The organism is Nocardia sienata NBRC 100364 (assembly GCF_001613205.1).
Lineage (GTDB): Bacteria > Actinomycetota > Actinomycetes > Mycobacteriales > Mycobacteriaceae > Nocardia > Nocardia sienata.
Genome location: NZ_BDBX01000046.1, coordinates 1 through 57,671, shown reverse-complemented (window position 1 = coordinate 57,671; position 57,671 = coordinate 1). Strand labels below are relative to the sequence as shown.

Genomic DNA, 57,671 nt, shown 5'->3' with positions numbered 1-57,671 from the left:
GACCTGGACGACGGCCTGCTGCGCATATCGGGCCTGGTGGAGAAACCCAAACCCGAGGATGCCCCCTCGGCCTTCGCCGCGATCGGCGGCTACGTGGTGACGCCGGGGATCATCGACGAACTGCGGGCGCAGACGGAGAACTGGTACACCCACCGCACCGGCGAGGTCTACCTGACCGATTCCATCAACGCCTACGCCGCCAACCATGCGGTCTACGGGCAGGTCATCCAGGGCCGCTGGTACGACACAGGAAACCCCGGCGACTATCTCATCGCGCAGTTCGCCTCGGCGCTGGCCCACCCCGACTATGGGCCGCTGCTGCGCCGGCAGGTCGACTGACCACGATTCGGCGGCGACGCTGCCGCCGCAGCCTCAGAAACGGCGGATGCTGTAGATGTAGAACTGGTCGAGCGGGGTGAGCCCGACCGGGACACCGGCGCCGTAGGCATTGAGCACCTGGCCGAACCCGGCATAGATCCCGACATGGGAAGCATCCTGGTTGATGATGATCACATCACCCGGTGAGAGCGCGTACCGCGGCACCGAGGCACCTACTTCGGCCTGCTCCCAGGTGGTTCGCGGGAGCGTGACGCCCACCTGGCGGAAGGCCCACTGCACCAGACCGGAGCAGTCCCAGGTGTCGGGGCCGGTCGCCCCCCATTCGTACATCTTGCCGGTCTGGGAAGTCGCCGCTGCCAGCGCGCCCAGTCCGTTGCTGCTGGATACCGGGAGCGCCGCCGATCCACTGGCGCTCAGCGATCCGGACCCCGATGCCGAACCGCTCGCGGCGCTCCCGGTCTGTGCCCAGCCCGGTGCCGCCACCACCGCGCCGACCGCGGTGGCCAAGAACACGCCGGCGATACCCCGGCGCAATGCATTTCCGATCACGTGCCCACCCTTCTGCTGGCCGATATGCCGAACGCCGCCAAGCATTCGGTTAACGTGCAGCAACCGAACCGTCGAGGGTTGCCGCGGACCACAGGCGTGCCGCCGGACAGAACGACTCCGACGCAACTGATCTCAGGTAGAGCGGAACGAAATGATCACCGCTTCCAGCGCTCCGAAGAGCGCCGAAGCAGGCATCGGCGATGATTTTGCCTCGCCGGGAAGCCGACCGACAAGCTCTTGGCAAACTTTCAGGGTGTGATCAACATCACAAAAATGTTTATTGTGTTTGGGTTGCCACATCGTTCAGGGTCTTGAGCACGACGTCCTTGGTGGCCGGTGGCGACTCCAGATAGACCCCCACCTGCCAGACCGGTTCCCCGCCCGGCTCCGCGGCGAAGAAGCGGCTGAAGTCGACGGCGAACTTGCCCTCCTCGTTCGAGGCCGTCTCCACATAGGCCGTCCGGTCGTCGACATGCTCGGCCCCGGCCGGGTTGTCGAACCACACGGCGTTCATCGCCGCCTGAGCCGCCGCGTCGCACGTGGTCGGGCACTTCCGCAGGATCAGGTTGATCTTCTGCCCGGCGCCGGGATCGCTCTCGTCGACGCACCCCCATGCCTGGGCATCGGGAATCCTGTCGATCGACCCCTTCATACAGCCCCACGACCCCGGCGCCCGGAAAGCGAACGGCCAGCCCTGGAAGGCCATCGTGTAGGTTTGCTCGCCCGCCTGCCAGGTCGGGCCGAGTATCGCGACCGGTGAAAGACCTTCCCGGAGAACGGGTGTGCCAGCAGAAGGTGATTCGCTCGTGGTCGCCGTGGTCGATGTGGCGGCGGCCGAGGCAGAAGGACTATTCGATCCGCTTGCCGGAGTGGACATTGCGGCAGCGCTGTTCTCCGCCGATCCCCGCGATTGCAGCGCCACCAGTCCGACGACGCCCACCAGTACCAGCACCACCACGGCGATCAGCACCGCGATCAACGGGCCGGTGTTCTTCGGCGGCGGGCCCCCGAAACCACCGGCCCCCAGCGGCGGTACCTCCCAGGCGCCCTGCTGCGGAGCCGGATACGGGCCGGATGCCGCCGACCGGCCCCACGGCGCCCCCGGCTCCGGATGACCGCCGTGGGCCGGCTGCTCCTGCTGCCACTGCCCCGCCGGGGAGTTCTTCTCTTGGGCCGCAGGGGAATGTTGCCACCACGCGTCGGGATCGTCGGAAGCCATAATTTTTCACCTTAGTGCGCTCCGGCCGTCCCGGTCATGGCCATAACATCGGGGGCCCGGCCGCTTCCGGACGATCTGCGGGGCACCGCCGGCCGGAACCGATCGGCCCGGCCGGCGATGAAGCTCAGCTCGCCTTGACGATTCGCGCCCGCACCCCGCCGGACAGTTCGGCAGCGTCCGGCCCCGCCGGCCCGATCTCCAACTCGACGGCCAGGATCTCCCCCGCGATCAACTCGCGATGAGTGCGCGCCCACACCTGTCGATCGTCGGGCACCTCGAGTGTCGCCGTGACGCGATCGGAGACGTCCAGGCCGAGCGCTTTCCGGGTCTCCTGCAGATCCCGGATGACATCGCGGGCCCAGCCCTCGGCCTCCAGTTCCTCGGTGACCACCGAATCCAGCACCACCAGGCCCGTGTTCCCGGGCAGGGCGGCGGTGGATTCCGGTTCGGCCGCCACCAGTCGCTGGGTGTACTCCTCGGGCAGCAGTTCGATCCCCGCAGCGCTGACCACACCGTCGGCGGTCTCCGACCAGTCGCCTGCCTTCACCGCCTTGATCACCCGCTGCACATCCTTGCCCAGGCGCGGTCCGGCGGCACGTGCGTTGACCGCCAGCTCGAAACGGCCGTGCGCGGCGACATCGGTCGTCAGATCGACCTTCTTGACGTTCACCTCGTCGGCGATGATATCGGCGTAGGGGGCCAACCGTTCCGCGTCGGAGGCGGCGATCGTCACCTCCGCCAGTGGCAGCCGGACCCGCAGTTTCTGCGCCTTGCGCAGGCTCAGCACGGTCGAACACACGCTGCGCGCCTCGTCCATCGCGGCGACCAGCTCCGGATCGTGCGGGAGCGTATCGGCGGCCGGCCAGTCCGTCAGGTGCACCGAGCGCCCACCGGTCAGCCCCCGCCAGATCACCTCGGTGACCAACGGCAGCAGCGGCGCCGCCAACCGCGTCACCACCTCGAGTACCGTGTGCAGGGTGTCGACCCCGTCGCGGTCCTCGGCCCAGAACCGGGAACGCGACCGGCGCACATACCAGTTCGTCAGCGCGTCGGCGAAGGTGCGCAGTTCCTCGCAGGCGCCGGCGATATCGAACTCCTCCAGCGCCGCGGTCATCACATCGCGGGTCTGCGCCAGCTTCGCCAGGATGTAACGATCCAGCGCGTTGGGCGAATCCGTCCGCCACACCCCGGGTTCGGCCGCGTAGAGCTGCAGGAACGTCCAGGCATTCCACAGCGGCCGCAGCGCGTGGCTCACCCCTTCGCGGATCCCGCGCTCGGTGACGATGAGGTTGCCGCCCCGCAGGATCGGCGAGCTCATCAGGAACCAGCGCATGGCATCGGAGCCGTCCCGGTCGAACACCTCGTTCACATCGGGATAGTTGCGCTTGGACTTGCTCATCTTGAGCCCGTCGTCGCCGAGCACGATGCCGTGCGCGACCACATTCTTGAACGCGGGGCTGTCGAACAATGCCGTGGACAGCACATGCAGGTTGTAGAACCAGCCGCGGGTCTGCCCGTTGTACTCGACGATGAAATCGCCCGGGAAATGCGAGTCGAACCAGTCCTTGTTCTCGAACGGGAAGTGGACCTGCGCATACGGCATGGACCCCGATTCGAACCAGCAGTCCAGCACCTCCGGCACCCGGCGCATGGTGGACTGCCCGGTCGGATCGTCCGGGTTGGGCCGGGTCAGCTCATCGATCGCGGGACGGTGCAGATCCGTGGGGCGCACGCCGAAGTCGCGTTCGAGTTCGTCGAGCGAACCGTAGACATCGATGCGCGGATACGCGGGATCGTCGGACATCCATACCGGGATCGGGCTGCCCCAGTACCGGTTGCGGCTGATGTTCCAGTCGCGCGCGTTCTCGAGCCACTTGCCGAACTGCCCGTCGCGGATATGCTCGGGCACCCAGCTGATCTGCTTGTTCAACTCCACCATGCGCTCGCGGAACTGCGTCACCGCCACGAACCATGAGGGCACGGCCATATAGATCAGCGGCTGACCGGAACGCCAGCTGTGCGGGTAGGAGTGGTCGACGGTCTCCTGCCGCAGCAGTTTCCCGGCGGCCTTGAGATCTTTGATGATCACCGGATTGGCGTCGAACACCATGAGGCCCTCGTACGGCGGCACCATGGAGGTGAACTTGCCGCCCGGATCGAGCGGCTGCACCAGCTCGATACCGTTCGCGCTGCAGACGTCCATATCCTCTTCACCGAAAGCAGGCGCCATGTGCACGATTCCGGTACCGGAATCGGTGGTGACATAGTCGGCCGAGAGCACGCGGTGCGCATTCGGATGCCCGGCGAAGAAGTCGAACGGCGGCGTGTAGCGCAGATCGACCAGTGCGGCGCCGTCGTACTCCCCGAGTACCTCGGGCTGCTCGCCGAGTTCGCGCGCATAGTGGGTGACCCGCTCGGCCGCGAGGAGGTAGCGTTTGCCGTCCGCGCCGCGCACCTGCACGTAACGCAGGTCCGGATGGACCGCGACGGCGAGGTTGGACGGCAGCGTCCACGGGGTGGTGGTCCAGATCAGCGCATTGGCGCCGTCCAGGTCACGCAGCGGGTGGTCCTCGGGAACCACGAGCACCATATCCACCGTCACCGCCGGGTCCTGGCGCATCCGGTAGGCGTCGTCGAGCTTGGCCTCCTGGTTCGACAGCGGCGTCTGCTCGTACCAGCTGTAGGGAAGTACCCGGAAACCCTGATAGATCAGGCCCTTGTCGTAGAGCGACTTGAACGCCCACATCACCGACTCCATGAAGTCGAGATCGAGTGTCTTGTAGTCGTTGTCGAAGTCGACCCAGCGGGCCTGCCGGGTCACATAATCGCGCCATTCACCGGTATAGCGGAGCACCGACGACTTGCACGCGGCATTGAATTCCGCGAGCCCCATCGAGTCGATCTGTGATTTGTCCGTGATACCGAGCTGCTTTTCCGCTTCGATTTCCGCCGGCAGCCCGTGGGTATCCCACCCGAAACGTCGCTCGACCCGCTTACCGCGCATGGTCTGGAAACGGGGGATGACATCTTTGACATAGCCGGTCAGCAAATGACCGTAATGCGGCAGACCGTTGGCAAACGGGGGTCCGTCGTAGAAGACGAACTCCTCGGCGCCGGCCCGGTTGTCGATACTGGCGCGGAAGGTTCCGTCGGCGGCCCAGGCGTCCAGCACGGCCCGCTCCAGCTCGGGGAAGGACACACCGGATCCGCCGCCGAGATCGACGCGCGGATATGCGCTGCTACTGGATTTCTCGTCCGCCATCGCGGCTACACATCTCCTCGTGCCCGGCGCGCCCTGGGGCGCGGTATCTCGGCACGGGGACGATCACGGCGCAACGGCTGCGCCGGAACCGCGGTACCACCCCGCTTGTCCGGCCCCGGCGAACCGGGCGGACCTCTCGTTACGAGCTGTGACGGGCTCACCCGTTCGGTTCTACTGAGCGTGCGCGGCATACCGAGCGCCGCGCGGCGCCGTTCTTCCGAAAGCTCCCCGGTGATGGCCGGATCGTCGCCGACTTACAGGTTTGATTCTAACCAGCACGGTCAACCACTTATACAACCGCCCGCGGAGCGGTAGCACCCGCAACCCGGAAGGACGTTTTGGTTCTCGCGCGTTTTTCTCGTCAGCGCTTCGCGTGCTGATCCCGCGGCGGCAATTCCTCATCCGGTGCGCGCATCGACAGCGCGCTCGCCAGCAACACCACAGCGCCGACTACGCATACGACGATGCAGCCCCACGCCCAGATGACCGATCCGGTGGCCAGGGACAGGATCAGCAGGGCCAGGCCGATCGTGGCCAGCGCCAGTGTCAGGACAAGCATGATGACCCCCAGAACAGCAGGCCGGGTGCCCGTTCGCTCCCAGCGGTATCGGGCGTTTACTCGCCTTTGCCGAACGAGGCGGGAGCGAGCTGGTTGGCCCCGGTGTCGAAGGAGTCGCCCTCGTCGACCGGCACTGCCGAACCACGGTTCTCCAGCTCTTCGAGCTGCGATTCCAGATACGACTTGAGCCGAACCCGGTACTCGCGTTCGAAGGTTTTCAGGGTCTGGATCCGGCTCTCCAGCACATTGCGCTGCTGGGTGATGGTCCCCATGATCTCGGTGTGCTTGCGCTCGGCGTCGGCCTGCAGCGCGTCGGCCTTCTCCTTGGCCTGGCGCAGCTGGCTGTCCGAGCGGGTCTGGGCGTCACTGAGCATGGCGTCGGACTTGTGCCGCGCGTCGGCGATCATCTCGTCCGACCGCACCCGCGCGTCATTGACCATGCGCTCGGAATTGGCCCGTGCGTTGGCCAGCAAATTCTCGGCTTCGGACTTGGCATCGCTGGTGAGCCGATCGGCCATCTCCTGGGCCAGGCTCAGCACCTTGGCGGCCTGCATATTCGCGTCGGCCGCGACGTCGGCGGCCGACGGGGCCGCCGGGACGATCGGGATGGGCGCCGACGGCGGTGCCTGGACCGGGGGTTTGATCGGTTCCGGAGGTGGGGCCTGCTGCACCGGCTTACCCAGGCCCGGGCCCCGGTTGGACTTGGCATCGGCCAATTCGGCATCGAGCTCGGCAACCCGCTGGCGAAGGTCGGCGTTCTCCTCGATCAGCCGGGAAAGTTCCTGCTCCACCAGATCCAGGAAGGCGTCGACTTCGTCCTCGTTGTAGCCGCGTTTGCCGATAGGCGGTTTGCTGAACGCGACGTTGTGCACATCGGCTGGGGTCAGCGGCATGGAAGGATCCCTTCGCGCGTTGGCAGATCTAGCGGCTCTGGCAAGTCTTCACGGCCCATTCTGTCACACCGGAGCTACCGGCTGTCCGAGCCGGCTCACCACCGACATCAGGATGAAGACCAGGAACAGCAGAACCATAATCGATAAATCGAGCCGAATTCCGCCCAGGGACACCGGCGGTATCAGCCGCCGCAGCAGCTTCACCGGAGGATCGGTGACGGTGAAGATCACCTCGAGGATCACGACCACCACCCCGGTGGGACGCCAGTCGCGGGCGAAGCTCCGGATGAACTCGACGATCACCCGGCTGATGAGCAACAGCCAGAAGATGAACAGTACGAAGTACAGCACCGCGAACAAGGCCACGACCTCACTCTGCCGCAAAATCGGCGCGGTGCAAAATGCCCGCGCCGATCTTGTTCGTACCACGCGACGCCCGGCCGGGCGAGCCGGTCGCTATTTCTGGTTGTAGAAGCCGGTTTCCGCGATCCGGCGACGTTCCTCGGCCGATACGTCCACATCGGCCGGGGAGAGCAGGAACACCTTGGTGGCCACCTTGTCGAACGAGCCGCGCAGGGCGAAGGCCAGGCCGGCGGCGAAGTCGACGAGGCGTTTGGCATCGGCGTTGCTGAGGTCGACCAGATCCATGATCACCGGGTTGCCCTCGCGGAACCGCTCCCCGATGATCGCGGCTTCGCTGTAATCACGCGGACGCAGCGTGGTGATCTTGGACAAGGGACCTCCGTCCTCGAAGATCGCGGGACGGCGGGCGGCAACCGGTTCGGGGCGGACCCGCTCGGCCAGCCGCCGCTCCTCGGCATCGGGATCGACTGCCAGCGCTCCCCTGGTCGCGCCGCGCAGGGAGGCACCGCCGCCCGGACGATACCGGCCGGAGGCGGCGGCGTCGATCCGGGTGGGGCGGCGTGGTCCCTCGTAATCGTCGTCGTAGACCTCGCCCGGGTAGTCGTCCCGGCGCGGCGCGGGGTAGCTGGGCTGGTAGGACGACTTGTAGGGCACGTCGCGGTAGTCGGGAACGTCGTAACGGTCCTCGGGGTACCGGTCGTAGTCGGGACGATCGTCGTAGTCACGGGAGGCGCGGTCGGAATAGTCACGCGGCCGGCGCCCGCCACGCTCCTCGACCCCGCGCGGGGTGCGATCGTCGACGTAGTCGTCCTCGTAATCCTCGAGCGGAACCATGCCGAAGTACGCCTTGAACTTGTGCAGCGTGCTCATGACACCGCCTCGCCGGCGCTCGGCTCCGTCACGAGCACGCTCGTGGCTGCACCCGAAACTCGCTCGCTGCGCTCACTCGGCGACACCGCCTCGCCGGCGCTCGGCTCCGTCACGAGCACGCTCGTGGCTGCGCCCATAACTCGCTCGCTGCGCTCACTCGATGACCGCGCCTCGCCGACGCTCGGCTCCGGCATGACCACGATTGTGGCTGCGTCGAGTACTCGCTCGCTGCGCTCGCTCATTCTGGTCGACCTTCCTTCGGCCCCGGTGGCGGCCGGGTGTTGAAGTCTTGCTCAGCCCTCGTCGTGTCCCAGCATATGTGTCGAATGTGACTGATGAGGTTTGTTTGCTACGCCGAGGTTATCGGCCTGCGGCCCATGAGAGCGGTACCGACACGCACACACGTGGATCCATGGGCAATAGCTCTTTCAAGATCATCGGACATTCCGGCGGACAACTCCGTCGCCCCGGGATGTCCGCTGCGCAGCCGGGCATGGAGTTCGGCCAGCCGGGAGAACTCCGCATCCGGGTCGGCGGCCCGCGGCGGAATGGCCATAATCCCTGATAAACGCAGGTTCGCGGATTCGGCGATCCGATCCGCCAGCGCCGGCAGCGCTGCCGGATCCACCCCACCTCGTGCCGGATCGGCGTCCAGGCTCACCTGGATCAGCACCTCCAGCGGAGCGTTCCGCTCACCGGCATCCAGGGCGGCCGCGGTGGCCGTGGCGAGCGCGGTCGCCAGGCGTTCGCTGTCCACCGAATGCACCGCATGCGCCCAGCGCACCACCTGGCGCGCCTTGTTCCGCTGCAGCCGGCCGATCAGATGCCAGCGCATTCCGGGATCGTCCAGCTCCGCCGCCTTGGCACCGGCCTCCTGCGGCCGGTTCTCTCCGAAGTCGCGGCGGCCCAGACGATACAGCGCGGCGATATCGGAGGCCGGAAAATATTTCGTCACCGGCAGCAACCGGACCTCTCCCGGATCCCGGCCCGCAGCCGCGCACGCTGCATCGATACGGGCGAGCAGACGCGCGAGGTTATCGGCCAGTTCCGCGGCACGGGAGTCGTTTCCGGCCGCGGCGCGGCGACTGTCCGGGACAGAACGCCCCGGCCGCGCAGCGGAGTCTGCCACCGTCTGGGTGACTCCGGGCTCGCCGCGGCCCCCGGCGCGAACGCCGCTCATCTCCGCGTGCCGATCGGTCTCTGCGCCGTCATCGGTCTCCCATCTCCCAGTGACCGATCCTCGGCCGTACCTCGAACATTATGCGCGAGTGGACATTTCGCGCCGACCGCGTCGTCGCGACGGCCGGATGCGGCGCCGCGGACCACTCGGCCCCTCACGCTGTACCCGATTCCATCCAGATGACACTGCCCAATCGTCCGGTCGGCGCGCCGCGGCGGTGACTGAACAGTGTGGTGTCCTCGATGGTGCAGCGCGGATCCTCGGCAACCGCCGCGACCCCGGCGGTGGTGAGCTGCCGCCGGATACCCGCGCGCAGATCCAGGCCGGGGGTACCGCGCACCGTGGTGGTGGCGCTGCCGGGCAGATGCGCTTCGATATCGGCCCGCATCGCGGCGGGCACCTCGTACTGCCGCCCACTGGCGGCGGGGCCGAGCAGCGCACCGATCCGATCGAGCCGGGCGCCGGCGGCGACCATCGCCTCCAGCACCCGCGGCACGATCCCGATACGCGCGCCCACCCGCCCGGCGTGCACGGCGGCCACGACCCCCGCCTCGTCATCGGACAGCAGCAGGGGTACACAATCGGCCGACAGCACCACCAGCGCCAGCCCCGGCCGGATGGTGACCAGGGCGTCGGTGCCGGGAAACGGCTCGGTACGCGGCCCGTCCACCGTCGCGACCGTGCGGCCGTGGATCTGTTCCATCCAGATCACGTGGTCGGCGGGCAGCCCGAGCGTCTCGGCGAGCCGGGCGCGGTTGCGCCGTACCGCCTCCGGATCGTCGCCGACATGATCGCCGAGGTTGAACGAATCGTAGGGTGGCGCGGAGAAACCTCCGGCGCGCGTGGTGACGACCCGTCGAACGGTGAGTACCGGTGCCGCTGTCATGCCACCGAGCCTAGTGGCAGTCCGGAGCGTCCCCGCCTCGTCCGCGGGCGGCTCGCGCGCCCGCGACAGCGGACCGCCCGCGCACTCGGCGCGGGCGGCTCACCACCGGTGACACGGGGCCGGCTTCAGCGGCGCATGAAATCCGGGACGTCCACATCGTCGTCATCATCGTCGGGTAGCTCCGGCGGCGGCTGGATATGAGACCGGCTGTTGTGGGTCAGCGTCGGATCCACCGGCGGACGGGTGCGTTCGGTATCGCGGTAGCTCGGGGCCGGGCCGCGCGCGATCGCCGACCCGGGGTCCGACGAGCGGGTCGAGGCCGGCTCCTCGGAATGGCCACGAGCCGCGCCGAGTTCGGCGGTCCGGGACTGACCGAGTTCGGCGGTCCGCGATTGCGCCGAGATCTCCGCGGTACGTCCGGATCCCAGCGATCCCCGGGTGGTCGCCGGATCGAACGTCCGCCGGGCGGGACCACCGCCGTCGAATCCCGCGGCGATCACGGTGACGCGCACCTCGTCGCCGAGTGAATCGTCGATCACCGTACCGAAGATGATGTTGGCCTCGATATGCGCCGCCTCCTGCACCAGCGACGCGGCCTCGTTGATCTCGAACAGGCCCAGATCCGAACCGCCGGCGATCGAGAGCAGTACCCCGTGCGCCCCGTCCATGGAGGCTTCCAGCAGCGGTGAATTGATCGCTGCCTCGGCCGCTTTGACCGACCTGCCCTCCCCCCTGGACGAACCGATACCCATCAGCGCGCTACCGGCGCCGGACATCACGCTCTTCACATCGGCGAAGTCGACGTTGATCAGACCCGGGGTGGTGATCAGGTCGGTGATGCCCTGCACACCGTTGAGGAGAACCTCGTCGGCCGAGCGGAAGGCGTCCATCAGGCTCACCGCGGCGTCGCCGAGTTGCAGCAGCCGGTCGTTGGGAATGACGATCAGGGTGTCGCAGGATTCGCGCAGCAGATTGATACCGACTTCGGCCTGGTTACCGCGGCGCTTGCCCTCGAAGGAGAACGGCCGGGTGACCACACCGATGGTCAGCGCACCCAGTTTGCGCGCGATACTCGCCACGACGGGCGCGCCGCCGGTACCCGTACCGCCGCCCTCACCGGCGGTCACGAAGACCATATCGGCGCCCTTGAGCACCTCTTCGATCTCGTCCTTGTGATCCTCGGCGGCCTTGCGGCCCACCTCGGGGTCGGCACCGGCGCCGAGGCCCCGGGTGAGCTCCCGCCCGACATCGAGCTTCACGTCGGCATCGCTCATCAGCAGCGCCTGGGCGTCGGTGTTCACCGCGATGAACTCGACACCCTTGAGACCCTGCTCGATCATTCGGTTGACGGCGTTCACGCCGCCGCCGCCGATACCGACGACCTTGATCACGGCAAGGTAGTTGTGCGGGGGCGTCATGAGCTCTCGCCTTCCTTCGATCCAAAGTCTGTCGTTTTCGGATGCCCGATATCGTTGCGCGCGATCACGATCCGCGGCCCACGATCCGGGCAAACCCTGAACCTCAACCATAGGGTTGGAGTTATGTCAAGTATCCGACTGGTGCGGAACGCTATTCGCCGCCGTCGCGATCCGCTCGCAGGCGCGCCGAGATGGTAACCAGTTTCTTCGGCGAACTCGCTTCTACCAGGGCGGTACGCGACGTATCGTGAACGGTTGCCCAGCGGCCCGTGCCCACATCGTGGGACGCCCCCGGCTCCCGCCGCATGCGGTCTCCGGGTGATCGTCCGGGGCCGAGGCGGAGCTGCGAACCGAACAGGGTCGAACCGAACAAGATTGCTGGAAATCATTTTACCGTGACCAGACTGGGACTCGAGACGTCGAACACGGTTCCCGGCTGGGTGAGCAGCGGCACCACTACCGCCGATTTGCGTTCGCCGTCCTCGCTGCTGCCCCACAGTACCGTGCGACCGTCGCGCAATGTCAGGGAAATCTCCGACGCGCCCACGGCACGTATGGTTTCCACCTGCACCTCCAGCGCCGGCGGCAGTACCCGGGCCACGGCGACCGCGGCCCGGGTGAGTTCGTCGGCACTGCCGGGCCGGGCGGTGACCAACTGCGGCACTCCGATCGGCGCGGGCTCGATCGCGTACTCGAGACCGTCGGCGTCCAGCAGATGCGCGCCCTCGGGAGAGTCGTAGTACAGCACCGGGGTTCGCGGCTCGATCCGCACCTGCACCGTCGACGGCAGCACCCGCTGCACCCGGGCGCTGCGGACCTTCGGGATGCTCGCCACCCGCGCGGCCATCGCCGCGGTATCGATTCGCAGGATCGAACCGGTCTCGGGAACCTGGAGCAATTCCCGTATCTGTTCCTCCGGAATCTCGCCCGCCCCGTCGATCCGTACCTCGCGAACCGACAGCAGCGGCGAGAACCAGGCGAGCGCGGCCAGCGTGATCACCAGAGCGAGCGCGGGCAGCGCCCACAGCCGCAAACGCCGCAATCCGACCACCCCGAATCGTCGCGTCCCGGCCCGCACTCCGCCTCACCGCCCGTACTGCGGACGCGCGCGTAGTCCGTCCAGGATCTGGCTGCCGAGCATGGTGACATCGCCGGCGCCCATGGTGATCACGACATCACCGGGCTGGGCGAGACCCGCGACCTGGCGGCCCACCCTGGACATATCGGGTTGATAGTGCACGGGTTTGTGCACCGACTGGGCGACCAGCGCGCCGTTGACTCCGGGCAACGGCTCCTCGCGCGCCCCATAGACGTCGAGCACCACGACTTCGTCGGCCAGATCGAGGGCGGCACCGAACTCGGCGGCGAAAGTCGCGGTGCGACTGTAGAGATGCGGCTGGAAGACCACGATCACCCGCCCCCGGCGCGACAGCGCGCCGTCGCGCGCCTCCTGTTCCACCAGTTCGGCGGCGGCCCCGAGCACCGCCCGGACCTCGGTGGGATGGTGGGCGTAGTCGTCGAAGACCCGCACCCGGTTCTCCCGGCCCACGAACTGGAAGCGACGATGCACCCCGCCGAAACCCTCCAAGCCCTGGATGATCTCGTCCACATCGGCGCCGGCGGCCCGCGCGGTCAGCAGCGCGGCCAGCGCGTTCAGCGCCATATGCCGGCCGGGCACGGAAAGACGCAGGGTACGCGGGGCGGGTTCGTCGGCGAGCTGGAACTGGGCGATACCACCGACATCCCGCGGTTCCCAGCTGTGCAGGCGCACCCCGACGGGGACCGGCGCGTCGGGCAATTCCCCGGTGCCGTATCCGAGTACCCGCACGCCGCGGTCGGCCAGCCGCTGTCCGGTGCGCTCGGCGAGCGCCCGGGCACCGGGGTCGTCCAGGCACACCACCAGTAGCCCGCCGTCGGCGAGGCGATCGGTGAAATCGTCGAACACCTGCACGTAGGCGTCGTCGGAGCCGAAGAAATCCAGGTGGTCGGATTCGATATTGGTGACCACGGCGACATCCGGGTCGTACTGCAGCAGGGACCCATCGCTCTCGTCGGCTTCGGCGACGAAGATATCGCCGCTGCCGTGGTGGGCGTTGGTCCCCGCCTCGTTGAGTTCACCACCCACCGCGAACGACGGGTCCAGTCCGCAGTGCTGCAGGGAGACGATGAGCATCGAGGTGGTGGAGGTCTTGCCGTGCGTACCCGAGACGAGCAGCGTGCGATGCCCGCTCATCAGGGCCGCCAGCACGGTCGGCCGCAGCAGCACCGGAATATCGCGGCGATGTGCCTCCACCAGTTCCGGGTTGGTCTTGGGGATGGCCGCGTAGGTCGTCACCACCACTGTGGGGCCGCCGGGCAGCAGATCCAGTGCGCCGGCGTCGTGACCGATCCGCACCTGGGCACCCCGCGCCCGCAGCGCGAGGACACCGCGGCTCTCCTTGGCGTCGGACCCGGAGACCTCGCCCCCGCGCGACAGCAGGATGCGGGCGATACCCGACATCCCGGCGCCGCCGATACCGACCATGTGCACCCGGGCGAGCTCCGGTGGGAGGGCGCCGGGGCCGGTTTCCGGTGCGGTGATCTGCTCGCCGTTCACCGGCCCGCCGCCCGCAGCACGATCCGGGCGACCTCGTCGGCGGCATCGCGATGGCCGGCGCCGGCGGCGGCACGACCCATCTCGGCTATGCGTGCTGGATCCGTGAGCAGCGGTATCACCTCGTCGATCACATATTTCGGGGACAGTTCGGGGTCGGCAACGATTCTGCCACCACCGGCGGCGACGACGGGCCGGGCATTGAGTTCCTGTTCACCGTTTCCGTGCGGCAGCGGTACATAGATCGCGGGCAGCCCGACCGCCGACACCTCGGCGACGGTCATCGCCCCGGACCGGCAGACCACCGCGTCGGCGGCGGCGTAGGCGAGATCCATCCGCGACAGGTACGGCACCGCCACATACGGCGCGGCGGGGTCGGTCGAGGTGACGTCCAGGGTGTTCTTGGGACCGTGGGCGTGCAGGACGGAGATACCGGCCGCGGCCAGTTGCGGGGCGGCGCCCGAGATCGCCTCGTTGAGCGACCGCGCCCCCTGGGAACCGCCGAAAACCAGCAGCACCGGGCCGGTCGCGGGCAACCCGAAATGCTCCCGTGCCTGCGCACGCAGCCCGGCCCGGTCGAGTGCGGTGATCGCGGCCCGCACCGGGATGCCCACAACCTCGGCGTCGAGTCCGGAATCCGGCACCGCGGCCAGTACCCGGGCCGCGCGCCGCGCGCCGACCTTGTTGGCGATCCCCGCCTTCGCGTTCGCCTCGTGCACCACCACCGGCACCGCGCGACGGCGCCGCAAGGCCCCGCGGCCCGCGGCGAGATAGGCGGGCAATGCCACATAACCGCCGAACCCGACGATCACATCCGCCTCGACGGCGTCGATGATCTCGCGGGTACGCCGCACCGAGGCCCGGACCCGGCCGGGCAGACGTAGCAGATCCGCACTGGGCTTACGCGGCAACGGCACCGGCGGGATCAGTTCGAGCGGGTACCCCCGTTCGGGCACCAGGGTCGTTTCCAGTCCGCGCGCGGTGCCGAGCGCGGTCACCCGGATCCCGGGATCGAGTCGCCGCAACGCGTCGGCGACGGCCAGGGCCGGTTCGATATGCCCGGCCGTACCGCCGCCCGCCACGATCACCGATATCGCGTCCGCGCACGGCGCCGTGTGCTCGCCTGCGGACCGTGGTGCGCTCACCTGTTTCTTCCCCGTTCTCGTGCGTGTGTCACCGAATAGCTGGGCTCCCAGGCCCGGGTGGCCCGCAGGGTGTCGGTACCCCGGCTGTTGGCGCGCGGCCGGGCCCGGATGGGCTCGTCCCGGGGCTCGGTGCGGGCCGGACGGCGCGCCGGACCCCGGTCGCCCGCGGCGCGGGCCCGCACGGGATGGTAGACCTCCGGTTTCGGCAGCCGCAGCGCGCGACTGACCCGCCCGTCCTGGCCGGCGTGCAGGGCCGCCACCGCCTCGGGTTCGTGCCGGGCCGCGTTGGCGATGATGCCGAACATGAACAGTGTCAGCGCCAGCGACGAACCGCCCGCCGAAACCAGCGGCAACTGCAGTCCGGTGACCGGCAGCAGGCCCACCACATAGCCGATGTTGATCAGCGCCTGCCCGGTGATCCAGGTGGTGGCGGTCGCGGTGAGCAGGCGCAGGAACGGGTCCACCGAGCGGGCGGCGATCCGCAGGCCGGCGTAGACGAACAGCGCGAACAGACCCAGTACCAGCGCGCAGCCCAGGAACCCGAGTTCCTCACCGATGATGGCGAAGATGAAGTCGTTGTGCGAGTTGGGCAGATAGCTCCATTTGGCCCGGCTCTGCCCGAGTCCGCGACCCCACAGACCGCCGTCGGCCAGCGAGTACATCGCCTGCCGGGCCTGATAGTTGATGCCCTGGGGGTCGTCGGCGGGATTGAAGAAGGCGCGCATCCGGTCGGAGCGGTAACCGGCCGAAAGCGCGAGAGCCAGCGCGGCGATGGCGCCCGAGGCGAGAATGGCCACGAACAACCGCACCGGCAGACCACCGAACCACAGCAGCGCCAGCAGGACGATACCGAGGGCGATGGTGGTGGACAGGTTCGGTTGCAGCACGATCAACAGGCACACCAGCAGGCCCGCCGGAACCAGCGGCACCAGCAGATTCTTCAACCCGCCCGGATCGTTGGCCGCCCGCCCCGCGGCACGCCGCGAGATCAGCAGATGAGCGCCCCACACCACGAACGTCACCTTCACCAGTTCCGACGGCTGGATCGAGAACAGCCCCAAATCGATCCAGCGGCGCGCGCCGTTGACCGTACTGCCGACCCCCGGGATCAGCACGAGGACCAGCAGCAGAACCGACACCGCGAACACCGGAAAGGACAGCTGGCGCAGCCGCCGGAACGGAATCCGCAGCGCGAGATAGAACAGCACCGTGCCGACCAGCGCGTACATCATCTGCTGGACGAACAGCGAATACGCCGACCCGCCGTCGGCATAGGACTCCACGCTGGAGGCGGACAGCACCATCACCAGCCCCAGCACGGTCAGCAGGGTGGCGATGGTGACGACGAGATGGAACGAGGCCAGCGGCCGCGCCAGCCAGGCACCGAATCGGCCCACCTGCACCTGTCGCGTGCCGCGCGGTCTCATAACCGCCGCCCGAGGTCCTCGTCCTTCAGATCCTCGACCGCGCCGGCGAAGCTGCGGCCGCGGTGGGAGTAGTCGGTGAACATGTCCAGCGAGGCCGCCGCCGGCGCGAGCAGCACGGTATCGCCGGGTCCGGCGAACGCCGCCGCCTCCCGCACCGCACGTTCCATCACCGCGTCGGCGATTTCGGTGTTGCGGGTCCCGGTGATCGCTTCGTCCAAGACTGCCTGCCCCATACCGGCATGATCCCGCGTATCCAACTCGACGACGGGGACTTCCGGCGCGTGTCGCGCCAGCGCGGCCGCGATCACCGGGGCGTCGACCCCGAACAACACGACGGCGACCAGCCGCTCGGCGACCTCCTCCACCAGATCCTCGACGCCGGCGCCCTTGAGCTGGCCACCGGCGATCCAGACGACATGCTGATGCCCCAGGATCGATGACCGCGCGGCGTGCGGGTTGGTGGCCTTGGAGTCGTCGATGAACTCGACGCCGCCCAGTTCCCGCACCAGCGCCGACCGGTGCGGGCCGACCTTGTGCTCGATCAGGCCCTCCCGGACGAACTGCGGCGCCACATCGATGGCCCGGGTCAGCGCGGCCGCGGCCAGGGCGTCGGCGATACCGGCCGGTCCGGGTGGGCTGATCTCCTTGGCCTCGGCGAGGATCGCCGCCTTGGTGAAGGCCCGGTCCAGCAGTTTGCCGTCGACCACGCCGAGCTCACCGTCGGCCGGGACACCGATCCGGAACCCGATGGTGCGCCGCGCCTTCGAGCGGCGGGCCAGGCGGGCGGCCACCGGGTCGTCGAGCCCGACCACCCCGACCCGCCCCAGCAGAGCCCGCGATTTGGCGGCGGCGTAGGCGTCGAGCCCGCCGTGCCAGTCCAGATGGTCCTCGGCCACGTTCAGCACCACACCGGCCTCCGGCCGCACCGACGGCGCCCAGTGCAGCTGGAACGACGACAGCTCCACCGCCAGCACCTGCGGGCCGGGATTGCGGCGCAGCGCGTCCAGGATCGGCAGCCCGATATTGCCGCAGGCGACGCTGGGGATACCGGCGGCCCGCAGAATGGAATGGGTCATCTGTGTAGTCGTGGTCTTACCGTTGGTACCGGTCACCACCAGCCATCTGCGGACCGGACCGTAGATCCGGGCCTGATCCACCCACCAGGCGAACTCGACATCGCCCCAGACCGGGATACCCTCGGACACCGCCGAGGCCAGAACCGGGGAATCCGGCCGCCAGCCGGGACTGGTGATCACCAGCGCGAACCGCGACCAGTCGGTGTTCTCCACTTCGGCCGCGGGGACGATATCCAGGCCCAGTTCGGCGGCTTCGGCCAGTGCCGCGGCACCGCTGTCGGTCACCGCGGGCCGGGCCCCGATATCGCGCAGCGGCGTGATCAGCGACCGGCCCGAGACACCCCATCCGGCGACCAGCACATCGCGGCCGCGCAGGAATTCCAGCATCGGGCCCGGCGAACGCAGGGCCCGGGGCGTATGTTCCTCCATTGTCAGATCACCCGACCGCGGAGAGATATTCGCTGTAGAACAGGGATAGTCCGGCAGCCGAGGCCATCGCGGCCAACAACCAGAATCTGATGATCACCGTCGTCTCCGCCCATTTGCTCAATTCGAAATGGTGATGGAACGGCGCCATCTTGAACAGCCGGTTGCGCGTGGTCCGGAAAACCGCCACCTGCAGCACCACCGACGCCGCCTCGGCGACGAACAGCGCACCGATGACCACCATCAGCAGTTCGGTGCGGGTGGTGATGGAGAGCCCGGCGAGCAGCCCGCCCAGGGCCAGCGATCCGGTATCACCCATGAAGATCTTGGCGGGCGCGGCGTTCCACCACAGGAACCCGATGCACGCCGCGGTGCCGGCCGCGCAGACCAGGGCCAGATCCAGTGGGTCGCGCACGTTGTAGCAGCCGGTCTCGGGTTTGGTCTCGCACGAGTGGTAGTACTGCCAGAACGTGATGACGACGTAGCCGCCGAGCACCAGGCTCATCGAACCCGCGGCCAGACCGTCCAGGCCGTCGGTGAGGTTCACCGCGTTCGACCAGGCCACCACGATGAGGCAGACGAAGGCCAGGAACACGACCACGCTCATCGAGACGGTGTTGATATCGCGCACGTACGACAACTGCCGGCTCGCCGGGGACAGCCCGCTGCCACCCGGGAACTGCAGCGCCAGCACACCGAACACCACCGCCGCGGTGATCTGGCCCAGGTATTTGCCCGCGGCCGTGAGCCCGAGGTTGCGACCCTTGCGGATCTTGATGAAATCGTCGATGAACCCGACCACGCCCAGTGCGGTGGCCAGGCCCAGTACGAGCAGCGCGGACGCGGTGGGACCTTCGGCCTCGTAACCGATTCCGATCAGATGGGAGCCGAGATACCCGGCCCACATACCGATGATGATCGCCACGCCGCCCATCGTGGGCGTACCGCGTTTGGACTGATGGCTGGCCGGTCCGTCGACCCGGATCTCCTGCCCGAAACCCTGCCGGGCGAATATCCGGATCAGTAGCGGCGTCAACAGGATCGACACCGTCAGTGCGATCGCCGCCGCGAACAAGATCTGTCTCATCGCACTGCCTCCGTGCTCACCCCGTCGCCGGCGCCGGCGCCGCCCGGTGCCGGTGTGCCGGCACCCGTGTTCTGCTCACCCTCGGCCAGTAGCTGTTCGGCCACCGCCCACAGGCCGACCGATTGCGATGCCTTCACCAGCACCACGTCACCCGCGCCGACTTCGGCGGCGAGCAACTCCACGGCCGCTTCGATATCCGGGACGAGCACCGATTCCTCACCCCATGAGCCTTCCATGACCGCTCCCTGGTGCATGCCCCGGGAGGGTCGTCCGGTCCCGACCACGATGAGCCGGTCCACATCCAAGCGGACCGCGAGGCGGCCGATCCCGTCGTGTTCCACCACCGATTCCGGGCCCAGCTCGGCCATTTCGCCCAGGACAGCCCAGCTGCGCCGCGGGGTATCGCCCGAGCGGGCCATGGTGACCAGCGCTTTGAGTGCGGCCCGCATGGAATCCGGGTTGGCGTTGTAGGAGTCGTTGATCACCGTGACCCCGGCGGCGCTGGTGCGTACGTCCATCCGCCGCGCCGACGCCGCCCGGGCGCCGCCGAGCGCGGCGACGAGGGTGTCGAGATCGGCACCGCACTCCAGGGCCACCGCGGCGGCCGACAATGCGTTACCGACCTGGTGCTCCCCGTGCACGGCCAGGGTGACCGGCCGGTCGCCGAGCGGTGTGTGCAGCGTGAACGAGGCACGGGCCTGTTCATCGAGAGTGACTGCTCCGGCCCGGATCTGCGCGCCGGCGGCATGCCCGACCGTCACCACGCGGGCCGCCGTCCGCGAGGCCATCGCGCCGACCTTCGGATCGTCGGCGTTCAGCACGGCCAGACCGGTGTCGGGCAGCGCCTCCACGAGTTCGCCCTTGGCCTGCGCGATGGCCTCGCGGCTGCCGAATTCGCCGAGATGCGCGGTACCCACATTGAGCACCACCCCGATACTCGGGGGCGCCACCCGGGCCAGCGCGGCGATATGCCCGGGGCCGCGCGCCGACATCTCCAGCACCAGGAACCGGGTGTCCGGACCCGCGCGCAGGGCGGTCCAGGGATGCCCGAGTTCGTTGTTGAAGGAGCCGGGTGGGGCCACCACCGGCCCCAGCGGTGCGAGCACCGCCGCCAGCAGATCCTTGGTGGAGGTCTTCCCCGAGGACCCGGTGACGCCGACCACGGTCAGACCACCGGCCGCGACCAGACGCGACACGCTCTCCCGGGCCAGTGCGGCCAGCGCGGTCAGCACCGCGGCGCCGGCACCGGTCGAGTCATGGCTCAGCGCAAGCGCGTTCGACGGTACCGAGTCCGGCGCGGGAGGTACGACGATGGCGGGCACGCCGACCGGCCGAGCGGCCAGTACGGCGACCGCGCCGGCCTCGATCGCGGCGGCCGCGTAGTCGTGGCCGTCGACGCGCTCACCCGGCAGCGCCAGGAAGATATCGCCGGGACCGATTCGGCGCGAATCGAATTCGACCGAACCGGTCACCCTCACCTCCGGGTCACCGACATCGTGCAGCGTTGCGCCCACGACCTCGGCGATATCCCGCAGTGTCATTTCGATCATGAAACTGTCAAGTCCTCCGCGCCCGTCGACCACGAACCGTTGTCCGCGCCCCCGGCACTGTGCCGCAGTGTCGAATCGATCGCCGCCGCGAGCACCTCGCGGTCGTCGAACGGATATTTCACCCCGTTGATCTCCTGCCCTACCTCATGGCCCTTGCCCGCGACCAGCACCACATCACCGGGGCGCGCCCAGCCGACGGCCGCCTCGATGGCCGCACTCCGGTCGCCGATATCGCGGACCTCGCCGCGCTGCTCATCGGCGACGCTGTGCGCGCCCGCGATCAGCGACGCGCGGATCGCTGCCGGATCCTCGGTGCGCGGGTTGTCGTCGGTGACGATGAGCAGATCGGCCCCGCGGGCCGCGGCCGCGCCCATCGGGCCGCGTTTACCGGTGTCCCGGTCACCACCGGCACCGACCACCACCGCCAACCGGCCACGGCTGCCCGCCGCGGCCAGGTGGGTCCGCAGCGTGGCGATCACCGATTCCACCGCGGCGGGTTTGTGGGCATAGTCCACCAGGGCCAGGAACTCCTGCCCGCGTTCCACCCGTTGCATCCGGCCGGGTACGTCCACCGTGGCCAGCGCGGGCGCGGCGGTCCCCGGTGCGACCCCGGCGGCCGCGCACACCGCGACCGCGAGCAGTCCGTTGGCGACGTTGTAGTCGCCGGGCAACCGCAGCCGTACCGGCGTCTCGCCGTCCGGCCCGGCCGCGGTGAACTCCTGTTCACCGCCGTGCGCGGCGGCGGGACCGGCCAGCGACCAATCCGCCGGTTCGGTCGTCGCCACCCGGATCGGGGCGGCCAGCCCGTCGGCGAGACGGCGGCCCCAGGCGTCGTCCACACACACCACGGCGGTGCGGGCGGCGACCGGGGACTCCGGTTCGAACAGCCGGCGCTTGGCCGCGAAGTAGTCCTCGAAATCGGCGTGGAAATCCAGATGATCCTGCGACAGGTTGGTGAACGCGCCGACCGCGAACCGCACCCCGTCGACCCGGCCCAGCGTCAGGGCGTGGCTGGACACCTCCATCACCACCGCGTCCACGCCCTGCTCCACCATCAGCGCGAACATGGCGTGCAACTGCGGCGCCTCGGGTGTGGTGAGCGCGCTGGGGACCCGGCGGCCCCCGATCCGGGTCTCGATGGTGCCGATCAGGGCGGTGGACAGACCCCCGGCGGCCAACCCGGCCTCCACCAGATACGACGTGGTGGTCTTACCGGAGGTGCCGGTGATCCCGATGATCCGCAACCGCTCGGACGGATGTCCGTAGATCGCTGCGGACAACTCGCCGAGGATCGCACGCGGATTCTCGCGCACCAATACGGGCACCGGCAGCTCACCGGCCAGTTCCGCCCCGGCGGCATCGGTGAGTACGGCAACCGCGCCGCGGGCCACCGCGTCCGCGGCGAACCGGGCGCCGTGCGCCCGGGAGCCGGGTAACGCCGTGAACAGATCACCGGGCAGAACCGCGTCGGAACGCTGCTCCACCCCGGTGACGAGGAGGTCGGTGGCGACCGGTGGCCGAAGTTCGGCGTCGATCAGATCCAGCAGGTCGGGCAGCGGTGTCGACAGCGGCCGGGCCGGCCGCAGCGAGGGCTGGCTGGACTGCGCGGGCACAGGATTCCTCTCTGCATGATGAAGCGCGGATACGACGACGAGTCAGGTTACCGACGCCGGGTCACGGTCGGGTAAGCCGGTTCGCCGAATCACGACACCTGCAGGACGAACTGCCGTTCCGGTTCGCTCGACGGCGCAATCCGATCCCGCTGCAACGCCCAGGAGGCGATGTCGTGGAACAGCGGCGCGGCCGACTGCCCGCCGCTGCCGTCGGAACTGCGCACCGGCGCGTCGAGCATCAGCCCGATGACATAGCGCGGGTTGTCCGCAGGCGCGATACCGGCGAAAGTGATCCAATACGAGGAGCTGGAATAACAACCGCAGTTCGGGTCGACCTGCTGCGCTGTCCCGGTTTTCCCGGCGATCCGGTATCCGTCGACAGCGGCGGCGGCACCGGTGCCCATCTGCACTCCGGTCGGATCGTTCTGGACCACCGACTGGAACATGGTGCGCAGCGTGCGCGCGGTCTCGGGACTCACTACACGTACCCCGTCGGGCGCCGGCTCCTCGGTGCGGGTTCCGTCGGGTGCGACGACGGCGCGCACGATACGCGGCGGCATCCGGAGCCCGTCGTTGGCGATGGCCTGGTACATACCGGTCATCTGCAAGGTGGTCATCGAAAGCCCCTGCCCGATGGGCAGGTTCGCGAACGTACCGCCGGACCACTGGTCCCGGGCGGGCAGCAGGCCGGAACTCTCGCCCGGCAGTCCGACCTCGGTGCGCCGGCCCAGGCCGAAGCGTTCGAGCATATCGGCGAACCGGTCCTCGCCGACCCGCTGCGCCAGCATCAGGGTGCCCACGTTGGAGGACTTACCGAAGATCCCGGTGGTGGTGTAGGGGGTGACGTCGTGCTCCCAGGCGTCACCGACGGTCACCCCGGACATATCGATCCGGCCGGGTACCTGGTGCACCTCCTCCGGCGTGGTGAGACCGTATTCGACGGCCGCGGCCGCGGTGACCACCTTGTTGACCGAGCCCGGTTCGAAGGGCTGGGTCACCGACGGGTTGTCCAGTCCGGCCGGGTCCCAGTGCTGCGGTCCGAGCGCCGGATTGAACGTATTGTCGTTGGCCATGGCCAGCACCTGGCCGGTTTTGGCGTCCAGTACCACCGCGGAGGCCGATTTCGCACCGGAGCGATCCTTGGCCTGCTGCACCTGCTGCTGCACGTAATTCTGCAGGTAGGAGTCCAGGGTGAGCTCGACATTGTTACCGTCCACCGCGGGCTGGCGGTCGCGGAGACTACCGGGAATGACCGCCCCGTCGGAGCCACGGTCATAGGTGTAGGAGCCGTCGGTGCCGGCCAGCGCCGAATCCAGCGAGGCCTCCAGCCCGACCCGGCCGTGGCCGTCCCAGCCGGTGGCCCCGACGATATTGGCCGCGAGCGAACCGCCCGGGTATTCGCGCAGGTCCTGTCGTTCGGTACCGACCTCGGGGAACTTCGCGGTGATCTCGTCGGCTTTCCGCGGATCGACATTGCGGGCCAGGTACACGAAGGTCTGGTCGCTGCGGAGTTTCTCCAGCAGCTCGGATTCCTTGGGTCCCTCGTCACCGAGGATCCGGTGCACGGTCCGGGCGATATCTTCCAGCCGCCGATCCGGATCGGGCGCCGAATCGTCCTTCGCCCGGGCGTCGGCGAGATCCTTGCGCACCCGGATGGGCTGGAAGTTCAGCGACTGGGCGGTGATCGTGAAGGCCAGGGATTTGCCATGGCGGTCGGTGATGGTGCCGCGGGTGGCGGGTAGGTCCTGGTAGGCCGTGCGCTGCCCGGCCGCCTGCGCCGACAGCGTCGGCGCGGCGATGGTCTGGATCCACAGCAGTTGCAGGGCCACCACGGTCAGCGCCACCAGCATGATCAACCGGCCTACGCCGAGCCGGACCCGCACCGGCCCGTTCGCGGCGGGACGCCCACCCGGCCGTGGTCGCCGGGGCGGCCGGGGGCGGGCGGGCGCGGACCGAGCGACCTCGGTGGATCGCTTCTTCGTTCTTCCGCGATCGGCCGCGGCTCGGGATTTCGGCGCCCCCTCGCGCCCGCGTCCCGACCCGCGCCGGTTCATCGCATCTCCTCACCCGCCGTAACGGGCGGCAACGGCGCGACCGAGGTGGGTTCGACATCGCCCGACACATCCGCGGGCGCCGGGACCGCATTTCCGACCGGAGCGGGCGCTTCGGCCGGGGCATCACCCTCGACCGGAGTGGACAGGCCGGCCGGTGCGATTCCGTCGGCCGGCGCAGGCGTCTCGGCCGGGGCGGTTCCGCCGGCCGGAGGGGTTTCCTCGGCCGGGGCAGCCGGCGGTGCCACACCGTCGGCCGGACCGGGAACGCCCGGGACGCCCTCGCCCGGCTGCGACGCCGGCGTCGGATCGGTCCCCGGGGCCGCGAGCACCCCACCGGGGCTCGGCACGGCCGAGTCCGACCGCGGCAGCGCCGGGACCGGCACGATCCGCTCGCCCGGGTCCGCGCCGGAGCGCGGGGCTCCGCCGCGGGGTGCGTTCAGCGGCGGGGCCGGCGGGCCCTGGGCGGGCAACGGTTCACCGACCACGGTGACCGTTCCATCCGCGGCGACGACCAGCCGCGCCGGATCCACCGCCGGGATCATGCCCAGTTCCCGGGCGCGAGTGGCGAGTTCGGGCGCGGAATCGGCGGCCGCGACCTCCCGCTGCAATGCCGCGCGTTCGTCGGAGAGCACCCGGTTGGCCTCACGCGCGTCGCTGAGCTGGTAGCTGTCCTCGGCGGCGCGGGTGGTCAGTACCAGCGTGAGCGCGAGACCACAGCCGAACATGGCCAGGATGGCGGCGACGAACGGTCCACGCCCCGCCAGCTCCGACCGCGGCGCGACCACCGGCGCCACGCCGGTGCGCTGCCGGCGCCGGGCGTAGGCCCGCTGCGCGGCACCGGATTTCACCCGCTCCGCGTCGTGTACCCGCCGAGCCGGTCGCCCGGTCTCGGTACGTGTGCTCACGCTCATACCTGACACCCCCGTATCGGTGTGATGGCCCGCGGTTTCGGCCCGCGTACGCCTGTGCTGTGGTCCGTAATGCCCAGCCGGTGCTCCCCTGACACCACGAATTTGCGGGCACCGCTGCGATATCGGCATATCGCATCCGCACCGTCGTACCGCAGTCGCGCCACGCGGACAAGCGAATTCGCTGCTCCGCGGGCCACCGCTGCGGCGTGGCCGGTGCCGGTGCCCGGCTTCATCCCGCTTCCTGCGCGATCTTCTCGGCCGCGCGCATCCGGACCGGCGCGGCGCGGGGGTTCTCCTCGATTTCGGCGGGACCGGCCTGTTCGGCGCCCCTGGTCAGGATGCGGAATTCCGGCCCCATGCCCGGGAGTTCGACCGGAAGACCCACCGGGGTACGCGATTTCGCGCGCTCGGCCAGTTCGTGTTTGACGACCCGGTCCTCGAGCGATTGGTAGGACATGACCACGATGCGACCGCCCGGGCGCAGCGCTGCCAGTGCGGCCGGGAGAGCCGCGCGCAGCGAATCCAGTTCACCGTTGACCTCCACGCGCAGCGCCTGGAAGGTGCGCTTGGCGGGGTGGCCGCCGGTCCGGCGGGCCGGTGCGGGGATGGTGTCGTAGAGCAGACTCACCAGTTCGGCACTGGTACGCAGCGGCTGCCGGGCGCGACGCCGCACGATCTCGGCGGCGATCCGGTTCGCGAACCTTTCCTCGCCGTAGACCTTCAGCACCCGGGCGATCTCGCCCTGGCTGTAGGTATTGAGCACATCGGCGGCGGTCGGACCGGTGGTCGCGTCCATGCGCATATCCAGCGGGGCGTCCACGGAGTAGGCGAAGCCCCGCTCCGCCTCGTCCAACTGCATGGACGAGACCCCGAGATCCATCAGGATCCCACTGACCGAACCGGTGGCCGGCAGACCGGCCTGCGCGAGCGCTGCGGCGATTCCGTCGTATCGGGTGTGCACCAGAGTGATCCGGTCGGCATAGGGCCGGAGCCGTTCGGTGGTGAGCGCGAGCGCGCGGGTATCGCGATCCAGACCTATGAGCCGGAGATCGGCGTGGGTGCGCAGGAAGTATTCGGCATGACCGCCGAGCCCCAGCGTGGCATCGAGATAGACGGCCGCCGGCCCGCCGAGTACCGGATCGAGCAATTCGGCGGCGCGGGTGAGCAGAACAGGGACGTGTCGCGTGCCGTGCTGCTCACGGTTCAAATCGACCTCCGGATTCGTGCCTCGCTCCGTGGCGACCCGATTCGGGTCGCATCCGCACCCGGGGTGGATACGAATCACCGGCGCCGAAGCGGGCGAACAATTGATTGCGCGAGATGCGGCCGCCGCCGTTCGATCCGGCGCGTCCACGGGTGAGCGACAGAAGGAAAATCGGTGACGTAACGAATGCCGCGGGGTCTCTGACCGAAGCGGCACCTGGCGTCGGGGAAGTACGTCAGGGTCCGCATCCGGGCAGAGGCCGCGTGGCACTCGCGCGGGCTAGAAGATTCCGCCCAGTGCCTCGTCTCTCGCTTGTGCGTAGTCCTCCTCGTGCTCGGCGAGGTAGGTCTCCCACGCCTGTTTGTCCCATATCTCCAGGAAGTCGACCGAGCCGATGACCGTACAGTCGCGGGTGAGGTTGGCGTACCGGCGATGTTCGGCCGACAACACGATCCGGCCCTGCGCATCCAGCCGCTGTTCGTCCGTGCCCGCCGCCAGCGCCCGGATGAAGGCCCGCGCCTGCGGGTTGCTCCGGGAGGCCGACGCGGCGCGCCGGGCGAGTGCACTGAACTCGTCCTTCGGATAGACGGCAAGGCTGTGGTCCTGTCCTTTGGTGACCATCAACCCTCCCGCCAGATCGTCTCGAAACTTCGCAGGCAACGTGAGTCGCCCTTTGTCGTCCAGACGAGGTGTGTAAGTACCGAGAAACAACCCGATACCTCCTACCGGACCACCTCGAATGGTGTTGACCGGCTACGCCGGTCGAGTGCCTCGCGGCCTCTCCTGTAGTGCGCGCTCCACATTACCCCACTTTCCCCCACTTTCAATCGAAACACGGGGTGATGTGCCTCCCCGGCCGTCAGATTTCGCAGGTCACCCCAGCTATCACCGACCGGGTGAACTTTTCGCGGGCTCTGCCTCCCTGCGCGCGTCTCCGACCACCGGCGCCGGCGAGCCCCGTCAACTTCCAGCAAACCCCCTGTTCACGCCTTTACGACCGGGGCGGTGGGGCGCGGTGGGGGAAGCCGGTGGGGAGGGGTGGGAAAAGGTGGTCCGAAGCACGATCGACCGGGGCGACGGTCACGCGCGCATCCCGTGAGCGAACGAATACAGCACACAGCGAACAGCGGTGCCGCACCCGTTCCAGGTGCGGCACCGCTGTCGGCCGTAGGCCGGCGTGAACGCCGGGCGGCTACTCCTCGAACCTTCGGCGGAAGCGATCCTCCATGCGCTCGGTGAACCCACCGGAACGGCGCGGACGCCCACGCCCGCCGGCCGCTCGTTCCGACGATCCGGAACCGGCGGAATTGCTCGGTGCACCGCCGCCGCGGCCGGGCGTGGCACCCTTGGCGCCGCCGAGCAGGAGCAGTACTCCGGCGCCGAACATCACGATGAACCCGATCAGACTGATGATCGGAAAGCCGCCGGGTCGCACCGGAAGAGCGATACCCGCGACGAGTAGGACAAGGCCCAGTACGAACAAGGCCGCGGCCTGGAGTCGACGGCGACTCGAGGTCGTACGAAGACGTCCACCGCGGACGGACGACGCGAACTTCGGGTCCTCAGCATAGAGCGCGCTCTCGATCTGTTCGAGCATGCGCTGCTCGTGCTCGGAGAGTGGCACGGTACCTCCCCCGGCACTAGGTCGTGGCTGTCGCCTCCGGGTAGGCGACAGATAACCCCTTGGCGGCTATCTGTCATCAATGATACGAGTTCGCCAAGAGCGGTACCACCATATGGGTGCAGCCGAACGAAGTTCGTCGCCGGATCGAATCCGGGACGAGCCGAATCCAGAGGTCCGGGGGTCGGCGGCGGTTTCTAGCGGGAGGCGTCGTCTCCCTCACCGGCGGCGCGCAGCCGAGCGGCCGGCGCGATGAGATCCTCGACGTCGTGAAGAAAGGCGGCCACACGCGAGGAGAACTCGTCGGCGGCCATATCGTCGATCGCCCGGGGCAACCCGGCCTCGAGTGCCGCCCGGGTCGCGGAATGGCCACTGAAATAGTCCGCCCACATCACGAATTCGGGCGCGGCGCGTTGCAACATCACCCACGCATTACGGGAGCGGGCCCGCGGCGCGGTATCGGCGCCGGTGAGCGCCAGCACCGCCCCCGCGCCCCGCAGGGCCGCCAGGTAGGCGACGCGGAAACGTTCCCGCGGATCCCGCTCCCCCGCCGCTTCCATCAGCAGCCCGTCGGCGCGCCGCAGCAGCATCCCCGCCCGACCCGGTTGTACCGGGTGCACGCTTCGATCCGACATAGCCGTCCCTCCGTATCTCGCCTGTCACCCCCCGCGGCGGTCCGCCGGTATGGCAGGCTGAGCGTGCACCGCGGGGACGAACAGGCTTTCGAACGTTTGGCTCGAGCTTGAATATAGAGACGACCACCGACATGTTCGTGCGCCCCGAACTCCCCGCCCTGCCGACCGCGAAAGAGCCCACCGATATCGCAATGACAGCCGTCAAGTCGAACAATCTCCCCGTCCCGGTCGTCGTCGACCTCTCGGTAACCGCCCTGCGCGCCCGGTTGCACGACGCACTGGCGGTCTACGTCGCAGCCATGGACTATCCGCACGGCACCGAGCACCATCGGGCGCCGATGTGGACCGAGCACACCCATCGGGCCGGCTGGCACGCGGTCGCGGCGGTGGTGCCCGAGGACAACGGCACATTCGACCTGCGCCGTTCCCCGATCGTCGCCATCGCCTACGGCTATCGCGGCGGCCCCCATCAGTGGTGGCAGCAGCAGGTGCACGCGGGAATGCGCCGCGCCGGGTGGCCCGAGCCGGCCACCGCGCAGTTGCTCGGTGACTATTTCGAACTCACCGAGCTCCACGTGCACCCGAGCGCGCAGGGCCGCGGTATCGGCGCGACCCTGCTCCAGCGGTTGCTGCGGGACCGCCCCGAGCAGGCCGTGCTGCTGTCCACTCCGGAGGTCGGCGAAGAGGACAACCGGGCCTGGCGCCTGTACCGGCGGATGGGTTTCCGCGATGTCCTGCGTGATTTCGTGTTCGCCGGCGATAACCGCCGCTTCGGGATCCTCGGCCGGTCACTACCGCTGCTGCCATGAGTGTCGTGATCATCGGGTCCGGCCACAACGCGCTGGTGGCGGCATGTTATCTGGCGCGGGCGGGACGCCGGGTCCATGTCCTGGAGAGCGATACCATCCTGGGCGGGGCCGTATCGACCGTGGAGCGTTTCCCCGGGCACCGGGTCGATCGGGGTTCCTCGGCGCATCTGATGGTCCGGCACACCGGAATCATCGAGGACCTCGAGCTGGAGCGCTTCGGGCTGCGTTACCTCGATTGCGACCCCTGGGCCTTCGCCCCGGCCTGCCCGGAGACAGGGGCGCCGCCGATCGTGTTCCACCGCGACCTGGCACGGACCTGCGCGTCGGTGGCCGCCGCCTGCGGCGACCGCGACGCCGCCGCCTACCGGCGCTTCGTCGACGTCTGGGAGCCGCGGGCCCGGCGGGTGATGCGCTCGTTCGGCGGCGCGCCCACCGGCGGCCGGCTGCTGCGCTCGTTCTGGGGACTGGACGCCCGCGAGGGAGGCAGCGCGCTGTCGCGGGAATTCCTGCAGTCCGGTGACGCGCTGCTGGACACCTGGTTCGACGACGAACGGCTGAAGGCGGCACTGGCGTGGTTCGGGGCGCAGTCGGGACCGCCCATGTCCGAACCGGGAACGGCGCCGATGGTGGCGTTCGCGGCGCTCATGCACACCCTGCCGCCCGGCCGGGCGGTGGGCGGCAGCGGTGCCCTCACCGAGGCGCTTCTCGCCCGGTTTCGCGGCGACGGCGGCGAGGTCACGGCCGGCGACGCGGTCACCGCGCTGACCCGCCGGGTCGACGGCTGGCGGGTCGGCACCGCGGCCGGGCGCGCCTACGACGCCGACACGGTCGTCGCGGGCACCCATATCCTCACCACGCTGGAACTGCTGCGCGCGGGCGGCTTCGATTCGGAACCGCTGCGCCGGTGGGAGCGGCAGATCCGGGTGGGCCCCGGAATCGGCATGGTGGTGCGCGCCGCCACCACTGATCTCCCGCGGTACCCGGGCGCGGCGCCCGCCGAGTCGGCGACCGGACTGCAATTGCTGGTCTCGGATCGGCGCCGGTTGGCGCTGGCGCACGGCAGCGCCCTGGGCGGCCGGCTACCACCCCGGCCCGTCGTACTCGCCATGAGTTTCAGCGCCCTGGACCCGAGTATCGCGCCCGCCGGACAGCATCAGCTCTCGTTGTGGTCGCAGTGGCACCCCTACCGCCTCGCCGAAGAGGGCGGATGGGCGCGGCACGCCGAGACCGAAGCGAACCGGATCATCGGTGAAGTGGATCGGTACGCGCCCGGGTTCGCGGGCTCGGTGCTGGACCGGTACGTCCAGACACCGGTGGATCTGGAACGCGAGATGGGGTTGCGCGGCGGCAATGTGATGCATGTGGAGATGAGCCTGGACCAGATGATGCTGTGGCGGCCCCTGCCGGAATTGTCCGGGCAGCGGGTGCCCGGCGCGCCCGGCCTGTACTTGACCGGCGCGTCGACCCACCCGGGGGGCGGCGTGTCCGGAGCCAGCGGACGTACCGCCGCGCGCCTGGTACTGCGCGACAGCCGCGGGATCCGCCGATGGATACGCCGCTAGCGAGTCCGGCGGCGGCCCTGCGGGACGTACTTCCCACGGGTCTGCTCGCCGTGCTGGTCGGCACCCAGATCGCCTACCCGCTGACCATCGGCGCGGCCCGTGACGCGGTGACGGTGGCCGTTGTGCTGCTGACAGCCGGTACCGCCCTGCTACACGCGGCGGTGACGCGCGGGCCCCGCTACGCGGCCGGGTTCCTGGTGATCGTGTCCGGTATCGGCCTGGTGGCCGAGGCGGTGGGCACAGCGACCGGGCTACCGTTCGGGGCCTACGACTACGCGGACGGACGGATCGGACCACAACTGTTCGATGTTCCGCTCGTGGTCCCGCTCGCATGGACCGGCGGACTGTATCCGATCTGGGTGGTCGCGGGCCTGCTGTGCCCGCGACCGGCGGCGCGGATCGGCGCGACCGCGGTGGGCGCGGTGGGCTGGGACCTGTTCCTGGATCCCCAGATGGTGGCCGACGGGCAGTGGAATTGGCAGAACATCGATGCGGGGCTGCCCGGCCTGGCGGCCATCCCGTACACCAACTATCTCGGCTGGCTGGCGGTGGCGGCGGTGATGGCCACGGCGCTCACCGTATGGGAGCGGACCGCTCGCGCAGCCGCGCGGCCCGGGGTCCCGATCCTGATGTTCCTGTGGACCTGGCTCGGCTCCGCACTGGCGCACGCGGTGTTCCTCGGACTTCCTTATTCGGCCGCCTACGGGAGCGTGGTCCTCGGTGTGCTGGGGGTTCCGCTGCTGGTCCGGCTGACGCGCGAGGCCACCGGATACGGGGCCGCACACGATCGCCGGGCCGTCGGGCCCGTCGCATGGCGTCGGTGAGTTCGGGCCTGGCACCATGTCATCCGTGCCTCCGAGTCCCGTTACCGCGAAACCCGGCTCCCCGGTCCCCGCTCCGCGCTCGCGCCGCCGCCTGCGGGCGCGGATAGCCGCCGCCCTCGTACTGGCCGCCCTGCTCACCCCGGCGCTGGCAGGCTGCCTGCGCGTCCAGGCCTCGATGGGCCTGTCGTCCAACGACCGGGTCTCGGGCCGGATCGTGGCCGCGGTCGTCCCGGAGAACAGTGAGGACAAGGGTCCGCAGCTCACCGCCCCCGAAACCTTGGCGGCCAAGGTGCGGATCGAACCGTACAACCAGGACGGGTACATCGGCAGCGAGGTGTACTTCGACGATCTCAACTTCGGCGAGGTGGAACAACTCGCGCAGCTCTCGGAGCAGGCGCAGGGCCTGTTCGACCTGAAGTTCCAGCGCAACGGCGACCTGGTCAGCCTCAACGGCCGGGTGGACCTGGAGACCTTGGCCCCGCACGGGTCCGATGTGCAGCTGAGTGTGGCGTTCCCGGCCCGGGTCGCCAAGACCAACGGCAACCGTGAGGGCGACTCGGTGGTCTCCTGGAAACTCCCGGCGGGAGAGGTCAGCAACGTCCGCGCCGAGGTCGGTTACGCCGATCCGAACACGCGGTCATTCGCGGGCTGGGCCGGGATCGTCGGCGGTATCACCCTCGCGGTCGCGGCCGTGATCATCGCCCTCGCATATATGGACCGCAATCCGCCCCGTCCGGGCGCACCGGCGGGTTTCTCGTTGCGACGCTGGTGGGACGAGGTCAAATCCAACGCGTGAACCCGTGGGGCCGGCGCGCGGTGACGGCCGGGACCGGTATCGCCGTCGTCGGCGCCGCGCTCACCGCCTGGAACCGGCGCACCGTACCGCGGCTGTCCCCCGCGCCTGTCCAGGTCACCGAGAACGTCACAGTCTGCGTGCCCGCCCGTGACGAAGCCGACCTGCTCCCCGGTCTGATCGCCGATCTGCGCGCCCAGACCGGGGTGGCGCGGTTGCGCGTCCTGGTCCTCGACGACGCCTCCGGCGACGGCACCGCCGAGCACGCGCTGCGGGCGATGGACGGCGACCCGCGCTGCGAGCTGCTGCGCGCCACGACCGGCCCGCCGCCGGGCTGGACCGGAAAGGCCGCCGCCTGCGCCGCCCTCGACGACCACGCCCGGCGGATCGGTGGCGAAAGCGGGGTGCTCGTTTTCCTCGACGCCGATGTCCGGCTCGCACCCACCGCGATCGCCGCGGCGGTGACATGTCTGCGGGAGCGCGGCGTCGCGTTGCTGGCGCCTTGGCCGCGACAGCGCGCCGAGACCGTGGCCGAACGCCTGGTGCAACCCCTGCTGTGCTGGTCGTGGGCGTCGACTCTGCCGGTCGCCTGGGCCGATCGCGGTACCCGTGGTTCGACCGTCGTGTCCTGTGGTCAGTTCCTGGTCTTCGACGCGGCGCGCTACCGCGCGATCGGCGGTCACGCGGCGGTCGCCGGCAGTGTCACCGAGGATCTCGACATCGCCCGGGCCCTGCGCGCCGCCGGCGACCGGACCGCGGTAGTGGCCGCCGGTGAACTGGCGCGTACCCGCATGTACCGGAATGCGCACGAACTGGTGACCGGCTACGAACGCTGGCTCTGGTCGGCCTACGGCGGTTCGGTCGTCGGCGGGGTGGCGGTGGGCGCCGCCGCGGCGTGGGCGTACTGGCTACCCCCGCTGGCGGCCGTACTGGGCCGCGGCCGGCTGCGGCGGATCGGCCTGCTCGGGTACACCGCCGCGGTCACCGGTCGGCTGCTGGCCCGCGCCCTGGAATCGGGCCGGGGGCCCGACCGCGGCGATCTCGTCGACGCCCTCGCTCACCCCGCCTCGGTCGCCGCCTACCTGCTGCTGTGGCAACACTCACAGCGCGCTCGCCACAACAACGCGCTGACCTGGCGGGGGCGCCCTCTGGCACCCGGCCAAGAGCTGGATTCTCGGTGATTCTTGGTCTTGTGCCCAGCGGGCGCCCGGTCCGATGATGAATCCGCCCGGCACGACCGGCGGGCAGGGCCGCACGGCCCGGGTTTCGAGGAGGCGCCACCATGACCATCGTCGGCCACACCAGCGTCGATACCACGTGGACGCAATGGCTCGAGCGATGCTCGGTCCGCCTGCGCAGCCCGCACAGCACCAGCGAACCGGTCGCCCGCCATCAGCTCAGTGAATCGCCGGAGTTGCTGCCGGGCCTGCCCGGCACCTGGTGGGTCATCGACGGCCGGGTGTTCATCGCGGCCAAGCCCGGCGATCGCCTGGACCACGCCGGTGAACGGATCGCGGGTATCGAGATCCTCGACCCGGTCGACGGTGCTCCCGGGCTCATCCTGCGCCACGACGACCGCGCGCTCGAAGTGATCCGCCGGCAGGACCGGATCGCCGTCCACGTCTACGCCTCGGCCGACTGAGCTCGAGCTCCGGCCGTCCGGCACCGGTCAGGCGCTGATCGGCGCGGCGGTTACTCCGTAACCCAGATTCGCCAGCACCTCACTGGTGGCCTTGGCGAAGTTCAGGGTGATGAAGTGCAGGCACGGCGCGCCCTCGGCGATCAGCCGCTCCCCCATCTCGGTGGCGATCTCGATACCCGCGGCCCGGACCGCGGCGCGATCTTCCTCCGGCCCCGAACCGGCGGCCCGGCGCAACCGCTCGATCACCCGTTCCGGCAACGGCCGGCCGCACAGCTGCTCGGCGCGCTCGACAGTGCGCAACGAGGTGATCGGCATCAGCTCCGGAATGATCGGTTTGGCACCCTCCGCCGGATCCAGGGCGGCGACCCGGTCGCGCAGCCGTAGATAGTCGTCGACGTCGAAGAACATCTGGGTGATCGAATACTCGGCGCCCGCACGCAGTTTCGCGGCCAGGTGGGCGGTGTCGTGGTCGAGATCGAGCGAACGGTGATGCCCCTGTGGGAACGACGCGACCCCCACATGGAAATCACCCAGGTCGCGCACGATGCGCACCAGTTCCTCGGCGTACTCCACCCCCTCGGGGTGTTTATGCCATTCGCCCAGCGGGTCGCCCGGTGGATCACCGCGCAGCACCAGAATATTGCTGATCCCGGAATCGGCGTAGGCCCCGACGATCGATCGCAATTCGGCGACGCTGTGCCCGACCGCCGTCAGATGGCCGACCGGTAACAGGGTGGTCTGCAGAGCGAGCTCCCCGGTGACGCGCACCGTCCGATCCCGAGTGCTCCCACCGGCGCCGTAGGTCATCGAGACGAACGCCGGATGCATCCGCTCGAACGTGCGCACCGCACGCCACAACCGCTGCTCGCCCGCCTCGTCGCGGGGCGGGGAGAATTCCACGGAGAACGGCACCGCGCCGTCGGCGTGCCGGCGCAGGCTCTGCACGACCGATGGCGTCGCGGAGACGTCCGGTGACGTGGGGGCCGGCCGGCCAGGGGTCGGGAGTCCCCGCGCGTTGTCGAAAGTCACCGGCTCAGTCTAGAGCCGCCCGCTACCGTCCCCGGATTGTCTCCCACCGCGCCACCCGATCCGCATCGTGGACGCGCGCGTATTCTGCGAGCAGGTCCTGCCGCCGCGGCGGGCGCACGTGGGTGGCTCTCGCGGTCACCGGCTCCGGTGGCCGCTTGCCCACACCAATCGACGATCTGGGAGGTCACCCTGTCAGCCGGAACCGGTATCCCGACCCGGTCGGACCCCACCACGGCCGTTCCCGGGACGGCGGCGTTCGCCACGGCCGTGGAGCAAGCGCTGACCGAATTCTTCACCACCCGCCGCGACCCGGTCGCCGAGCTGGGCCCGGTATTCGCCGACAGTGTCGAGGCCCTCGAATCGTTCACCCTGCGCGGCGGCAAGCGCACCCGGCCGGGTTTCGCCTGGATGGGCTGGCTGGGCGCCGGCGGCGATCCCGCGAGCGCCGAGGCGGCAGCCGTGCTCCGGGCCTGTTCGGCCCTGGAACTCGTCCAGGCCTGCGCGCTCATCCACGACGACATCATCGACTGCTCCCGCACCCGGCGGCGCTTCCCGACCGTGCACGTGGACTTCGAACAGCGGCATCGGCGGGCGGGCTGGGCCGGGGATTCCGCCCACTACGGCGAATCGGTGGCCGTTCTGCTCGGCGATCTGGCGCTGGCCTGGGCCGACGATATGGTGCACGACGCCGGCCTGGATACGGCGGCGCTGGCGCGCTTCGCTCCGGTGTGGGCGCGGATGCGCACCGAGGTCCTGGGCGGCCAGTTGCTCGACGTCCACGGCGAGGCCAGCGGTGACGAATCGGTGGCCGCGGCCCTGCGGATCAACCGGTACAAGACCGCGGCCTACACCGTGGAACGCCCGCTGCATCTCGGTGGGGCGCTCGCCGGCGCCGACCCCGGGCTCATCGCGGCCTATCGCACATATGGGACCGATATCGGGATCGCTTTCCAACTCCGCGACGACCTGCTGGGCGTTTTCGGTGATCCCGCCGTGACCGGTAAACCATCCGGTGACGATCTACGCGAAGGTAAACGCACTGTCCTCGTCGCCGAGGCGCTGCAGCGCGCCGCGGAGACCGACCCGGCCGCCGGCGATACCCTGCGCGCCGCGATCGGTACCGACCTGTCGGACGCGCAGGTCGGCGAATTGCGCGCACTACTCATCGAACTCGGTGCGGTCGACGCGGTCGAGGCCAGGATCAGCGCCCTGACCGAACAGGGTTTGGGCGCGATCGACGCCAGTTCCGCCACCCCGGAAGCCAAGACCCGGCTCCGCGAGATGGCCCTGGCGGCCACCCGGCGCGCGGCGTGACCGGCGGCGCGAGAGGAAACACCGCTACGGCGGTGCGCCGGTACGAGCAAAGGGGTCGGTGGTGAAGTCGGTACCGGGTCCGGTGGAGCAGGTGGTCGTGGTCGGTGCGGGGCTGTCCGGATTGTCGGCCGCGCTGTATCTGACCGGGGCCGGATGTGCGGTGACCCTGGTGGAACGTGCCGACCATGTCGGCGGCCGGGTAGGGCGATACCGGTTCGCCGACTACGAGATCGATTCCGGGGCCACCGTGCTCACCCTCCCCGGACTCGTCGACGACGCACTGGCCGCGGTGGGTACCGACGCCTCGCGTGCGGTGCCGCCGCTGCGGATCCGTCCGCTGAGCCCGGCCTACCACGCCCGTTTCGCGGACGGGTCCGACCTGCGGGTCTTCTCCGAACCGGAGCGGATGAGCGCCGAGGTGACGCGCGTGTGCGGACCGGAGGAAGCCGTGCGGTATCGGCGGTTACGGGAGTGGCTGGGTCGTGTTTTCCGGGCCGAGTACGACGAATTCCTGGCGACGAACTTCGATTCTCCATTGGATATGGTGCGCTACCCGCAGAAGCGGGCGGCTCTGTTCCGGCTGGTCCGGCTCGGTGGCTTCGGCCGGTTGGGCACTCGGGTCGCCCGCACGTTGCGCGATCCGCGCCTCACCCGGCTGTTCACCTTTCAGGCGCTGTACGCGGGAATGGCGCCCGGACAGGCACTCGGTGTGTACGGCGCGATCCCCTATATGGACACCGCCCTCGGCGTCTACTTCCCCGACGGCGGCATGCGCGCGGTCGCCGAAACGCTGGCCGGCGCGTTCACCGCGGCCGGCGGCCGGCTCGAACTCGGGACCGAGGTCACCGGACTCGACTACCGCCGCGGCCGCGGCCCGGCTCGGGCCCGACGGGTCCTGCTGGCCGACGGCCGGGTCCTGTCCTGCGACGCAGTGGTCCTCACCGCCGATCTCGGGTCGCTGGATCGTTTCGGTGCCCGGCCCCGCCGCGGACTACAGGCCTCCCCGTCCGCGGTCGTCGCGCACGGCACCGTGCCCACCGATATCGCCGAAAGCTGGCCCGTACAGGCTCATCACACCATCGACTTCGGCGCCGCCTGGGCCCGGACCTTCGCCGAGATCACACCGCGCCGCGGCGGCCGGCTCATGAGCGATCCGTCACTGCTGCTCACCCGGCCCGCCCTGAGCGATCCCGGGCTGTACATCACCCGGGGTTCGACCCGGTACGAACCGTTCTCGCTGCTCGCCCCCTGCCCCAACCTCGATTCCGCGCCGCTGGACTGGCCTCGGCTGGGCCCGTCCTACCTGCGCGAACTGCTCGCGGTGCTGGAGCGGCGCGGATATCACGGGATCACCGAACACTTCACTGTCGATCGGCTCGACACGCCCGCGACCTGGCGTGATCAGGGCATGCTCGCCGGAACCCCGTTCTCGGCCGCGCATCTGTTCCGCCAGACCGGCCCCTTCCGCACCCCGAACCTCGCGCCCGGCAAGGAGAACGTGGTCCTGGCCGGGTGCGGTACGACGCCCGGTGTCGGTGTGCCCACCGCACTGCTGTCGGGAAAACTCGCGGCACAGCGCGTTGTGGGCGAGAATCGCGGGGGCCGGACGCGCGGCCCTGCCACCGTCCGGCCGCCTTCGGTGACCGAAGCCGTAAACTGAGCGCCGACCTATTCGCCCGCGGTTGCGACCGCCGACCATCCAGGGGGGAACGACACCAGATGCCAGCCCCCCATATGCACACCACCACCAGCACAGTTCAGGTCGCCGACACCGGCGCGGCACACGCCGGGCCGCTGCCCGCCCACACGACCACGGGCACCGGGCCGGCACCCGGATTCCGGGGATGGCTGCGTATCTGCGGTGACTTCCTGCGCAGCCCGGAGGGCCACGCGGCACTGCTCGGTTTCGCCGGCGCCCTGATGATCACCTTCGGCGGATTCGGCGCCGGCGGCGTCCGCAAACGTGATCCCCTGCTCGAGGCAGTCCATCTGTCCTGGTTGCGGTTCGGTCACGGCTACGCGCTGTCGATGATCTGCGTCTGGGCCGGCGTGCTGATGATGGTGGCGGCCTGGGTCCGGCTGGGCCGGATCACGCTGGGGTTCGGGGGCCATTCCGGTGAGGTGCGGCTCAACGAACTGCGCGCGATCGTCGGTATCTGGATCGCGCCACTGATGTTCGCGGTACCCATGTTCAGCCGCGACGCCTACTCCTATCTGGCCCAGGGCGCGTTGCTGCGCGACGGTTTCGACCCGTACCAGGTCGGCCCGGTCGCCAATCCGGGAATCCTGCTCGACAATGTGAGCACCGTCTGGACCACCACCACCGCGCCCTACGGTCCGGCGTTCCTGCTGCTGGGCCGCGCGATCACCGCGGTCACCGGAGACAGCGTGGTCGGCGGCACGATCGCCCTGCGGTTCGTGATGCTGCCCGGTCTGGTGCTGATGATGTGGGCCGTGCCCTACCTGACCAAGCACCTGGGCGGCCGGCCGCCCGTCGCACTGTGGCTGGCGGTGCTCAACCCGCTGGTGCTCATCCACCTCATCGGCGGCGTGCACAACGAGATGCTCATGGTCGGCCTGATGTGTGCCGGGATCGCGCTGGTGCTGGAACGCCATCATGTGGCCGGCATCGTGGTGGTGGCGATCGGGGTCGCGATCAAGGCGACCGCGGGCGTGGCTCTGCCGTTCCTGGTGTGGATCTGGATGCTGCACGAACGCGAACGCCGCGCCGAGGACGGCCAGCGCGCCGCCCTGGCCACCAGCAGCCGGGAGTTCCTGGCCCATCACTGGAAGATGTTCGCCAAGATCGCGGGGCTCGGTCTCGCGGTGTTCGCGGCGGTGTTCGTGGCGGCGTCGGCGATCGCCGGCGTCGGGATCGGCTGGCTCACCGCGCTGTCGGGGTCGCGCAAGATCATCAACTGGTTGTCGCTGCCCACCGTCATGGCGCACGCCGTCACCTGGGTCACCCCGTTCGGTCTGGACTCGACCCTCGAGGTGACCCGCATGCTGTGCATGCTGGCGCTGGTGGTCCTGCTGGTGTGGACCTGGTGGCGGTTCAAGCTCAGCGAACGCGACGCCGTTCTGGGCATCCTCATCGCCTTCGTCGCCATCGTGATCCTCTCACCGGCGGCGCTGCCCTGGTACTACTCGTGGCCACTGGCGCTGGCCGCCGGTTTCGCGCTGTCCACCACCACACTCATGACCCTGGTCGGTATCTGCACCTGGCTCATGCTGGTGTTCCAGCCCGACGGCTCGATCGGCCTGTACAACTTCTGGCATGTCGCGGCCGCGACCTTCGCCTCCGTGGTCGCCGCACTCTCCCTGCGCACCGTCGACCCACTGCGGTTGCGCGGCACGCCCAGGGCAGTTTCCGCGCCCGCTGTTCCCGGCGGTCTGTGAACGGCCGCAGTGGTGCGCGGCCCGGCGCGCTGTCGCCGGCCGCCGATCCGTGGACCGATGCCGCCGCACTCCGGGACGCCTACCGGTACTGCCGCCGGGTGGCCGCGGCGCACGGCCGGTCCTACTATCTGGCGACCCGGCTGCTCTCGGCCGACCGTCGCCCGGCGGTCCACGCGCTGTACGGTTTCGCGCGCACGGTCGACGATATCGTCGATGATCCGCACACCGGCGACGGTCCAGGGCAGGCCGTGGCCGCACTCGACGCGGTCGAGCATCTTCTCCGCGGCGCCTGGTCCCGGCCTGTGGGCAGCCGGGTGACCCCGCGCACCGATCCGGCGCTACCGGCGGCATTCGATCGGGTGGTCCCGGCGCTCACCGATACCGTCGGACGGTTCGGGATCGAGCCGCGCCACTTCTGGACCTTCCTGGACTCCATGCGTATGGATCTCCCCGGTTCGCCGCTCTTCCGCAACCGCTACCCCACCATGGCGGCACTGAACGAGTACATGCGCGGCTCGGCCGCCGCCATCGGTCTGCAACTGCTGCCCGTCCTGGGCACCGTCTGCCCGGCGGCCGAGGCCGAGCCCGCGGCCGCCACGCTGGGCAATGCCTTTCAGCTGACCAATTTCCTGCGCGATATCGGCGAGGACCTCGACCGCGACCGGGTCTATCTCCCGGCGGCCGAGCTGGCCGCCTTCGGGGTGGACGAGGCATTACTGATCGACTGCCGGCGCACGGGTCGTACCGATCGCCGCCTGCGCCGGGCGCTGGCGCATCTGATCGCGGTCAACCGCGATATGTACCGCTGCGCCCGGCCCGGGATCGAGTTGCTGAGCCCCCGGGTGCGTCCCGGTATCCGTACCGCCGCGGCTCTCTACGCGGCCATCCTCGACCGCATCGAGGACAGCGGGTACGCGGTTTTCGCGCAGCGCGCCGTCGTACCGCAGCACCGGAGGCTGCGGATCGCCGCGCACGCGACCCTCGGTACCTGAGGGCCGCGTGCGCGGTTCAGAACGGTTCGGCGGCGGCGCGACGCAGCACCTCACGCGCCAGTGGCCCGTGTAACGCCTCCACCGGTTTGCCCGGCAACGTATCGTCCTCGGTGAAGATCCACTCCAGGATCTCCTCGTCGGTGTATTTCGCGTCGCGCATCACCGTGATGAGACCGGGCAGGAATCTCAGGACCGCGCCCGTATCGTCGAAGAAGATTTCGGGGACACCGACCACGCCGTCACGCCGGACGGCCAGCAATTGATTGTCGCGCAGCATCTGATGCACCCTTGTCACCACGACGCCCAGTTTCTTCGCGACTTCGGGCAGCGCGAGCAGGGGTACCGAGGCGGGCAGGACATCGGTACTGCAGGGAAAGGCACTCACGGGAGACAACGGTAGACGCTGCCCGCCTCCCTGCCGTGAGACACCCGCGACGGCGCGGCCGATACCATCGACAGCAGCCGCGCGGGGCGGCCACCGTGTCGGACACGGTACGAAGGTGGAGAGGTTCGTGACAGCCGGAGGAGAATTGATCGGCGCCGTATTGGACCGGCGCTACCGGATCGACGCGCCGATCGCCCGCGGTGGGATGTCGATGGTGTTCCGCGGGGTCGACACCCGGCTGGGCCGACAGGTCGCCATCAAGGTGATGGATCCCAAGTTCGCCGGCGACCCCCAGTTCCTGAGCCGCTTCGAATTCGAGGCCCGTGCCGTCGCCGGGCTCAAGCACCCCTCCCTGGTCGAGGTGTACGACCAGGGCATGGACGGCGAGTACCCGTTCCTGGTCATGGAGCTGGTCCAGGGCGGCACGCTGCGCGAACTGCTGCGCGAGCGCGGCCCGATGCCGCCGCACGCCGTCCGCGCCGTCGCCGAACCGGTACTCGCCGCGATCGCCGTCGCGCACGCCGCCGGACTGGTGCATCGCGACGTGAAACCGGAGAACGTGCTCATCTCCGATTCCGGCGATGTCAAGATCGCCGATTTCGGCCTGGTGCGCGCGGTGGCCGCGGCCAACACCACCTCGGCCAGCGTCATCCTGGGCACCGCGGCATATCTCTCGCCGGAACAGGTCACGTCCGGCAGCGCCGACGCCCGCAGCGATGTGTACGCGTTCGGCATCCTGATCTTCGAACTGCTCACCGGCCGGGTGCCCTTCACCGGCGACAACTCGCTGTCGGTCGCCTACCAGCGGGTGGAGAACGACGTACCCGGCCCCGGCGAGTTCATCGCCGGGGTCCCGCCCGAATTCGACCGGCTGGTGGCCCGGGCGACGGCCCGCGAGCCCGGGCACCGGTTCGCCGACGCCGGTGAGATGGTCGCCGAACTACGAGCCATCGCCGCGCGCCTGGAGCTGCCCGCCTACCGGGTCCCCGCCCCCCAGGAATCGGCCGAACACACCAGTGCCCGCCATCCGGTCACCCCGCCGCCGCCCGAACCCGCCGCGGTCGCCGGGCCCCAGGCCACCCGGATGGTGACCACGGTCCGGCCCCGGACCGAACCACCCCCGCCCGCCTATATCCCACCCCAGCAACCCACCCAGTACAGCGCCTATCAGGAGAGCCGGGCCAACCATCGGCGCAACGGCATGATCTGGGCCGCCGTGGTGGTCGTGCTGACTCTGCTGGTCGGCATCGGCGGCTGGTGGCTCGGTATGGGCCGCTACGCCACCGTCCCGTCCGTCGCCGGTATGACTGTCCAGAGCGCCACCAGCGAGCTGCAGGACGCCGGCTTCGAGACCGGCACCCGGGACAAGGCCTCCGATACCGTTCCGGTCGGCGGCGTCGTGGGCACCGATCCCGGTCCGGGTGCCCGCGAGACCAAGGGCTCCACGGTCGATATCCTGATCTCCAGCGGTAAACCGCAGGTGCCCGCGGTGTCTCCCGGCGCCGACTGGGACGAAGTCCAGCAGCTGATCCGCGATCAGGGCCTGCAACCGGTCGACGGCGGCGAAGTCGCCAGCACCGCCCCCGAGGGAACACTGGCCCGTATCGATCCCGGGCCCGGCACCGTCCTGCCCGCCGGCGCCCATGTGCAGATTTGGAAGAGCAACGGATCCAAACCCGTCCAACTACCCGACCTGCGCGCCGACACCCCCGACCAGGCCCGACAGAAACTCACCGACCTCGGACTCACGGTCGGCGGCGAACGCCCGGTCTACGACAAGCTCGTCGAAGCCGGCCGGGTCATCGGCACCGACCCCGCGGTCGGCACCACCGTCGACGCCGGCTCCTCGGTCACCCTGCTGATCTGCGAAGCCGTCACAATGCCCTCGGTCATGGGGAAAAAGGTTTCCGAAGCCCGCCGCACACTGGAATCCCTCGGACTTACGGTCCAGGTCCGGCAGCTGGCCCCGCTGGATTCCTCGGCCGTGGTCTCCCAGAACCCCCCGGCCAACGCCAACGTGGAGCCAGGGGCGACCGTCACCATCGTGGCCTTCCCCTGACACGGCTCGCGCGGGCCGAGAGCTACTTACCGCAGCATCTCCGCGACCAGGAAGGACAGTTCCAGGGACTGCTGGGTGTTCAACCGGGGATCGCAGGCCGTCTCGTATCGACCGGACAGGTCGAGGTCGGAAATGTCCTGCGCCCCGCCCAGGCATTCCGTCACATCCTCACCGGTGAGTTCGATGTGCAGGCCGCCCGGGTGCGTGCCGAGTGCGTGGTGGACCTCGAAGAAACCCTGGACCTCGTCGACGATGCGGTCGAAGTGCCGGGTCTTGAACCCGGTCGAGGATTCGTGGGTGTTGCCGTGCATCGGGTCGCACTGCCAGATCACCTGGTGGCCGGTCGACTGCACCTTCTGCACGATCGCCGGGAGGATCTCGCGGACCTTCGTATTGCCCATCCGGGAGACCAGGGTCAATCGGCCGGGCTCATTGTTCGGGTCGAGCCGTTCCACGTATTCCACCGCCTGCTCCGGGGTGGTGCCGGGTCCGATTTTCACGCCGATCGGGTTGGACAGCAGCTCGGCGAAGGCGATATGCGCACCGTCCAATTGGCGGGTGCGCTCCCCGATCCACAGGAAATGCGCGGACAGGTCGTAGAGGGCCGGGTCACCGGCCGAGTTCTGCGCGAGCCGCAGCATGGCGCGTTCGTAGTCCAGAACCAGGGCTTCGTGGGAGGCATAGATCCGCGCCGACTGCAGACTGGGATCGGTGACCCGGCAGGCGGTCATGAAACGTAGTCCGCGATCGATCTCGCCGGCCAGCGCCTCGTAGCGCGCACCGGCCGGGGACTGTGCGACGAAATCCCGGTTCCAATCGTGCACCTTGTGCAGATCGGCCATGCCGGCGTTGGTCAACGCCCGGACCAGGTTCATCGCGGCACTGGCGTTGGCATAGGCGCGCACGAGCCGGGAAGGATCGTGCTCCCGGACGGCCGCATCGGCGACCAGGGAGTTGACCATATCGCCGCGGTAGGACTTCAAGCCCAGAGCGTCGGTATCGGAGGATCGGGGTTTGGCGTACTGCCCCGCGATCCGTGCGACCTTGACCACCGGCAGGCTGGCCCCGTAGGTGAGTACCACCGCCATCTGCAGCAGGGTACGGATATTGCCGCGGATATGCGGTTCGGTGTTGTCGGCGAACGTTTCCGCGCAGTCGCCGCCCTGCATGAGAAATGCCTCACCGCGCGCGACCTCGGCGAGCCCTTCCCGCAGCTCGTCGACCTCCGCGGGGATGCAGATCGGCGGCACGCTCTCCAGCACCGTGCGCATGTTCGCCGCCTGCTCCGGGTCCCAGGACGGCTGCTGCAACGCGGGGCGCGAGAGCGCGTCGTCGAGCTGTTTTCGCAGGTCACTGGGCAACGGCGGAAGCTCGGGCAAACGGTCGATGGGAACGTCGACGGTCCAGTTCACCCTTTCAGGATACGTTGCCGGGTTTATCGCCCCGCCTCCGGCAGGGCTGGTCGCGGCCCTGGTCACCGACCGGCGGGAGGTAGGCACGTCCCGAGCGGGCCCGGGCTGCGCGGGACATGCCCTTCGACCGGTCTCGGTAGGCTCACATCACTTGTTCGCTGCCGATGGGAACCCACCTTTTGAGATATTTCTACGATGCGGAGTTCATCGAGGACGGCCGTGTGATCGATCTGGTGTCGATCGCGTTCGTCTGTGAGGACGGGCGCGAGTTCTACGCCGTGTCCTCGGAGTTCGACGCCGGCCGCGCGGGTCCCTGGGTCAGCAGGAATGTACTGCCGAAGCTGCCGCCGGAGACTTCTCCGCTGTGGCGGACCAGAGAGCAGATCCGCGAGGATCTGTACCGCTTCCTGATTCCGCGTCCGACCGTCGCGCCGGAGTTGTGGGCGTGGGTCGGCGCCTACGACCATGTGGTGCTGTGCCAGCTGTGGGGGTCGATGGTGGATCTGCCCTCGGCCATGCCCCGCTACACCAACGAGTTGCGTCAGCACTGGGAGGCGCACGGGCGGCCGGAACTGCCGCCGCCGCCCCGGGACGCCCACGACGCGCTGGCCGACGCACGCCACAATCTCGCCAAATTCGAGGCCATCGAGGCAGCTCGCCGGCTCGCGCGGTAGCGATCGGACCGGGTCCCGCAACGACACAGGCCCCCTGTTGCCAGGGGGCCTGTGTCCGGTCCGGTACGGGTCAGTGCCCGTGCTGCCCGTTGCTGCCGTTCGAGCGGGCTTCCTCCTGCACTCGTTTGAGTACAGCGATCTGCTTGTGCTCTTCTTCCAGCTCGTTCGCGAAATGCTGTTCGCTCTCCCCGCGCGGGTCGGGCCGCAGGAAGCTGCCGGTACCCGGCTGGCCGGCCGAACCCAGCTGGTTCATCTTCTTGGGCACCACGGCGCCCTGGTATTCCAGCGGGAGCGGGTGGCCGTGCGAGTCCACCGGACCCAGCGGCTGGTGCACCTCGATGTACTCGCCGTGCGGCAGGCGCTTGATCACGCCGGTCTCGATACCGTGCTCGAGGACCGCGCGGTCGCTGCGCTGCAGACCGATGCAGAACCGGTAGGCGATGAAGTACGCCACCGGCGGCGCGACGAGCAGGCCGATACGGCCGATCCAGGTGGTCGCGTTCAACGAGATGTCGAACTTGAGCGCCAGGATGTCGTTGACGCAGGACAGCGTGAGCACCACGTAGAAGGCGATGGCCATCGCACCGATCGCGGTACGGACCGGGACGTCACGCGGACGCTGCAGCAGGTTGTGCCGCGCCGTATCGCCGGTCAGCCTCTTCTCGATCCACGGATAGGCGATCAGCACCACGAACACCAGGCCCATGATGAGCGCGACCCAGAACACCGCGGGCACGGTGTAGCGGCCCAGATACAGCTCCCACGGCGGCATCAGACGGGCCAGACCGTCGGTCCACATCATGTAGAAGTCGGGCTGGGAACCGGCCGAGACCTGCGAGGGGTTGTACGGGCCCAGGTTCCAGATCGGGTTGATCTGCAGCACGCCGCCCATGATCGCCACGAAACCGAGGGTGAAGGCGAAGAACGCGCCCTGGTCGGCGGCGAACACCGGGACGATCCGGGAGCCGACCACGTTGTTCTCGGTGCGGCCCGGCCCCGGGAACTGGGTGTGCTTCTGGTACCAGACGATGGCCACGTGCGCCGCGATGAGCGCCAGCATGATGCCCGGGAACAGCAGCACGTGCGCGATGTAGAGGCGCGGGATGATGATCTCGCCGGGGAAGTCCCCGCCGAACATCAACCAGTGCAGCCAGGTACCCACCACCGGGACGCCGATGGTGATACCGGAGAACGCGGCGCGCAGACCGGTGCCCGAGAGCAGGTCGTCGGGCAGCGAGTAGCCGAAGAAGCCCTCGAACATCGCCATGATCAGCAGCAGCGAGCCGATCACCCAGTTCGCCTCACGCGGTTTGCGGAACGCGCCGGTGAAGAAGATCCGGAACAGGTGGATGATGATCGAGGCCGCGAACAGCAGCGCCGCCCAGTGGTGCACCTGCCGGACGAACAGGCCGCCGCGCACCTCGAAGGAGATGTTGAGGGCGGTCTCGTAGGCCCGCGACATGCCGACACCGCGCAGCGGCTGATAGGCGCCGTCGTAGGTCACGTGCGCCATCGACGGGTCGAAGTACAGCGTCAGGTACACACCCGACAGCAGCAGGATGATGAACGCGTACAGCGCGATCTCACCCAGCAGGAACGACCAATGGGTGGGGAACACCTTGTTGATCGATCGCTTCATGAAGGCGGCGGCGCGGTAGCGCTCGTCCACTTCGTTGGCTTGTGCCGCAAGTTTGCGGCCGACAGCCTCTCCAGCACTCATGATCGACGCTCCCAGAAGGCCGGGCCGAGGGGTTCGATGAAGTCACCGTTGGCGACCAGGTACCCCTCTGAGTTTACGGTGATCGGCAACTGCGGCAGCGCTCGGGCAGCAGGACCGAAGATCGGCTTGCCCCATTCGGTCGCGGAGAACTGCGACTGATGGCAGGGGCACAGGATCCGGTTGGTCTGCTGTTCGAACAGCGAGGTCGGGCAGCCGAGGTGGGTGCAGATCTTCGAGTAGGCGAAGTAGTCGCCGAAGTTGAAGCTTTCCTGACCCTTACGTTTGATCGCGTTCTTCGCGTCCTCGGTGCGCAGCCGGATGAGCATCACGGCGTTGCGGATGCCACGCAGCGACTGCAGGGTGGCGTGCTCGTCGCCGCGCCAGGATTCCTTCCACGGGAAGACGGTCTCCATGGCGCCCGCGTCCAGGTCCTCGGGACGCACCAGCACGATGTCCTGCGGACGGCCGGTATCGCGCCGCAGGTAGACGGTTTCGCCCGGGTAATCCGGGGTCCAGCCCGACACCCACAGCGGCGACTTCTCGCGCTGCGCCCACGGGTTCTTCACCATGCCGCCCACGAACACCAGCAGCGCGCCGATGCCGAGGATGCCGACGCCCGCGCCCGCGGTGCGGGTGATGAGCTTGCGACGCCCCAGGGTGGAGGTGTCGAGGGCGTCGCCCAGTTCGGCTGCCAGCGTCCGCCGGTCGACCTCGCTGGACTTACCGTCGTGCCGGTCCTGGACCGACAGCTCCGCGGGAATGAACTTCTTGCGGATCAACACCACCGCGATACCGATGGCCAGAATCGAGATGCCGAAGGTCAGGCCGTAGAGCGGAGTGGTGAGCGAGTACAGGCCGTGCCCACTGTCTGCCTTGCCCCTGTACTCCCAGGGCCAGAACAGGAAGACGCCCACCAGCGCGGCCGCGGCCAATGCGGAGATCGCGAACCACAGCGCGACCTGCCGTTCGGCGCGTTTCTCCGCCCGGGTCCCCGGGACCGGCCAGCGTTCCCGGCGGTAGGCGACCTCCACGCCGTCACGGGCGGTACCGAGCGCGACCAGCTCTTCCCGCGACATCGCGTCCAGTTCGGCCTCGGTCGGATCAGCCGGGGTCGCGGCCGCGGAATGCTTGTCCAGGCCACCCATCTCGTTTTGCTCCTGTTCGCTCATGACTAGGTCCTCGAACCGATCCAGATCGCCGCACCCACGACCGCCACGATGCCGATGGCCCAGATGGCCAACCCCTCGGTGGCGGGACCGAAACCGCCCAGACCCCAGCCGCCGGGCGACTTCGCCTCGGCCGCGTCCTTCACATAGGCGATGATGTCGCGCTTCTCCTCCGCCGAGAGCTGCCGGTCGGAGAATTTCGGCATGTTCTGCGGGCCGGTGACCATCGCGGTCCAGATCTGGGCCTCGGAGGCCGGCTCCAGCGGCGGGGCGAACTTGCCCGAGGACAGTGCGCCGCCGCGCCCGGTGAAGTTGTGGCAGGACGCGCAGTTCATCCGGAAGAGCTCGCTACCGCGGCCGATATCGTCGCCACGCAGCGATTCCTGCGCGATCTCGCCGTTCGCGTCGCGCGGCACCGTCGGGCCACCGCCGTTGGCGGCGACATAGGCGCCGATCGCGTCGGTCTGATGAGCGTCGAACTTCGGGGGCTTACGTTCGGCCTGCGCCTCGTTGCGGACCATCGGCATACGCCCGGAGGACACCTGGAAGTACACGGCCGCCTCGCCCACACCGATCAGGCTGGGGCCGCGGTCGGCCACGCCCTGCAGGTTGGCGCCGTGGCAGGTGACGCAGGAGGTCTCGTACAGCTGCTGACCCTCGCGGATCAATGCCACCGAATCCTCGTTCGCCGTGGCCACCTGGGGCTCGGGGGTGAGCGCCGAGGCGAGGAAACCGGCTCCGACGAGACCCACCATGAGCGCGAGGCCACCCGCTATCCGTCGGCGGACGCGGCGCTGCCTGCGCTTTTTGCTGGCCTCGCCGTGCCCACCGCTGGCGGGCGCTGGCGCTGTCGGGGGCGATGAACTCATCTGTGTCCCTTTGGAGTAGACGGAACCGTGGTGGGCAGTGTTGGCTTGGGCGCCCGAGCTACGCCTGCGTCGTGACGCTGCGCTACCTCCTCCGGCGCTGACGCTCGGACGCCGGCCGGCGTCACTGGACGAAATAGATCACGGCGAACAGCCCGATCCAGACGATGTCGACGAAGTGCCAGTAGTACGAGACGACGATCGCGGCGGTGGCCTGCGCCGGGGTGAACTTGCTCATGGCGGTGCGCGCGAGCAGGAACAGGAACGCGATCAGGCCGCCGATGACGTGCAGGCCGTGGAACCCGGTGGTGATGTAGAACACCGAACCGTAGGAGCTGCCGGAGATGGACGTCCCGTGCTCCACCAGGTGGATGTACTCGTAGCCCTGACCGAGCACGAAGAACAGACCCATGAAGAAGGTGAGGACGTACCAGCGGCGCAACCCGAACACGTCACCGCGCTCGGCCGCGAACACACCCATCTGGCAGGTGAACGAGGAGGCGATCAGTACCGCGGTCACCGGGATGGCCAGGCCGAGGTTCAGCTCGGTCGGCGGCATCGGCCATTCGGGCGCCTGACTTCGCGCGACGAAGTACATCGCGAAGAGGCCGGCGAAGAACATCAGCTCGCTGGACAGCCAGATGATGGTACCGACGCTGACCATGTTGGGCCGGTTCAGCGAATGCACACGCTGGGTTATGGCCGATCCTGAGGTACCTACTGCGGTCGTCACGGGGGTAAGTATGACTCTTCGTAGTACGACAGTCGAAGTCGGGTTCCAAACTTGATCGACCGTGTTGTGATCGACCGGCTCCGTGCGCCTCTCACAGCGGTCCGGCGTGTCGGCCGCTTCCCCGCCGCGAAGGCCCCGCCAACAGCACCGATGACGTCGTGCGGTGTGTCCGGCGGTACGCGGTTTAGGGTGTGCACAACCGTTCGGTCACAGATATCGGTGCGACGAGGAGATTGAGATGAGCGTGCGCAGCTGGCCCCAGATGCTCGGGGCGCTCGCCGACGGACAGGACCTCACCGCGGACGATACGACCTGGGTGATCGACGAGATCTTCACCGACAACTCCACCGCGGCGCAGATCGCCGCGTTCGGGGTGGCGATGAAGATCAAGGGCCCCACCCCCGCGGAGCTGTCCGGTATGGCCCGCGGCATGCTCGGGCACGCCCGGCTGGTGAAGATCGACGGCGACGCGGTGGACATCGTCGGCACCGGCGGCGACCGCTCGGGCTCGGTGAACATCTCCACCATGTCCTCGATCGTGGTCGCGGCGGCCGGCGTACCGGTCGTCAAGCACGGTAACCGGGCCGCGTCGTCCAAGAGCGGTGGCGCGGATGTGCTCGAGGCCCTCGGGGTGAAACTCGCCCTGGGTCCGGAGTCGGTGGCGCGCTGTGTGCGCGAGGTCGGTATCGGATTCTGCTTCGCGCCGCTGTTCCACTCGGGTCTGCGTTTCGCCGGTCCGGCACGCAAACAGATCGGGATCCCGACCGTCTTCAATGTGCTGGGCCCGCTCACCAATCCCGCCCAGCCACGCGCCGGCCTGGTGGGGTGCGCGTTCGAAGACCTCCTGGCGACCATCGCCGGGGTTTTCGCCGAACGTGGCGCCGGTGCGCTGGTGGTGCGCGGCCGCGACGGCCTGGACGAGATCACCACCTCCGATGTCACCGCTGTCTTCGTGGTCGCCGACGGTGTGGTCACCGAAGCGGTGATCGACCCGGCGCGGCTCGGAATCCCCCGGGTCGACCTGGACGAGCTACGCGGCGGCGACGCCGAGGTGAACGCGGGGGTGGCCCGCGACGTGCTGGCGGGCAATCCCGGTGCGGTGCGCGACGCGGTCCTGGTGAACTCCGCCGCCGCCATCACCGCCTACGACCTGTCCCGCGGCGCCGACGCCACGGCCGAACTCGACGATCATCTGGTGGCCGGGATCGAACGTGCGGCCGCCGCGATCGACAGCGGGGCGGCCGCCGCCCTGCTGGACCGCTGGGCGGCGCTCACCCGGACCCTCGGCGACGACTGACCCGCCCGAGTCACTCGCCGATCGAGAAACCGGCCTCGATATCGGCGCGCGAATACGATTTGAACGCGATATGGGTGACCGTGCGCTGGACGCCCGCGACCTTGTCGATCCGCGCGGTGACGACTTCGGCCACCTCCTCGTGGTCGCGGACGCGCACCAGCGCGATCAGGTCGACGTCGCCGGCGCACGAGTACACCTCGGTCACGCCCTCGGTATCGGCCACCGCCTGCGCGGTCTCCGGTATACGCCCGTTGTCGGCCTGGATCAGAACGATGGCGGTAATCATGTGAACAGCCTAGGCATGGTGGCCACGCGGCACGGTCGGCCCATACTGCCCACCGCCCGGCGATCCCGGCACTCAGCCGCGCTGTTCGTCGTAGGACTCCGCGGCGCGGGCCGCGCCCGCGGCGGCGTCGGCGGTCTCGGCCCAGTCGATCCAGCGGCCCGCGCCGCGGGCGGGTTCGGCGTACCCGTCGGTGGTGCGCACGATCCGTACGCCGGGGCGTTCGAGCCAGCGGGCGATCACCGCGACCTCGTCCGGGGACGCACCCAGTAGAGGCGGTAGCCGGAAATCGGCGCCGTCGATGGGCAATTCGCCCGTGACCTGTCCGCCCGGCCGCGGCCCGGTGGGGCGCACGGTCTGCGCCGCGGCGACGATGTGCTCGACCACCGGCATCGGCGGGACGCCGCGCGCGGCGGTGCCCGCACCGGCGAGCCGGCCGTACCGGACCACGGCGAACTCCCAGCCGCCGGCGCCGTCGGGATGCGCGGCGATCAGTTCGGCGGGGCGGGCCACCGCGGCCAGCCGCTGGGTGCGGCGCAGTGCGCGGACGAGAGCCGCGGCCCGGTCCCGCAGCCGGGCGGCCGATTCGTATTGCTCGTTCGCCGCATAGGCCTCGATCCGGGTCAGCAGGGCCCTGATCGCGGAGTCGTCGACTCCGGCGAACAGGGCGCGAGCGGCCGCGGGGGCCGGCGCGTAGGCCGCCGCGGCCCGCGGCTCGGGGGCAGCGGCGGGACAACCGCCGACAGCCTCCGGCGCACAGGTGTGCAGGGCCGTGCGGGACAAACGGGTGGTACAGGTGCGCAGACCGCAGTACTCGGCCAGCGTGGCGGCGACCTCGGCGGCGGCGGCCCTGGCGTGGAAAGGTCCGACCGCCGGGCCCCCGGGTTCACGGACCAGGGTCAGCCGCGGGAACGCCTCGGCGGTGAGCGCGATCCACCAGGCCCGCTTCGGGAACTTGGACCGCCGGTTGTAGGGCGGAGCATGCGCGGCGAGCAGCCGCAGCTCCCGGACACCGGCCTCCAGCCCGTGCGCACACACCACATGGTCGACCCGGGTGGCCAGCCGCACCATCTCCCGGATCCGGCCCCGGGTCTCCGAGCCGGTGAAGTAACTGCGTACCCGCCGGCGCAGATTCACCGCCGTCCCTATATAGAGAACTTCATCCGACGGTCCGCGGAACAAATAGACCCCGGGGGCGACGGGCAGGTCGACCGCGAGTGCGCGTTTGGCCCGCTGCCCGGCGGTGACCTCGGGCAGATAGTCGATCAGTTCGGTGAGGCTGTGTACCCCCTGGTTGCCCACGCGGCCGATCAGCGCGTGCAGTACGTCCACAGTGGCCCGGGCGTCGTCGAGAGCGCGATGGGTCGGGGTGGTGCTCGCGCCGAGCAGCCGGGCCAGCACCCCGAGCCGGACCGACGGCGCCTCGTCGCGGCCGAGCACCCGCCGCGCGAGCCGGACCGTGCACACCACCTGGGCGCGCGGCCAGGACATATCGCAGCGCGCCGCGGCGGCTTTGAGGAACCCAATATCGAATCGGGCGTTGTGCGCGACGAGGACCGCCCCGGCGGCGAACTCCAGAAAGCCGGGCAGCACCGCTTCGATAGGCGGCGCGGCCCGCACCATCGCGGTGGTGATGCCGGTGACCTGCACGACTGCCGGCGGTATCGACCGGCCGGGGTCCACCAGGGTCGCGAATTCGCCGAGTACCTCGCCGCCGCGCACTTTGACCGCTCCGATTTCGGTGATGGCGTCGTCGGCCGGGCTGGTGCCGGTGGTTTCCAGATCCACCACCACGAAGGTCGTGTCGTAGAGCGGAGTGTCGAGCTGGTCGAACGCCAGTTGCCGGGCAGGCAGCGGGGCGGGTTCGGACACGGCGGCAGGCTATCGGCCGGGTACGACAGGTTCGCGATACCGGATCGTTGTGTGTGCTCCGGAGCCGGGCATCAATACGTCCGTATTCCCCGTCGCCGCACCGCTCATCACCAAACTGTGCGCCAGTTCACATTCAATGTTTGTTTGCTATCCAGTTGCCTTATTCGCCACAAAATGGTCGGAGAATCCAAAAGGGCAGGGCCGCAGCGGAGCAAACCGGAACGAACCCCCCGGCGCGGCCACTACCCCCACGCGGACATCTGCCCGGTCGAACTGGGAAAAACGAAAGATCTGGCCACCGGAACCTCCTCGCCGGGAGACGTCCACGCGCCCCTGCCTCATCCACATGTAACCTCGGCGCAATTCGGCTACGCCCTGTGATTTCGCTCGCACAATTTGCCGATGGAAAGCTGCGGGCCGCACGTTTATCGAGACCAAGGGCTTTACAAATGACCGTGATCTGTTCGTAATCTTTTCGAGACCTCGCGGAGTTCGGCGCACCACCGGCGGTGCGACCGGGCGGGGAGATCGGAAGGACCGCATCATGGCGTTCAACACCGTCAAGCGACAGGCACGGCGCGTAGCCGTAACCGGAGCAGTCGGCGCTGCCACCCTGGGCGCATTCCTGCTTCCCGCCGCACCGGCCGCCGCCCAGCCGGTGACCATCGACGGCTTCGGCACCTTCGAAGTGCCCAACGAGCTCCCCCTCCCGGCGGGCATCCCCGGTGTCCAGGTGCCCGGCGCCGCCATCGCGCCGCCGTTCGTCACCCCCACCAAGACCGCGGGCCGACTGGCGCTCGACGCCGCCCTCTCGAAGGTGGGCGCCCCCTACGTCTACGGCGCGGCCGGCCCGAACGCCTTCGACTGCTCCGGGCTCGTGCAGTGGTCCTACAGACAGGCCGGACGCGAACTACCGCGCACCAGCGACGCGCAGCTCGCCTCGGGCACCCCCGTCTCGATGAACGACCTGCAGCCCGGCGACGTGGTGTCGTTCTACGGCGGTGGACACTCCGGCCTGTACGCCGGCGACGGCAATGTCGTGCACGCCTCCACCGCCGGCTCCCCGGTCGCGGTCGCGCCCATCTCGTCCATGCCGGTCGCCGGCGCGCGGCGCTACTGAGCGGCACCGCGGGGTCTCCGGCGCGACCTCCTCGGATCCGGCCACCGGCCGGACGCGGCGAGCGGGGTCGTACTGGACACCCCGCGGGCCCGTCCGTAATCTAATCGAGACCTTTACGGGCTACTTCGCACAGAGCGTCATACGGAGAGCGGGGCACGGCAGGCTGTGGCAGGACACGAACAGCGGCAACGACGTCGGCGGGATCGGCGGCGCGGGCCCGGCCACAAGCGAGACCGCCATCCTGGACGTACCGTTGTGGCGGCCGGTCTCCTGGCGGCGGCCCTCTACGGCGGCGGTCCGGCCGGAGCCGATCCGGCCCCCGCGCCGACCTCCGCGAGTGAAGCGGTCCAGCAGATGATCGACCTGTCGCGGCAGGCCGAACAGCTCAATCAGCAGGCCCTCACCGCGCAGGCCGACCTCGACGCGAAACTGGCCGTCCAGCGCGACGCCGACGCCAAGGTCGCCGCAGCCGGAGCCGCGGTCGATGCCGCTCGCGACGAGGTGGCCCGTTATCGGCCCATGATCGACCGCACCGCCATCGCGGCCTATCAGGGCGCGCGCACCAACCGGCTGTTCTCGGTCCTGGTCAGCGACTCCCCTCAGCAGTTGCTGGACCAGATGTCCACGCTGGACGTGGTCGCCACCCAGACCTCCGACCAGCTCAAGCAGTACAAACGCGCCACCGACGCCGCGACCGCCGCCCAGTCGGCGGCCCGCGCCGCCGCCGATACCGCCCGCGCCGCCACCGATCAGGCCAACGCCGTGCGTGACGACGTCGGCCGCAAACAGACCGATCTGCAGAACGCGGTGGCGCGGGTGATCGAAGTCTGGGGCAGTCTGTCGACCGCGGACCGGACCGCGCTGGCCGGTTCCCCTTTCCCACCCGGCTTCGACCGCGACAGCCTGCTGCGCGACCTGGTACCGGGTAGCGGCACCAGTGCCCTGGCCGCCGGGCTCACCCGCGTCGGCGACCCCTATGTATGGGGCGCCACCGGACCCGACCAATTCGACTGCTCAGGCCTGGTGCAGTGGGCGTTCAAGCAGGTCGGCAAGGACGTGCCGCGCACCAGTTCGGCGCAGGCCGCCTACGGCACCCCCGTCGGCCGCGACGAACTGCAACCCGGCGATGTCGTGTTCTTCTACGACGACATCTCCCACGTCGGCATCTACGCCGGAAACGGTCTCATGCTGCACGCGTCGACCTTCGGCGTCCCGGTGGCCGTGGCCCCCATGGATTCCACGCCCTATCACTCCGCCCGGCGCTACTGACACCCGGAGCGACACCGCCGACAGCGCGCCAATACTGTGGGTCGCATGGCTCGAACTCTGCTGGTTACCAATGATTTCCCGCCGCGGCCGGGCGGTATCCAGTCGTATCTGCAGGCGCTGGCCGGGCAGCTGCCGTCGGACGATCTGGTGGTCTACGCACCTCGGTGGCGCGGGGACAGCCACACCCGATTCGACGCACAACAGTCCTTCCAGGTGGTTCGCCACCCCACGACCCTCATGCTGCCCACCCCCGCGGTGCTGCGCCGCGCCCGAAAGGTCCTGCGCGCCGAGGGCTGCGAATCGGTGTGGTTCGGCGCGGCCGCACCGCTGGCCCTGCTCGCCGCGCCGCTGCGGCGCGCCGGCGCCCACCGGATCCTGGCCAGCACCCACGGCCACGAGGTCGGCTGGTCGATGTTGCCGGCCGCCCGGCAGGCACTGCGGATCATCGGGGACCACACCGATGTCGTCACCTACGTGAGCAAATACACGCGCCGCAGGTTCGCCGCCGCGTTCGGGCCCGACGCCGCCCTCGAATACCTGCCGCCGGGCGTGGACACCGAAACCTTCCGTCCCGATCCGGCCGCCCGGGCCGAACTGCGCAAACGCTACGGTCTCGGCGACCGGCCCACCGTGCTGTGCCTGTCGCGGCTGGTCCCGCGCAAAGGTCAGGACGTACTGCTGGTCGCCATGCACCGGATCAAGGAACGGATCCCGGGCGCGGTCCTGGTGATCGCCGGCAGCGGCCCCTACGAAGACCGGCTGCGCGGCTTCGCCGACGCCCTCGGCCTCGCCGACGACGTGGTGTTCACCGGCCGGGTGCCCGCGGCCGAACTCGCCGCCCACCACACTCTCGCCGATGTTTTCGCCATGCCCGCCCGCACCCGCGGCGCCGGCCTCGATGTGGAAGGTCTCGGCATCGTCTACCTGGAGGCCTCCGCCACCGGCGTCCCCGTGGTGGCCGGAACCTCCGGTGGTGCCCCGGAAACGGTGCTGGACGGAAAAACCGGGCGAGTGGTGGACGGCCGCCGCGCCGACCACGTCGCCGACGCGATCGCCGATATCCTCGCCGACCGCGACGCGGCCGCCGAAATGGGTGCTGCCGGAAGGGCATTCGTCGAACGCCAATGGCGCTGGGACACCCTCGGAGCCCGCCTGCGGCAACTGTTGTGAGCTGTGTTTTTTGGCGCGCCTTCGGCGCGCGGGGTCGAGGCCCCCTCGGTCCCGCCGTTCAGGCCTCGAGACTCGAGCCTTCGGCTCATGCGCTTTCGAGGCCTGAACGGCGGGACGGGCCTCGACCCTTTATAGGCCTCGTAAGACAGTGAGGATGGGTGTGGCTCCGCAACGCTGGTGTCCTGACCCGTCGTAAGACTGACTGTGTTGTCTTGGCCGAGATCTGTCGGACGCCTGGTGGTTGCGGGGCCACTGCACTCACCGGGCGTGGTGGTCGTGACTTCACAGGAGCCTCGGCACCGAGAGCCGCTGCTATTCGTGTAGGCGATCGGACGCCAGGCCACCCGGGCGGTCGAGTCGACATCCGATCAGGACATCGAATGCCGACGCAACCCGAATGC

The 57,671-nt window shown here is 69.3% G+C and carries 51 protein-coding genes (1 of these 51 running past the window's edge); 17 read left to right on the top strand and 34 right to left on the bottom strand.

All coding sequences use genetic code 11. From position 1 onward, the window contains the following. Positions 1-339 carry the end of a UTP--glucose-1-phosphate uridylyltransferase gene (locus NS4_RS23615; RefSeq protein ID WP_039823773.1) on the top strand. Its footprint begins 537 nt before the window's first position, so the window shows 339 of its 876 coding nt (coding positions 538-876); its start codon lies off the left edge, out of view; its stop codon occupies positions 337-339. 33 nt (positions 340-372) lie between these two features. On the opposite strand, the gene NS4_RS23610 is transcribed toward NS4_RS23615, so the two are convergent. The 25 genes from NS4_RS23610 to NS4_RS23485 form a co-directional block, all read right to left on the bottom strand. After that, on the bottom strand, positions 373-933 hold the full coding sequence (locus NS4_RS23610; protein WP_084487641.1) for an NlpC/P60 family protein: 561 nt from the start codon (positions 931-933) through the stop codon (positions 373-375). A gap of 232 nt (positions 934-1,165) precedes the next feature. After that, positions 1,166-2,107 carry a hypothetical protein gene (locus NS4_RS32385; protein WP_157106195.1) on the bottom strand — a complete coding sequence of 314 codons (942 nt, stop codon included), beginning with the start codon at positions 2,105-2,107 and terminating at the stop codon, positions 1,166-1,168. Between the two features lie 124 nt (positions 2,108-2,231). Beyond that, a complete protein-coding gene (ileS, locus tag NS4_RS23595; RefSeq protein ID WP_063061677.1) occupies positions 2,232-5,369 on the bottom strand; it encodes an isoleucine--tRNA ligase in 3,138 nt (1,045 codons plus the stop codon). A gap of 361 nt (positions 5,370-5,730) precedes the next feature. Then, positions 5,731-5,928: a hypothetical protein gene (locus NS4_RS23590; protein WP_063061676.1), complete on the bottom strand. Its 198-nt coding sequence runs from the start codon at positions 5,926-5,928 to the stop codon at positions 5,731-5,733. A 56-nt stretch (positions 5,929-5,984) separates the two neighbouring features. After that, positions 5,985-6,821, bottom strand: coding sequence for a DivIVA-like cell division protein Wag31 (gene wag31, locus NS4_RS23585; protein ID WP_063061675.1), 837 nt, complete (start codon positions 6,819-6,821; stop codon positions 5,985-5,987). A 63-nt stretch (positions 6,822-6,884) separates the two neighbouring features. Then, on the bottom strand, positions 6,885-7,187 hold the full coding sequence (locus NS4_RS23580) for a YggT family protein (protein ID WP_063061674.1): 303 nt from the start codon (positions 7,185-7,187) through the stop codon (positions 6,885-6,887). A 90-nt stretch (positions 7,188-7,277) separates the two neighbouring features. Next, entirely contained in the window at positions 7,278-8,054 is a 777-nt protein-coding gene (locus tag NS4_RS23575; RefSeq protein WP_063061673.1) for a cell division protein SepF, read from the bottom strand. Beyond that, positions 8,051-8,296: a hypothetical protein gene (locus NS4_RS23570; RefSeq protein ID WP_063061672.1), complete on the bottom strand. Its 246-nt coding sequence runs from the start codon at positions 8,294-8,296 to the stop codon at positions 8,051-8,053. Before NS4_RS23570 ends, NS4_RS23575 begins: the two co-directional genes overlap by 4 nt. A 107-nt stretch (positions 8,297-8,403) precedes the next feature. After that, positions 8,404-9,234: a YggS family pyridoxal phosphate-dependent enzyme gene (locus tag NS4_RS23565; protein WP_084487640.1), complete on the bottom strand. Its 831-nt coding sequence runs from the start codon at positions 9,232-9,234 to the stop codon at positions 8,404-8,406. A 154-nt stretch (positions 9,235-9,388) separates the two neighbouring features. Further along, entirely contained in the window at positions 9,389-10,120 is a 732-nt protein-coding gene (gene pgeF / locus NS4_RS23560) for a peptidoglycan editing factor PgeF (protein ID WP_063061671.1), read from the bottom strand. A 125-nt stretch (positions 10,121-10,245) separates the two neighbouring features. Next, the gene (gene ftsZ, locus NS4_RS23555; protein WP_063061670.1) at positions 10,246-11,538 is read right to left on the bottom strand and encodes a cell division protein FtsZ; all 1,293 of its coding nucleotides are present in this window, start codon (positions 11,536-11,538) and stop codon (positions 10,246-10,248) included. Between the two features lie 385 nt (positions 11,539-11,923). Next, positions 11,924-12,589: a cell division protein FtsQ/DivIB gene (locus tag NS4_RS23550; protein ID WP_245665643.1), complete on the bottom strand. Its 666-nt coding sequence runs from the start codon at positions 12,587-12,589 to the stop codon at positions 11,924-11,926. Positions 12,590-12,622: 33 nt separating this feature from the next. After that, entirely contained in the window at positions 12,623-14,062 is a 1,440-nt protein-coding gene (gene murC / locus NS4_RS23545) for a UDP-N-acetylmuramate--L-alanine ligase (RefSeq protein WP_063061694.1), read from the bottom strand. Between the two features lie 68 nt (positions 14,063-14,130). Beyond that, positions 14,131-15,276, bottom strand: coding sequence for an undecaprenyldiphospho-muramoylpentapeptide beta-N-acetylglucosaminyltransferase (gene murG / locus NS4_RS23540; protein WP_063061669.1), 1,146 nt, complete (start codon positions 15,274-15,276; stop codon positions 14,131-14,133). After that, positions 15,273-16,703, bottom strand: a complete 1,431-nt coding sequence (gene ftsW, locus NS4_RS23535) for a putative lipid II flippase FtsW (RefSeq protein WP_063061668.1) — start codon at positions 16,701-16,703, stop codon at positions 15,273-15,275. Before ftsW ends, murG begins: the two co-directional genes overlap by 4 nt. Continuing rightward, entirely contained in the window at positions 16,700-18,166 is a 1,467-nt protein-coding gene (murD, locus tag NS4_RS23530) for a UDP-N-acetylmuramoyl-L-alanine--D-glutamate ligase (protein ID WP_063061695.1), read from the bottom strand. Before murD ends, ftsW begins: the two co-directional genes overlap by 4 nt. Positions 18,167-18,215: 49 nt before the next feature. Then, complete coding sequence (gene mraY / locus NS4_RS23525; protein WP_030523849.1) at positions 18,216-19,292, bottom strand: phospho-N-acetylmuramoyl-pentapeptide-transferase; 1,077 nt, start codon at positions 19,290-19,292, stop codon at positions 18,216-18,218. Next, positions 19,289-20,842 carry a UDP-N-acetylmuramoyl-tripeptide--D-alanyl-D-alanine ligase gene (locus NS4_RS23520; protein WP_084487637.1) on the bottom strand — a complete coding sequence of 518 codons (1,554 nt, stop codon included), beginning with the start codon at positions 20,840-20,842 and terminating at the stop codon, positions 19,289-19,291. Before NS4_RS23520 ends, mraY begins: the two co-directional genes overlap by 4 nt. Beyond that, entirely contained in the window at positions 20,839-22,455 is a 1,617-nt protein-coding gene (locus NS4_RS23515) for a UDP-N-acetylmuramoyl-L-alanyl-D-glutamate--2,6-diaminopimelate ligase (RefSeq protein WP_084487636.1), read from the bottom strand. Before NS4_RS23515 ends, NS4_RS23520 begins: the two co-directional genes overlap by 4 nt. An 89-nt stretch (positions 22,456-22,544) precedes the next feature. Beyond that, entirely contained in the window at positions 22,545-24,509 is a 1,965-nt protein-coding gene (locus NS4_RS23510) for a peptidoglycan D,D-transpeptidase FtsI family protein (RefSeq protein ID WP_084487635.1), read from the bottom strand. After that, positions 24,506-25,414 (bottom strand): cell division protein FtsL, encoded by a 909-nt coding sequence (ftsL, locus tag NS4_RS32840; protein ID WP_174552127.1) that lies wholly within the window; start codon positions 25,412-25,414, stop codon positions 24,506-24,508. Before ftsL ends, NS4_RS23510 begins: the two co-directional genes overlap by 4 nt. Positions 25,415-25,649: 235 nt before the next feature. Continuing rightward, positions 25,650-26,627: a 16S rRNA (cytosine(1402)-N(4))-methyltransferase RsmH gene (gene rsmH / locus NS4_RS23500; RefSeq protein ID WP_063061691.1), complete on the bottom strand. Its 978-nt coding sequence runs from the start codon at positions 26,625-26,627 to the stop codon at positions 25,650-25,652. Positions 26,628-26,903: 276 nt separating this feature from the next. Then, positions 26,904-27,335, bottom strand: coding sequence for a division/cell wall cluster transcriptional repressor MraZ (mraZ, locus tag NS4_RS23495; RefSeq protein WP_063061666.1), 432 nt, complete (start codon positions 27,333-27,335; stop codon positions 26,904-26,906). Between the two features lie 481 nt (positions 27,336-27,816). Continuing rightward, entirely contained in the window at positions 27,817-28,248 is a 432-nt protein-coding gene (locus tag NS4_RS23490) for an SCO2097 family morphological protein (protein WP_063061665.1), read from the bottom strand. Positions 28,249-28,442: 194 nt separating this feature from the next. Beyond that, complete coding sequence (locus tag NS4_RS23485) at positions 28,443-28,835, bottom strand: SAV_6107 family HEPN domain-containing protein (RefSeq protein WP_063061664.1); 393 nt, start codon at positions 28,833-28,835, stop codon at positions 28,443-28,445. A gap of 236 nt (positions 28,836-29,071) precedes the next feature. Between NS4_RS23485 and NS4_RS23480 the strand changes: the two genes are divergently transcribed. The 6 genes from NS4_RS23480 to NS4_RS23455 all read left to right on the top strand — a co-directional run bounded on the left by NS4_RS23480 (position 29,072) and on the right by NS4_RS23455 (position 34,510). Next, positions 29,072-29,689 (top strand): GNAT family N-acetyltransferase, encoded by a 618-nt coding sequence (locus NS4_RS23480; protein WP_063061690.1) that lies wholly within the window; start codon positions 29,072-29,074, stop codon positions 29,687-29,689. Further along, complete coding sequence (locus NS4_RS23475) at positions 29,686-31,251, top strand: phytoene desaturase family protein (protein WP_063061663.1); 1,566 nt, start codon at positions 29,686-29,688, stop codon at positions 31,249-31,251. The genes NS4_RS23480 and NS4_RS23475 overlap by 4 nt, the downstream gene beginning before the upstream one ends. Then, positions 31,236-32,075, top strand: a complete 840-nt coding sequence (locus NS4_RS23470; RefSeq protein ID WP_084487634.1) for a carotenoid biosynthesis protein — start codon at positions 31,236-31,238, stop codon at positions 32,073-32,075. Before NS4_RS23475 ends, NS4_RS23470 begins: the two co-directional genes overlap by 16 nt. Positions 32,076-32,091: 16 nt before the next feature. Further along, positions 32,092-32,871 (top strand): LppM family (lipo)protein, encoded by a 780-nt coding sequence (locus NS4_RS23465; protein WP_063061662.1) that lies wholly within the window; start codon positions 32,092-32,094, stop codon positions 32,869-32,871. Beyond that, positions 32,868-34,049 carry a glycosyltransferase family 2 protein gene (locus NS4_RS23460; RefSeq protein WP_063061661.1) on the top strand — a complete coding sequence of 394 codons (1,182 nt, stop codon included), beginning with the start codon at positions 32,868-32,870 and terminating at the stop codon, positions 34,047-34,049. Before NS4_RS23465 ends, NS4_RS23460 begins: the two co-directional genes overlap by 4 nt. A 101-nt stretch (positions 34,050-34,150) precedes the next feature. Further along, positions 34,151-34,510 carry a hypothetical protein gene (locus NS4_RS23455; RefSeq protein ID WP_063061660.1) on the top strand — a complete coding sequence of 120 codons (360 nt, stop codon included), beginning with the start codon at positions 34,151-34,153 and terminating at the stop codon, positions 34,508-34,510. A 27-nt stretch (positions 34,511-34,537) separates the two neighbouring features. Here NS4_RS23455 and NS4_RS23450 read toward each other — a convergent pair whose 3' ends face one another. Further along, on the bottom strand, positions 34,538-35,539 hold the full coding sequence (locus NS4_RS23450) for a methylenetetrahydrofolate reductase (protein ID WP_063061659.1): 1,002 nt from the start codon (positions 35,537-35,539) through the stop codon (positions 34,538-34,540). 147 nt (positions 35,540-35,686) lie between these two features. Here NS4_RS23450 and NS4_RS23445 point away from each other — a divergent pair, with 147 nt between their 5' ends. The 4 genes from NS4_RS23445 (at position 35,687) to NS4_RS23430 (ending at position 41,244) form a co-directional block, all read left to right on the top strand. Then, a complete protein-coding gene (locus NS4_RS23445) occupies positions 35,687-36,853 on the top strand; it encodes a polyprenyl synthetase family protein (RefSeq protein ID WP_157106194.1) in 1,167 nt (388 codons plus the stop codon). A 61-nt stretch (positions 36,854-36,914) separates the two neighbouring features. Further along, positions 36,915-38,513 carry a phytoene desaturase family protein gene (gene crtI / locus NS4_RS23440; RefSeq protein WP_063061687.1) on the top strand — a complete coding sequence of 533 codons (1,599 nt, stop codon included), beginning with the start codon at positions 36,915-36,917 and terminating at the stop codon, positions 38,511-38,513. Positions 38,514-38,572: 59 nt separating this feature from the next. Then, positions 38,573-40,252 (top strand): alpha-(1->6)-mannopyranosyltransferase A, encoded by a 1,680-nt coding sequence (locus NS4_RS23435; RefSeq protein ID WP_245665640.1) that lies wholly within the window; start codon positions 38,573-38,575, stop codon positions 40,250-40,252. Continuing rightward, positions 40,249-41,244 carry a phytoene/squalene synthase family protein gene (locus tag NS4_RS23430; protein ID WP_439955806.1) on the top strand — a complete coding sequence of 332 codons (996 nt, stop codon included), beginning with the start codon at positions 40,249-40,251 and terminating at the stop codon, positions 41,242-41,244. Before NS4_RS23435 ends, NS4_RS23430 begins: the two co-directional genes overlap by 4 nt. A gap of 16 nt (positions 41,245-41,260) precedes the next feature. Here NS4_RS23430 and NS4_RS23425 read toward each other — a convergent pair whose 3' ends face one another. Next, positions 41,261-41,629, bottom strand: coding sequence for an Rv2175c family DNA-binding protein (locus tag NS4_RS23425; RefSeq protein WP_039823727.1), 369 nt, complete (start codon positions 41,627-41,629; stop codon positions 41,261-41,263). 127 nt (positions 41,630-41,756) lie between these two features. On the opposite strand from NS4_RS23425, the gene pknB reads away from it, so the two are divergent. After that, positions 41,757-43,688 carry a Stk1 family PASTA domain-containing Ser/Thr kinase gene (gene pknB / locus NS4_RS23420; RefSeq protein WP_063061658.1) on the top strand — a complete coding sequence of 644 codons (1,932 nt, stop codon included), beginning with the start codon at positions 41,757-41,759 and terminating at the stop codon, positions 43,686-43,688. Between the two features lie 26 nt (positions 43,689-43,714). On the opposite strand, the gene NS4_RS23415 is transcribed toward pknB, so the two are convergent. Continuing rightward, positions 43,715-45,100, bottom strand: a complete 1,386-nt coding sequence (locus tag NS4_RS23415; RefSeq protein WP_063061657.1) for a class II 3-deoxy-7-phosphoheptulonate synthase — start codon at positions 45,098-45,100, stop codon at positions 43,715-43,717. A 179-nt stretch (positions 45,101-45,279) separates the two neighbouring features. Between NS4_RS23415 and NS4_RS23410 the strand changes: the two genes are divergently transcribed. Continuing rightward, positions 45,280-45,774 carry a polyadenylate-specific 3'-exoribonuclease AS gene (locus NS4_RS23410; protein ID WP_063061684.1) on the top strand — a complete coding sequence of 165 codons (495 nt, stop codon included), beginning with the start codon at positions 45,280-45,282 and terminating at the stop codon, positions 45,772-45,774. A gap of 70 nt (positions 45,775-45,844) precedes the next feature. On the opposite strand, the gene qcrB is transcribed toward NS4_RS23410, so the two are convergent. From qcrB to ctaE, 4 genes are all read right to left on the bottom strand, one after another. Then, the gene (gene qcrB / locus NS4_RS23405) at positions 45,845-47,494 is read right to left on the bottom strand and encodes a cytochrome bc1 complex cytochrome b subunit (RefSeq protein ID WP_063061656.1); all 1,650 of its coding nucleotides are present in this window, start codon (positions 47,492-47,494) and stop codon (positions 45,845-45,847) included. Next, complete coding sequence (qcrA, locus tag NS4_RS23400; protein WP_063061683.1) at positions 47,491-48,639, bottom strand: cytochrome bc1 complex Rieske iron-sulfur subunit; 1,149 nt, start codon at positions 48,637-48,639, stop codon at positions 47,491-47,493. Before qcrA ends, qcrB begins: the two co-directional genes overlap by 4 nt. A 26-nt stretch (positions 48,640-48,665) precedes the next feature. Then, positions 48,666-49,529, bottom strand: coding sequence for a cytochrome bc1 complex diheme cytochrome c subunit (gene qcrC, locus NS4_RS23395; RefSeq protein WP_084487632.1), 864 nt, complete (start codon positions 49,527-49,529; stop codon positions 48,666-48,668). Positions 49,530-49,650: 121 nt separating this feature from the next. Then, positions 49,651-50,259 (bottom strand): aa3-type cytochrome oxidase subunit III, encoded by a 609-nt coding sequence (gene ctaE / locus NS4_RS23390; protein ID WP_063036538.1) that lies wholly within the window; start codon positions 50,257-50,259, stop codon positions 49,651-49,653. 238 nt (positions 50,260-50,497) lie between these two features. Between ctaE and trpD the strand changes: the two genes are divergently transcribed. Beyond that, positions 50,498-51,556 carry an anthranilate phosphoribosyltransferase gene (gene trpD / locus NS4_RS23385; protein ID WP_063061654.1) on the top strand — a complete coding sequence of 353 codons (1,059 nt, stop codon included), beginning with the start codon at positions 50,498-50,500 and terminating at the stop codon, positions 51,554-51,556. A gap of 10 nt (positions 51,557-51,566) precedes the next feature. Here the strand turns inward: trpD and NS4_RS23380 are convergent, their stop codons facing one another. Both NS4_RS23380 and NS4_RS23375 read right to left on the bottom strand, forming a co-directional pair. Beyond that, on the bottom strand, positions 51,567-51,842 hold the full coding sequence (locus tag NS4_RS23380) for an Lrp/AsnC family transcriptional regulator (RefSeq protein WP_030523878.1): 276 nt from the start codon (positions 51,840-51,842) through the stop codon (positions 51,567-51,569). A gap of 72 nt (positions 51,843-51,914) precedes the next feature. After that, positions 51,915-53,711, bottom strand: a complete 1,797-nt coding sequence (locus NS4_RS23375) for a DEDD exonuclease domain-containing protein (RefSeq protein WP_084487631.1) — start codon at positions 53,709-53,711, stop codon at positions 51,915-51,917. Positions 53,712-54,255: 544 nt separating this feature from the next. Here NS4_RS23375 and NS4_RS23370 point away from each other — a divergent pair. The 3 genes from NS4_RS23370 to NS4_RS23360 all read left to right on the top strand — a co-directional run bounded on the left by NS4_RS23370 (position 54,256) and on the right by NS4_RS23360 (position 57,270). Continuing rightward, positions 54,256-54,831, top strand: a complete 576-nt coding sequence (locus NS4_RS23370) for a C40 family peptidase (protein ID WP_063061653.1) — start codon at positions 54,256-54,258, stop codon at positions 54,829-54,831. Positions 54,832-55,086: 255 nt separating this feature from the next. After that, complete coding sequence (locus tag NS4_RS23365) at positions 55,087-56,100, top strand: NlpC/P60 family protein (protein ID WP_063061652.1); 1,014 nt, start codon at positions 55,087-55,089, stop codon at positions 56,098-56,100. A gap of 45 nt (positions 56,101-56,145) precedes the next feature. Then, positions 56,146-57,270, top strand: a complete 1,125-nt coding sequence (locus tag NS4_RS23360) for a glycosyltransferase family 4 protein (RefSeq protein ID WP_063061651.1) — start codon at positions 56,146-56,148, stop codon at positions 57,268-57,270. Positions 57,271-57,671 lie beyond the last annotated feature (401 nt).

Coding starts and splice junctions, on each gene's coding strand:
- wag31 (WP_063061675.1), bottom strand. CDS start 6,821: ATGCCGCTGACCCCAGCCGATGTGCACAACGTCGCGTTCAGCAAACCG.
- NS4_RS23370 (WP_063061653.1), top strand. CDS start 54,256: ATGGCGTTCAACACCGTCAAGCGACAGGCACGGCGCGTAGCCGTAACC.
- NS4_RS23510 (WP_084487635.1), bottom strand. CDS start 24,509: ATGAACCGGCGCGGGTCGGGACGCGGGCGCGAGGGGGCGCCGAAATCC.
- NS4_RS32385 (WP_157106195.1), bottom strand. CDS start 2,107: ATGGCTTCCGACGATCCCGACGCGTGGTGGCAACATTCCCCTGCGGCC.
- ftsZ (WP_063061670.1), bottom strand. CDS start 11,538: ATGACGCCCCCGCACAACTACCTTGCCGTGATCAAGGTCGTCGGTATC.
- trpD (WP_063061654.1), top strand. CDS start 50,498: ATGAGCGTGCGCAGCTGGCCCCAGATGCTCGGGGCGCTCGCCGACGGA.
- NS4_RS23485 (WP_063061664.1), bottom strand. CDS start 28,835: ATGCTGCTGCGGCGCGCCGACGGGCTGCTGATGGAAGCGGCGGGGGAG.
- NS4_RS23470 (WP_084487634.1), top strand. CDS start 31,236: ATGGATACGCCGCTAGCGAGTCCGGCGGCGGCCCTGCGGGACGTACTT.
- NS4_RS23590 (WP_063061676.1), bottom strand. CDS start 5,928: ATGCTTGTCCTGACACTGGCGCTGGCCACGATCGGCCTGGCCCTGCTG.
- NS4_RS23455 (WP_063061660.1), top strand. CDS start 34,151: ATGACCATCGTCGGCCACACCAGCGTCGATACCACGTGGACGCAATGG.
- NS4_RS23380 (WP_030523878.1), bottom strand. CDS start 51,842: ATGATTACCGCCATCGTTCTGATCCAGGCCGACAACGGGCGTATACCG.
- qcrB (WP_063061656.1), bottom strand. CDS start 47,494: ATGAGTGCTGGAGAGGCTGTCGGCCGCAAACTTGCGGCACAAGCCAAC.
- NS4_RS23435 (WP_245665640.1), top strand. CDS start 38,573: ATGCCAGCCCCCCATATGCACACCACCACCAGCACAGTTCAGGTCGCC.
- qcrA (WP_063061683.1), bottom strand. CDS start 48,639: ATGGGTGGCCTGGACAAGCATTCCGCGGCCGCGACCCCGGCTGATCCG.
- NS4_RS23610 (WP_084487641.1), bottom strand. CDS start 933: ATGCTTGGCGGCGTTCGGCATATCGGCCAGCAGAAGGGTGGGCACGTG.
- NS4_RS23520 (WP_084487637.1), bottom strand. CDS start 20,842: ATGATCGAAATGACACTGCGGGATATCGCCGAGGTCGTGGGCGCAACG.
- murD (WP_063061695.1), bottom strand. CDS start 18,166: ATGCTGGAATTCCTGCGCGGCCGCGATGTGCTGGTCGCCGGATGGGGT.
- murC (WP_063061694.1), bottom strand. CDS start 14,062: ATGGTCGGTATCGGCGGCGCCGGGATGTCGGGTATCGCCCGCATCCTG.
- ftsW (WP_063061668.1), bottom strand. CDS start 16,703: ATGAGACCGCGCGGCACGCGACAGGTGCAGGTGGGCCGATTCGGTGCC.
- mraY (WP_030523849.1), bottom strand. CDS start 19,292: ATGAGACAGATCTTGTTCGCGGCGGCGATCGCACTGACGGTGTCGATC.
- NS4_RS23570 (WP_063061672.1), bottom strand. CDS start 8,296: ATGAGCGAGCGCAGCGAGCGAGTACTCGACGCAGCCACAATCGTGGTC.
- NS4_RS23475 (WP_063061663.1), top strand. CDS start 29,686: ATGAGTGTCGTGATCATCGGGTCCGGCCACAACGCGCTGGTGGCGGCA.
- NS4_RS23565 (WP_084487640.1), bottom strand. CDS start 9,234: ATGAGCGGCGTTCGCGCCGGGGGCCGCGGCGAGCCCGGAGTCACCCAG.
- pgeF (WP_063061671.1), bottom strand. CDS start 10,120: ATGACAGCGGCACCGGTACTCACCGTTCGACGGGTCGTCACCACGCGC.
- NS4_RS23480 (WP_063061690.1), top strand. CDS start 29,072: ATGACAGCCGTCAAGTCGAACAATCTCCCCGTCCCGGTCGTCGTCGAC.
- NS4_RS23465 (WP_063061662.1), top strand. CDS start 32,092: ATGTCATCCGTGCCTCCGAGTCCCGTTACCGCGAAACCCGGCTCCCCG.
- NS4_RS23575 (WP_063061673.1), bottom strand. CDS start 8,054: ATGAGCACGCTGCACAAGTTCAAGGCGTACTTCGGCATGGTTCCGCTC.
- NS4_RS23360 (WP_063061651.1), top strand. CDS start 56,146: ATGGCTCGAACTCTGCTGGTTACCAATGATTTCCCGCCGCGGCCGGGC.
- qcrC (WP_084487632.1), bottom strand. CDS start 49,529: ATGAGTTCATCGCCCCCGACAGCGCCAGCGCCCGCCAGCGGTGGGCAC.
- ileS (WP_063061677.1), bottom strand. CDS start 5,369: ATGGCGGACGAGAAATCCAGTAGCAGCGCATATCCGCGCGTCGATCTC.